The sequence below is a fragment of the Paenibacillus sp. OV219 genome (assembly GCF_900110075.1).
Taxonomy (GTDB): domain Bacteria; phylum Bacillota; class Bacilli; order Paenibacillales; family Paenibacillaceae; genus Paenibacillus_Z.
In genome coordinates, this window is record NZ_FOCJ01000009.1 from 230,687 (window position 1) to 273,762 (window position 43,076).

45 protein-coding genes (1 of these 45 cut by a window edge) are annotated in these 43,076 nt (G+C 51.6%); 34 read left to right on the forward strand and 11 right to left on the reverse strand.

Annotated elements, in window-relative coordinates; genetic code table 11:
• A protein-coding gene (locus BMY11_RS21745) for a helix-turn-helix domain-containing protein (protein ID WP_090581249.1) crosses the window boundary here: on the forward strand, positions 1–8 show its final stretch. 883 nt of this gene lie to the left of the window's left edge; the window shows 8 of its 891 coding nt (coding positions 884–891); its start codon lies off the left edge, out of view; it ends in the stop codon at positions 6–8.
• A 54-nt stretch (positions 9–62) separates the two neighbouring features.
• Here BMY11_RS21745 and BMY11_RS21750 read toward each other — a convergent pair whose 3' ends face one another.
• From BMY11_RS21750 to yicI, 5 genes are all read right to left on the reverse strand, one after another.
• The gene (locus tag BMY11_RS21750; protein ID WP_177182763.1) at positions 63–896 is read right to left on the reverse strand and encodes a phytanoyl-CoA dioxygenase family protein; all 834 of its coding nucleotides are present in this window, start codon (positions 894–896) and stop codon (positions 63–65) included.
• 61 nt (positions 897–957) lie between these two features.
• Entirely contained in the window at positions 958–1,788 is an 831-nt protein-coding gene (locus BMY11_RS21755) for a carbohydrate ABC transporter permease (protein WP_090581254.1), read from the reverse strand.
• A gap of 18 nt (positions 1,789–1,806) precedes the next feature.
• Entirely contained in the window at positions 1,807–2,706 is a 900-nt protein-coding gene (locus tag BMY11_RS21760; protein WP_090581257.1) for a carbohydrate ABC transporter permease, read from the reverse strand.
• A gap of 62 nt (positions 2,707–2,768) precedes the next feature.
• Positions 2,769–4,178 (reverse strand): ABC transporter substrate-binding protein, encoded by a 1,410-nt coding sequence (locus BMY11_RS21765; RefSeq protein ID WP_218150206.1) that lies wholly within the window; start codon positions 4,176–4,178, stop codon positions 2,769–2,771.
• A gap of 219 nt (positions 4,179–4,397) precedes the next feature.
• Positions 4,398–6,728, reverse strand: a complete 2,331-nt coding sequence (gene yicI, locus BMY11_RS21770; protein WP_090581260.1) for an alpha-xylosidase — start codon at positions 6,726–6,728, stop codon at positions 4,398–4,400.
• A 140-nt stretch (positions 6,729–6,868) separates the two neighbouring features.
• On the opposite strand from yicI, the gene BMY11_RS21775 reads away from it, so the two are divergent.
• From BMY11_RS21775 to BMY11_RS21810, 10 genes are all read left to right on the forward strand, one after another.
• Entirely contained in the window at positions 6,869–7,738 is an 870-nt protein-coding gene (locus BMY11_RS21775) for an AraC family transcriptional regulator (RefSeq protein WP_177182764.1), read from the forward strand.
• Positions 7,739–7,911: 173 nt separating this feature from the next.
• Positions 7,912–8,643: a CpaB family protein gene (locus BMY11_RS21780; RefSeq protein WP_090581267.1), complete on the forward strand. Its 732-nt coding sequence runs from the start codon at positions 7,912–7,914 to the stop codon at positions 8,641–8,643.
• Entirely contained in the window at positions 8,640–9,509 is an 870-nt protein-coding gene (locus BMY11_RS21785; RefSeq protein WP_256217690.1) for a CpaE/TadZ family protein, read from the forward strand. The genes BMY11_RS21780 and BMY11_RS21785 overlap by 4 nt, the downstream gene beginning before the upstream one ends.
• The gene (locus BMY11_RS21790) at positions 9,509–10,930 is read left to right on the forward strand and encodes an ATPase, T2SS/T4P/T4SS family (RefSeq protein ID WP_090581270.1); all 1,422 of its coding nucleotides are present in this window, start codon (positions 9,509–9,511) and stop codon (positions 10,928–10,930) included. Before BMY11_RS21785 ends, BMY11_RS21790 begins: the two co-directional genes overlap by 1 nt.
• The gene (locus tag BMY11_RS21795; RefSeq protein ID WP_090581273.1) at positions 10,924–11,859 is read left to right on the forward strand and encodes a type II secretion system F family protein; all 936 of its coding nucleotides are present in this window, start codon (positions 10,924–10,926) and stop codon (positions 11,857–11,859) included. Before BMY11_RS21790 ends, BMY11_RS21795 begins: the two co-directional genes overlap by 7 nt.
• A gap of 36 nt (positions 11,860–11,895) precedes the next feature.
• A complete protein-coding gene (locus BMY11_RS21800; RefSeq protein ID WP_090581276.1) occupies positions 11,896–12,786 on the forward strand; it encodes a hypothetical protein in 891 nt (296 codons plus the stop codon).
• A gap of 21 nt (positions 12,787–12,807) precedes the next feature.
• Entirely contained in the window at positions 12,808–12,960 is a 153-nt protein-coding gene (locus BMY11_RS28985; protein ID WP_177182765.1) for a hypothetical protein, read from the forward strand.
• Positions 12,961–12,978: 18 nt separating this feature from the next.
• Positions 12,979–13,125 carry a hypothetical protein gene (locus tag BMY11_RS28990; protein WP_177182766.1) on the forward strand — a complete coding sequence of 49 codons (147 nt, stop codon included), beginning with the start codon at positions 12,979–12,981 and terminating at the stop codon, positions 13,123–13,125.
• Positions 13,122–13,547 carry a hypothetical protein gene (locus BMY11_RS21805; protein WP_090581280.1) on the forward strand — a complete coding sequence of 142 codons (426 nt, stop codon included), beginning with the start codon at positions 13,122–13,124 and terminating at the stop codon, positions 13,545–13,547. Before BMY11_RS28990 ends, BMY11_RS21805 begins: the two co-directional genes overlap by 4 nt.
• A 21-nt stretch (positions 13,548–13,568) precedes the next feature.
• Complete coding sequence (locus BMY11_RS21810; RefSeq protein ID WP_090581283.1) at positions 13,569–14,051, forward strand: hypothetical protein; 483 nt, start codon at positions 13,569–13,571, stop codon at positions 14,049–14,051.
• Positions 14,052–14,168: 117 nt separating this feature from the next.
• On the opposite strand, the gene BMY11_RS21815 is transcribed toward BMY11_RS21810, so the two are convergent.
• From BMY11_RS21815 to BMY11_RS21825, 3 genes are all read right to left on the reverse strand, one after another.
• A complete protein-coding gene (locus BMY11_RS21815; RefSeq protein ID WP_090581285.1) occupies positions 14,169–15,485 on the reverse strand; it encodes an ABC transporter substrate-binding protein in 1,317 nt (438 codons plus the stop codon).
• A gap of 74 nt (positions 15,486–15,559) precedes the next feature.
• Positions 15,560–16,393 (reverse strand): carbohydrate ABC transporter permease, encoded by an 834-nt coding sequence (locus BMY11_RS21820; RefSeq protein ID WP_177182767.1) that lies wholly within the window; start codon positions 16,391–16,393, stop codon positions 15,560–15,562.
• Positions 16,390–17,286, reverse strand: a complete 897-nt coding sequence (locus BMY11_RS21825; RefSeq protein WP_090581291.1) for a carbohydrate ABC transporter permease — start codon at positions 17,284–17,286, stop codon at positions 16,390–16,392. Before BMY11_RS21825 ends, BMY11_RS21820 begins: the two co-directional genes overlap by 4 nt.
• 177 nt (positions 17,287–17,463) lie before the next feature.
• Between BMY11_RS21825 and BMY11_RS21830 the strand changes: the two genes are divergently transcribed.
• From BMY11_RS21830 to BMY11_RS21905, 16 genes are all read left to right on the forward strand, one after another.
• Positions 17,464–18,303: an AraC family transcriptional regulator gene (locus BMY11_RS21830; protein WP_177182768.1), complete on the forward strand. Its 840-nt coding sequence runs from the start codon at positions 17,464–17,466 to the stop codon at positions 18,301–18,303.
• Between the two features lie 165 nt (positions 18,304–18,468).
• On the forward strand, positions 18,469–19,698 hold the full coding sequence (locus tag BMY11_RS21835) for a M24 family metallopeptidase (RefSeq protein WP_256217691.1): 1,230 nt from the start codon (positions 18,469–18,471) through the stop codon (positions 19,696–19,698).
• Positions 19,699–20,326: 628 nt separating this feature from the next.
• Positions 20,327–21,379 carry a mannonate dehydratase gene (uxuA, locus tag BMY11_RS21840; protein ID WP_090581297.1) on the forward strand — a complete coding sequence of 351 codons (1,053 nt, stop codon included), beginning with the start codon at positions 20,327–20,329 and terminating at the stop codon, positions 21,377–21,379.
• Between the two features lie 11 nt (positions 21,380–21,390).
• Entirely contained in the window at positions 21,391–22,272 is an 882-nt protein-coding gene (locus BMY11_RS21845; protein ID WP_090581298.1) for a sugar phosphate isomerase/epimerase family protein, read from the forward strand.
• Positions 22,273–23,418, forward strand: coding sequence for a Gfo/Idh/MocA family protein (locus BMY11_RS21850; RefSeq protein ID WP_090581301.1), 1,146 nt, complete (start codon positions 22,273–22,275; stop codon positions 23,416–23,418).
• Between the two features lie 46 nt (positions 23,419–23,464).
• Positions 23,465–24,277 carry a sugar phosphate isomerase/epimerase family protein gene (locus tag BMY11_RS21855; protein WP_090581303.1) on the forward strand — a complete coding sequence of 271 codons (813 nt, stop codon included), beginning with the start codon at positions 23,465–23,467 and terminating at the stop codon, positions 24,275–24,277.
• The gene (locus BMY11_RS21860; RefSeq protein ID WP_090581306.1) at positions 24,264–25,349 is read left to right on the forward strand and encodes a Gfo/Idh/MocA family protein; all 1,086 of its coding nucleotides are present in this window, start codon (positions 24,264–24,266) and stop codon (positions 25,347–25,349) included. Before BMY11_RS21855 ends, BMY11_RS21860 begins: the two co-directional genes overlap by 14 nt.
• Before the next feature lie 28 nt (positions 25,350–25,377).
• Entirely contained in the window at positions 25,378–26,292 is a 915-nt protein-coding gene (locus tag BMY11_RS21865) for a helix-turn-helix transcriptional regulator (protein WP_256217692.1), read from the forward strand.
• A 135-nt stretch (positions 26,293–26,427) separates the two neighbouring features.
• Positions 26,428–27,129 (forward strand): SDR family oxidoreductase, encoded by a 702-nt coding sequence (locus BMY11_RS21870; protein WP_090581309.1) that lies wholly within the window; start codon positions 26,428–26,430, stop codon positions 27,127–27,129.
• Between the two features lie 159 nt (positions 27,130–27,288).
• Positions 27,289–27,831 (forward strand): RNA polymerase sigma factor SigY, encoded by a 543-nt coding sequence (gene sigY, locus BMY11_RS21875; RefSeq protein ID WP_090581311.1) that lies wholly within the window; start codon positions 27,289–27,291, stop codon positions 27,829–27,831.
• Positions 27,828–28,226 (forward strand): DUF5345 family protein, encoded by a 399-nt coding sequence (locus tag BMY11_RS21880; RefSeq protein ID WP_090581314.1) that lies wholly within the window; start codon positions 27,828–27,830, stop codon positions 28,224–28,226. Before sigY ends, BMY11_RS21880 begins: the two co-directional genes overlap by 4 nt.
• Positions 28,214–28,426, forward strand: a complete 213-nt coding sequence (locus BMY11_RS21885) for a hypothetical protein (RefSeq protein ID WP_090581317.1) — start codon at positions 28,214–28,216, stop codon at positions 28,424–28,426. The genes BMY11_RS21880 and BMY11_RS21885 overlap by 13 nt, the downstream gene beginning before the upstream one ends.
• A 3-nt stretch (positions 28,427–28,429) precedes the next feature.
• Positions 28,430–28,633 carry a PLD nuclease N-terminal domain-containing protein gene (locus BMY11_RS21890; RefSeq protein ID WP_090581320.1) on the forward strand — a complete coding sequence of 68 codons (204 nt, stop codon included), beginning with the start codon at positions 28,430–28,432 and terminating at the stop codon, positions 28,631–28,633.
• Between the two features lie 17 nt (positions 28,634–28,650).
• A complete protein-coding gene (locus BMY11_RS21895) occupies positions 28,651–29,616 on the forward strand; it encodes an ABC transporter ATP-binding protein (RefSeq protein WP_371262908.1) in 966 nt (321 codons plus the stop codon).
• Positions 29,613–30,410 carry an ABC transporter permease gene (locus tag BMY11_RS21900; RefSeq protein ID WP_090581323.1) on the forward strand — a complete coding sequence of 266 codons (798 nt, stop codon included), beginning with the start codon at positions 29,613–29,615 and terminating at the stop codon, positions 30,408–30,410. Before BMY11_RS21895 ends, BMY11_RS21900 begins: the two co-directional genes overlap by 4 nt.
• An 88-nt stretch (positions 30,411–30,498) precedes the next feature.
• Positions 30,499–30,879 carry an ATPase gene (locus BMY11_RS21905; RefSeq protein ID WP_090581326.1) on the forward strand — a complete coding sequence of 127 codons (381 nt, stop codon included), beginning with the start codon at positions 30,499–30,501 and terminating at the stop codon, positions 30,877–30,879.
• Between the two features lie 53 nt (positions 30,880–30,932).
• On the opposite strand, the gene BMY11_RS21910 is transcribed toward BMY11_RS21905, so the two are convergent.
• Both BMY11_RS21910 and BMY11_RS21915 read right to left on the reverse strand, forming a co-directional pair.
• A complete protein-coding gene (locus BMY11_RS21910) occupies positions 30,933–32,003 on the reverse strand; it encodes a fatty acid desaturase (protein WP_090581328.1) in 1,071 nt (356 codons plus the stop codon).
• Between the two features lie 189 nt (positions 32,004–32,192).
• Positions 32,193–33,344, reverse strand: a complete 1,152-nt coding sequence (locus tag BMY11_RS21915) for a hypothetical protein (protein ID WP_090581331.1) — start codon at positions 33,342–33,344, stop codon at positions 32,193–32,195.
• Between the two features lie 240 nt (positions 33,345–33,584).
• Here BMY11_RS21915 and gatC point away from each other — a divergent pair, with 240 nt between their 5' ends.
• The 6 genes from gatC to BMY11_RS21945 all read left to right on the forward strand — a co-directional run bounded on the left by gatC (position 33,585) and on the right by BMY11_RS21945 (position 41,202).
• A complete protein-coding gene (gene gatC, locus BMY11_RS21920; protein WP_090581334.1) occupies positions 33,585–33,872 on the forward strand; it encodes an Asp-tRNA(Asn)/Glu-tRNA(Gln) amidotransferase subunit GatC in 288 nt (95 codons plus the stop codon).
• 44 nt (positions 33,873–33,916) lie between these two features.
• Positions 33,917–35,374 (forward strand): Asp-tRNA(Asn)/Glu-tRNA(Gln) amidotransferase subunit GatA, encoded by a 1,458-nt coding sequence (gatA, locus tag BMY11_RS21925; RefSeq protein ID WP_090581337.1) that lies wholly within the window; start codon positions 33,917–33,919, stop codon positions 35,372–35,374.
• Positions 35,375–35,410: 36 nt separating this feature from the next.
• Positions 35,411–36,853, forward strand: coding sequence for an Asp-tRNA(Asn)/Glu-tRNA(Gln) amidotransferase subunit GatB (gatB, locus tag BMY11_RS21930; RefSeq protein WP_090581340.1), 1,443 nt, complete (start codon positions 35,411–35,413; stop codon positions 36,851–36,853).
• Between the two features lie 138 nt (positions 36,854–36,991).
• A complete protein-coding gene (locus BMY11_RS21935; protein ID WP_177182769.1) occupies positions 36,992–38,827 on the forward strand; it encodes a DUF4097 family beta strand repeat-containing protein in 1,836 nt (611 codons plus the stop codon).
• Positions 38,828–38,905: 78 nt separating this feature from the next.
• Positions 38,906–39,340: a Fur family transcriptional regulator gene (locus tag BMY11_RS21940; RefSeq protein WP_090581343.1), complete on the forward strand. Its 435-nt coding sequence runs from the start codon at positions 38,906–38,908 to the stop codon at positions 39,338–39,340.
• Positions 39,341–39,477: 137 nt separating this feature from the next.
• Positions 39,478–41,202, forward strand: coding sequence for a glycosyl hydrolase family 18 protein (locus BMY11_RS21945; protein WP_090581347.1), 1,725 nt, complete (start codon positions 39,478–39,480; stop codon positions 41,200–41,202).
• A gap of 79 nt (positions 41,203–41,281) precedes the next feature.
• Here the strand turns inward: BMY11_RS21945 and BMY11_RS21950 are convergent, their stop codons facing one another.
• Positions 41,282–41,656 (reverse strand): YgzB family protein, encoded by a 375-nt coding sequence (locus tag BMY11_RS21950; protein ID WP_090581418.1) that lies wholly within the window; start codon positions 41,654–41,656, stop codon positions 41,282–41,284.
• A gap of 142 nt (positions 41,657–41,798) precedes the next feature.
• On the opposite strand from BMY11_RS21950, the gene BMY11_RS21955 reads away from it, so the two are divergent.
• Positions 41,799–42,674 (forward strand): nucleotidyltransferase-like protein, encoded by an 876-nt coding sequence (locus tag BMY11_RS21955; protein ID WP_090581351.1) that lies wholly within the window; start codon positions 41,799–41,801, stop codon positions 42,672–42,674.
• Positions 42,675–43,076: the final 402 nt, after the last annotated feature.

Consider the following 43,076-nt stretch of genomic DNA (forward strand, 5'->3'; position numbering starts at 1 on the left):
ATAGGTAAAGGAGACGCAGCTTTCACTACGTCTCTTTTTTACATCGGCGAAGACCCAGCTGGTTACGGATAAAGGATCGGCCAAGAATCGCCTTCATATAAATCTCCTTCATTGCCATTCAGAATTTGTGCATTAAAATGACTGCTCTTTGGTGTGTGCCGATATCGCGTATCACCTGTCATTAGGTGAACCGCCATCGAACGCCGAGGCATATCGGTCACATTCGCGCCGCTGCCGTGGATGGTCAGCGAATGGTGGAAGCTAACTTGCCCCGCCCTCATAACGAGTGGAGCCGGCTTGAAAACTTCATTTTCAGGTAATTCTATCTCTGCTTGTTGCTTCTCGAGGTTTTGCTCGAAAAAGTTGTTAACGTTCACGAGTCCCCACTTGTGACTCCGAGGAACAGCCTGCATGCAGCCATTGGAAAGATCCACATCGGTGAAAGCAACCCAAGCCGTTACCAATGTTGGTTCCATACAGTTTTGCCAATAGACAAAGTCTTGGTGCCAGCCTACATTTGCCATTTCTTTGCCTGTCCCTCTGCCGGGCTTATAGAGCAGTTGGTCATGCCATAGCCGAATGATGTTTGCATTCATCAGCTTGGCGGCGATTGCGCCGATCGTCGGATCGGTCGCCACTGTACGGAGCGTCAAATCCGACCAATGTGAATTGTCCGTTTTTCGGAGCGCTCGGGGGTTGTCAATGCCTTCGAGCCAGTTGCAGACGGGAGTTCTTCCCGTCTCAAACACTCCTTGATATATGCGATCTTGATGTTCAATAATCTTCTCGAGCTGTGCATCAGAAAAAATCTTCGGAGACACCCAGAATCCGTTCTCCTCAAAGAATCGAATGTCTTTCTCTTCCGGTAAGCATTGTAATTGAAGTGATTGGTTCAAAGCTGAACACACCTTTCCCACAACCTTTTAAAATAATTATTATTATTTCTAAAGCTATTGATTACGCTTTGATGCCACTCAGAACAACGCCTTCGATGAACTTCTTCTGAGCGAGGAAAAAGAAGACGATGACCGGAATGACGGTTATCACTGTTGCCGCCATCATCATGCCTATTTCACCTTGCGATTGGGATGATTGCTGCTGAAATATCCGCAAACCGAGTGAAAGTGTAAATTTGGACTGGTCGTTCAAGTAAATGAGCGGGCCTATAAAATCGTTCCACGAACCCATGAATTGAAAGATGGCCACTGTTGTGAGCACCGGAGGAATTAAAGGCAGCATGATATGCGTATAAATCCTCACATATCCAGCTCCGTCGATAAACGCGCTTTCTTCCAAATCTCTTGGAATCGACATTAGAAATTGACGGATCAGAAAAATGAAAAATGCGCCTCCGCCGAACCAGGCGGGTACCCAAAGAGGCATAAAAGTATTGACCCAGCCCAACTTGCTGAAAAGCAAATATAAAGGAATCAAAGTGACTTGACTAGGGAGCATCATCGTTCCGAGGAGAACTAGGAAGAAGAAATCCCTTCCCGGCCAGCGCAGTCTGGCGAAGGCATATCCTACGAGAGGAGCGGTTAGCAGAACGCCGGATACACTGAGTACTACGACCAGCACCGTGTTTTTCAAAAACAAAAAATAAGGAAAGTAGATCCATAAATTAATATAATTTTTCCATAAAAATGGTTTCGGTATCAATTCTGGCGGTACAACGAATACTTGAAGATCAGTTTTCAGTGATGTTGACAATAGCCATAGAAGTGGAAATACAAAAAAAATGCTAATAACGATTAAGATAATATGCCTAGGAACACTCGACTGCAGCATACATCCTCCTCCTTTCCTCTAGATTTGGTCGTAATTCACCCATCGTTTCGATAGCTTGAGATTCAGCCAGGTAAGGAACATGATGATAAAAAATAGTACCCAAGCGAGCGCGGACGCATAGCCCATTTTCCAAAAACGGAATGCGTTATTATATAAATACAAAACATAGAACAGTGTTGAATCATTAGGCCCGCCGCCCGTAATAATGTACGATTGGGTAAAGACCTGAAAGCTCCCAATCATTCCTATAATCAGTTGGAAAAACAGGGTCGGCGTAATAAGAGGAAGCGTAACATGAAAGAATTTCTGTATCGTTCCTGCGCCATCAATATCGGCCGCTTCATAATACACTTTTGGGATATTTTTTAAGCCGGCAAGATAGATAATCATTCCGCTTCCTGCTCCCCATAGGGACATTAGGATCAGCGAATTTTTAGCCCAAGCAGGATCAGATAGCCAGCCAGGAGCAGATAGGCCGAATAGATGTACGAAATTCGTTAATATTCCGAAGTTTGGATCGAAAATCCATGCCCACAAAATGGAGGCTGCAACCATGGGTACGATCGAAGGAATATAATAGAGGGTTCGGTAAATTGCAATCCCCTTTATTTCTATATTGAGCAGAAGGGCGATGGCAAGACCAAGGATAATCGTCAACGGGACACTAAATACGACGTAATAAAGCGTATTGTAGAGGGATCTCCAGAATAGATTGTCGTGAAGCAATGCAGTATAGTTTGCGAAACCGACCCATTTGGGTGGTTGCAGTATGTCGTAGTCCATGAAGCTGTATCTGAGCGAAGCGAAAACCGGAAATAGGACGAACACGATTAGCCCGATAAACCACGGGGAGGCGAAGCAGTAGCCGATTATGGCTTCTCTTCGAGCCAGTCGGTACCTTTTTTGCGATTGAGCCATATTACGCTCCTTTTGGAATAGAGAATAGGATAATCGATGCTATCCTATTCTCTCGTACCGAATTATTTTGATAAGCTGGTGTTGTTAGCCCAGAACTTATCAAGCTCTACTTGCACTTTTTGAGTGGCTGCGTCCAAGATTTCTTTCGTATTCCCTTTATGATAAATCGCTTCATCGATCGCCCTTGCATGTTCCGACCATAGCAGTTGCCCGACAGGAGATACCGGAAGGCTGATCGATTTTTCCATCGCTTTAACAGTAAAATCGATCGCATTCTTGACGTTTTCGTTTTGCAGCGGATCAATATACGTTTTGTTCAAGTACTCGTTCAAGTCAATATTAGCTGTCCAATTCGGAATATAGGTCCTCTTCTGCGATGTGTTATATTTCGCTGCAGCTTCGGCCTGATATTTCGGACCTTCTGTTGTCAGCCATTTTACGACTTCAAAAGCTTCCTTCGGATTTTTTGCGCCTTTCGGTACTCCCCACGCCCAGCCACCACTCCATGTTTTGAAATCGCCCCCTGTTGGTGTAGGCGGCATTGCTACGCCAAAATTAAGATTAGGCGAGAAGCGCAGCAGATCGGATAAGACCCAGTTCCCGTTAACTACCATGGCCAGCTTCCCAGATAGGAATGGATCGTTCGCACCAGATTGGAATGAAGAGGAGTATGCGTTGGCCTTCTGCGCACCGCCAAGAAGATCGTAGCCTTTAACCATGAAATCGAGAGCTGCCACATTCTCAGGCGAGTTTAGAAGAACTTTTTTACCTTCATCATCAAGAAACTTCCCATTGTTCTGAATCGCATAAAGGTAGAACCAACTGTTACCGAAATTCGGGAGAAATCCGATCTGTTTAAATGAATCGCCGTTCATAATGGTGAGTTTTTTGGAATAGTCTAGAAGTTCATCCCACGTTGTAGGCGGCTTGTCGGGATCTAGTCCGGCTTGCTTGAACAGATCTTTGTTGTAGTATAGAACCCTGTCGTCCATTCCTGCAGGCAATCCCCATACTTGACCTTTGAACGACATTTCCTTGATCGTGTAATCATAGAACCTAGAAAGATCGAGGTTTGAAGATTCGATCAAGTCGTTCAAGGGCATAAGAATTCCCCGTGAAGCTACTTCCATAATGAATGGTCCGTTCAAGTTGACAACATCCGGCGGAGAGCCTGCAGCTATCGCAGCGGTCAGTTTGCTAAGGTCCTGGGTGTCGTAGCCGCTGGAGCCCGGCATAGCTTGGGTCACCAATTTAATACCAGGATGTTCTTTGTTAAATTGTTCGATCATTTCCTTGTTGCCGCTGCCGACGGACAAGGGGTCGAGACCCCACACAACGACTTCCACTTTCTCTCCTGTGTCTGTGGAACTTTCATTGTTGGATGTTGATTGATTCGAATTGCTGCAGCCGGCCAAATAGACCGCCAGCATTGCCGGAATTGCCACCCTGATAGCTAGTTTCATCTTCGACATACACAACCTCCTCTTTATCGAAAACGCTTTCATACGTTGAATTATATAAGAGGCCGCATAAAAAGTATTTTCTACATATGATCCTATATTTAAAGAATTTAATCATTTAGCTTGCTTGATAACCGGTTACAATTCAGAGCTGAAAATGGGTAAAAAGAAAAGCTGTCGAGATTCTCGACAGCTTGAGGATGCATGCAGATCCTATCATCTGCTATTTTTTTAAAGCTCGATAACCACTTGCGCTGCACCTGAAGCCGGGATGATCCGTACGCCTTCAGCGCCTATATCAGCCGCGCCGCCTTGAACGGATGCAACGCTGTTCACGCCGCGAAGGAGAACTTGCCAGCCTTCAGCTTGACCTTGCGTATCCACCGTAATCGTGGAGCCGCTGCGTGTCGCGCGAGCCGTAAACGCAGTTTCACCTGTAACAGTCGGTACAACCGCAGTTGCCTCAGCACCATCTTGAAGCGCGAAGAGCTGAAGCGTAACACCTACTGCATAATCGTAATCCGGACGGCTGTCTTCTGCGCCGACAGGAATGAGTGAATTTTCACGAACGAAGAGCGGCATGCTGAAATAGTCATACTTATCCAGGCGCCATACGCCGCCTTCTACTTGCTCGCCAGAGAGGTAGTGCGTCCACGTGCCCATCGGCAGGTAGTACGTCGATTCACCTTCCGCATTGAAGATCGGTGCGACAAGAATGGAATCGCCAAGCATGTATTGACGGTCGAGATAGTCGACAGTCGGATCGTCGCCGAATTCCAACACCATTGCGCGCATGACCGGCAGGCCGATTCGCACGGACTCTACGGATTGGCCGAATAAGTATGGCATGAGGCGCAGCTTCAGCTTCGTATAGTGGCGAAGCACGTCAACCGCTTCTTCGTCATACAGCCAAGGCACGCGGTACGAAGTGCTGCCATGCAGACGGCTGTGGCTTGAGAGCAAGCCGAATGCTACCCAGCGCTTGTACAGATCTGGCGGGGAGCTTTGCTCGAAGCCGCCGATGTCGTGGCTCCAGAAGCTGAAGCCGGACAAGCCTAGCGACAGGCCGCCGCGGAGGCTTTCTGCCATCGACTCGTATGTCGCTTCGCAGTCGCCGCCCCAGTGAACCGGGAATTGCTGACCGCCTGCTGTAGCGGAGCGGGCAAACAAAGCAGCTTCGCCTTTGCCACGTTTCTCTTCGAGCAATTCAAAGACGACTTTATTGTACAGCTGTGTGTAGTAATTGTGCATTTGCTTTGGATCGGAGCCGTCGAAGTACACAACATCCGTCGGGATACGCTCGCCGAAGTCGGTTTTGAAGCTGTCGACACCCATATCAATTAGCACTGCAAGCTTGGATTTGAACCAATCGCATGCCGCCGGGTTTGTGAAGTCAACCAGGCCCATACCGTACTGCCACAAGTCCCACTGCCATACGCTGCCGTCCGGACGTTTCACGAGATAGCCGAGCTCCATCGCTTCATCGAACAAGGGAGAGCGCTGCGCAATATAGCTGTTGATCCAGACGCAGATGTGAAGACCTTTTGCCTTGAGGCGCTCCAGCATCCCCTTCGGATCTGGGAATACACGCTCATCCCATTCGAAGTTGCACCACTCGTACTCTTTCATCCAGAAGCAGTCGAAGTGGAACACAGCAAGCGGAAGATCGCGCTCAGCCATACCGTCAACGAAGCTCGTTACTGTCGCTTCATCGTAGTTTGTTGTGAACGAAGTCGTCAGCCACAGGCCGAACGACCAAGCCGGAGGAAGTGCTGGCTTACCTGTTAGCGCTGTGTAGTTAGAAAGCACATCTTTTAGCGATTCGCCGCCAACGATGTAATATTCAAGCTGTTCGCCGGCTACGCTAAACTGCGCCTTGGACACTTTCTCTGACGCGATTTCGTAGGAAACGAGCTCAGGGTGATTCACGAATACACCGTAGCCACGGTTCGTTACATAGAAAGGTACGTTTTTGTACGCCTGCTCGGAAGCTGTTCCGCCATCCTGGTTCCAGATGTCAACGACTTGTCCATTTTTGACAAAAGGAGTGAACCGCTCGCCAAGCCCGTATACCGTCTCGCCAATGCCGATGTCCAGCTGCTCGCGGAATTGGTGGTTGCCGTCATTCGCTTTGATGTAGCCAGTGGAGCGGAAGCCGCTGCGAGTCAGCTTGCGACCTTTGTACGTGTAAGTAATTGTAAGCGGGTGCGCTTTTGTGATCGTAACCGCCGTTTCGCCGCTCTTTAGAGTAACAGCTTCTGCAGAATCTTGAATCTCTACAGCTGCATCGCCTTCAGTCATTAGTGGGAAAGAAGACGGGCCAAGGCGACGAGTTCCTTTATGGTGATAGAACTTTGCACGAATAATATCCTTCATCGGTGAAGAGAATTCCATCGTCATGAGCGGCTCGTTCAGTGTGTTAGCGCGGTTCTCCAAGTGCCGGTGTGTTGCATATACGGTAATGCGATTATTATTCGAATCGACTTTTACGTCATGGACTTCATAAGGTGTGAGTACTTGATACCCTTCGCGGGTCATCCAGTAACCGTCGCTGAATTTCATAAATCGGTTCATCCTCTCAAAATGGCTTTTCGCTGTATCTAATAACAGTATACTGATTGAAAAGTATTCATTCTTGTATTATTATGCTTAATATTAATACAATTATGATACTTGGAGATGGTATGGTGGATATCCATCATTTGCGCGAAAATCGCCGTCACGGCAGCACCGGTTTGCCTGTCGGCATTTACCTTATGGACCAAGCGGCAGGTGAGCCGATTCTAGATAATCATTGGCATGAGGAAGAGGAATTACTCGCTATTGTGAGCGGGGAAGCGGTGTTCCAGATCGGCTTGGCTACCTATACGGCAAAGGCGGGGGATGTGCTGTTTATCCCAGGCGGCGAGCTGCATGGCGGCTATTCACTGGATGGCGCTGCGTGCTCTTATGCGGCGCTCGTCTTTCATCTGGATTGGCTGATGAGCCAAGGGGACAGCGCAACGACGCAATACTTGGAGCCGATTCGGCGGGGGAGGCTTGTGCCTGAACCTCACGCGGATGCCGGGTCAAATGCGCTCGCTGAAAGCTTGTTCGATCCGTTAATGTCGCTCATTGCACTAGAGCATTCGGAGGATCCGGCGAAGCCAATGCGGCTGAAGGCAGGGTTGTACATGCTGCTTGCGGAATACGTGACGCGTGATGCGTTCGTACGTAGGGAGCCTCGGTCTTCACTTGATATGCATACACAGGAGCGGCTCAAAACAGTGCTGACCTACATTGATACTCATTATGCGAGAAAGCTTACCATCAAGGAGCTGGCGGCAGAGGCTGGCATGAGCGAGGGGCATTTCACTCGAGTGTTTAAGTCGTTTATGCGCAAGACGCCGATTGATTTTATTAATTCGCTTCGCATTCGAATTGCTGCTGCGCTCCTTGCAGATCGGCGGATCTCAATTGGCGAAGCGGCGCTGGAGTCCGGTTTTGACAACTTCAGTTATTTCTGCAAAATGTTCCGTTCTGTTTATCAGTGCACACCTTCGGAATATCGGGAGCGGGAGGAATTGGGATAATTATGTATTATTATGGTAGACAGCTCCATTGTTGTCTGCTATTATGAGGTCAATATAAATAAGCAGATGATTAGCGACCGCTATGCGAAGAACGCAAGCACGGGCACATGCCCGGCTTGCGTTCTTTTTTTTGTTCTCGCTGAGAAGCTGCGGAAAGGATGGGCTATGAACAGATGAACAGAAAGCGGAATTTGCTCGTCACGGTCACGGCTGCGCTGCTGTCAGCATTGCTCGTATACGGCGTTTATGTGCTGCAATTGCGGCAGGTACAGTTTCAAGAAACGGTAAACATCATCGTACCTCAGCGCTTTGTTGCTTCCGGTGAGCGGCTAAGTGCAGAGATGCTTGGGAATAAGCAGATTTCAAGAGCATCTTACGAGCCGGAGATGTCTACGGATGCCAAGGAACTGATCGGATCGGAGGCAATCGTGCCACTTGGCGCGAATGAGCCAGTGCTGACGTGGAAGGTAGGCAAGTTCCGACTGCAGCCCGGGCGCAATCAGTCAACCTTCCAAATTCCGAGAGATTATGTCTTGTCCGTATCAAGCGGTATCCGGGCAGGAGATAAGGTCATTGTATATGGCTCGGGGGCCGAGTCGGAGTCAGTGCGTTTGTTTGAAGACCCCATAACCGTCGCTTCTGTGAAGACATCAGGCAATTTGGAAATTGATGATATGAATGATTCGAATTTGAAGGCAATGGCTAGCAGTGATCAGGAAGGGATGTATGCAGCAAGGCGGGATGCCAATGGCGTCATAGATGCAATTAATTTGAATTTGACGGAGGCGCAGTGGCTGAAGCTCGATGCATTGTGTAAAAGTGGCGCAAGCAAAGTCGTCATTGCGTACTCTTCGGAATCGCTCGACATTGCAGCTTCTAAGATAGGTGAGGAGGCGGTGCGATGATTGGCGTTCAAAGCCAAAGGGGAATGGCGCACAGGGCTCCGCTCCTTACGTTCTTCGGCACGACACCGAATATCGGGACGACGGTGACGGCGTTCGCGACCGCTTGTCGGTTAGCGCAGTACAGCGGCTTGTCGGTCGGGTATTTGGAGTTGAACCTCAAGAGCGCTAAGCTCCATCGTTTCATTGGCATCGATCAGCCTGCTGCTACGCTTGATGCGCTGCGGCCTGAACTGCGCACGGGCACCCTTACGACGGACAAGCTGCTGCGCTCGATGCATGTAAGCAAGGCGGTGCCTGGTCTGCATATGCTGCTTGGCAATCTGATGCGTGATCAGGCGGAGTTCTACGCGATTGAAGAAATTGAGCATTTGCTGAGTGCGGCTGAAGCGGCTTTTGACGTTGTTGTCGCTGATGCCGGCGCTTATTGGGATAATGCAGCCATTCTTTGCGCGCTGCGCAGGGCGGATCGGCGGCTGATGACAACAACGAGCGCTTTATCCCATTTTCAAGAGGATGGCCAGCGCTGGGTGAAACAACTTTCAGAACTTTACGGCATTGGGATTCATGACTACGAAGCGGTTATTATACATCAGCCATGGGGTAAGGGAGGATTTCAAGTGAAGGACATTTGCAAAGAAATGGGTGTTTCGCTGCTCGGGGAGATGGCTCTGCCACAGCCGATGCTTACTCAGCTTGATCGGGGGACGCTAGACGAATGGATGATGCAGAATGAGCAGGGTAAAGAATCGATGAAGGAACCTGCAAAGCAGCTTATCGCGGCTTACGGGCTGAAGCGTCCAGCGAAGCTTGTCGTGCAGCCATGGTATAAGAAGCTGTTGACGCATCGCGGCGGGGTGAGCTCTTGATGCAGAAGGAGGAGAAGTTCTCGCCGTCTGCTTTCTCTGCGAAGCTCTGGGCGATGGAGTCGGGAGTGGCTGTGGTGGTGGAGGGCAGCACCAATGCAAGCGCGCAACGGGACTTTGGTAGGCTCGCCGATGATATTCGCTCCTACCTTGCGCTGCCCCGTGGTGATACGGAAGAAGAGAAGCGCGAGTATAACGAGAGCTTGAACCGAGCGGTGCTCGGCTACACAGATGACCGTGAGCACATATTGGCCGTTATTGCGGATCGGCTGCTGCGTCAGAGAATCCATGAGCTGCCAGGGTACAGCCATCTTTATGGCACGCTGGCAGAAGCATTGTTCGCCGAAGTTATCGGCATGAACGTGTTGGAGCTCATCCTGGCTGAACGCAGTGGACTTGAGGAGATTCAAGTTGTCGGCACTCGTATCTTCGAGGTGCGCGACGGCAATAGTTCGCCATCAGCGTATTCGTTCGAGTCGCTGAGAGAAGTAGGGCGTATTCAGCAGAACCTCGTGCTCTACAACAATGACCGGATTAATCCGCGCAAACGATGGGCTGAAGTGATGCTGCGCGACGGAACGCGCGTTACGATGACTGGATTCGGGTTCACAGCACTGCCGACATTGACGCTTAGATTCTATACGGTACGCAAATTTCAGCTGGCTCAGCTTAGTACGCCGGAGTATGGCACGATCAGCGAGCGGCTGCGTATGATGCTGCTTGCGGTGTTAGATGCACGATTCAATGTCGTCATTATCGGACCGACTAACTCAGGCAAGACGAATCTTATCAAAGCGCTAATCGGTGAACTGCCTGACGAGGAGCGGCTTGTCACGATTGAGAGCCGGCACGAGCTGATGCTTCAGCGAGATTTCCCGTCCAAGAATGTTATCGAGTACGAGGTGGACGAGGAGGATGCGCAGCACCGTTCGACCCAAGCGTTCAAGCTGGCACTGCGGCAGTCTCCACAGCGAATTATTCATGCGGAGATTCGGGATGATGATGCGAACATCTATGTCCGTGCCTGCACGCGCGGACATGCCGGATCGATGACGACGCTGCATGCGAATGCGCTTGAGGATGTATCGGAAGCGATTACGGATATGTGCATGCTTGATGGACGTGGCATGAGCCCGGAGCGGCTGGCGAAGCGAATCACAGAGTATGTCACCCAGATTGGCATTGAGATGCAGTTCTCGGCGGGGAAACGCAGACTTGTGAGACTTGCGGAGATTAGTTGGAAGGATGGCGGGCCAGCCGTTCGGGACTGGGCTGTGTTTAATGAGCAGTCACTGGAATGGAGCTATCCGGCGGCGCCATCCGAGCAGGCCTGGGCGAAGCTAGTCCTGGGTGGCAGGACTTGCGCAGGCTTCACTCTGCAGCGTGCGTGGCCGGAGGAAGGGGCTGATCGAACCGGATGCTGAGGTTTGGACTGATTGCTTTTACGATTGCGTTGTTTGGCTGCATGTACGTTGTGTTTCGCGGTTTGCTTGGTGTGTGGCTACATCATCAACAGGCTGCTGGTCGGTTGAATTACAAGCAGGATCAACGGCTGCAAGCTCGGATAGCCAGGTATTTGGAACAGTTTGAACGGCCGCACCGTCACTTGTCAGAGCTGCTTGAGTCGCTACATCTGGAATGGCGAATCAGTTCTGTTGCCGGACTGAGCTTGCTGCTGTTACTTGTCGGTGTTTCATTCGGAGCCTTATTCTTTCAAAGTCTCAAAGGCTCGTTGATGCTTGGAGGACTCCTCATATCGCTGCCGTATATGACGCTTCGCTCCATGCTCACTCGCCGTCAGATGAAGACACGAGTAGATTTCTTGCCGGCTGTTGAGCTGTTCTATCAATGCTGTCTCGTTAGTGGCGGCAGGCAGATTCGTGCTGCTCTGCAGCGAACTGTCGAAGAGAAGCGGTTGCTCGGACCGATGCAAGCCGTGTTTGAGCAGCTGTACCGCAATGTGTCCGTTCGTGGCGATCACGAAGCTAGCCTGCGCATTTTTGCAGCTTCACTCGGTCATGTGTGGGCGGATTATTTTGTCAATATCGTCCGGGCAGGGCTTGCTGAGGGGCATCCAATCGCTGCTAACTTGAAGGATCTGATCATCGATATGCGTAAAGCCCGCATTGCCAATCAGCAGGAGCGCAACAAGCTGCTCGAGATTCGAATAGCAAACTTCTCGCCTGTTTTCTTCCTCATCTTGTTTCTTGGAATCAACTTTCATTACAACGCGGGCAATGCGTACCAATACTATATCGCCGATCAGGGCGGTCGCAATATGCTGCTGAACGCAGCCGTCATGATATTCTGCTCCTTTGTGATGGGATTGTGGCTGTCTCGCAAGAAGATGTGAGTAAGGCGGAGCGGTAGGAGAGGAGACTTGAGGCTCATGAATATTTCCATCGGTGAAGCGGTTATGTGGGCGGCTCTTGCTGGTCAATACGTGCTTGGCTTCGTATTCGTGGCTTCGCTACTGAAGGTAATTACGGCGAGGCGACCACGGTTCGCGCATTTGGCATTCATGCAGTGGCGGACCAGAGCGGTGAGTGGCAAGTGGCTTGCCATCGCTAGAATTAACCGTGGAGAAGCTTCGTTCAAGGAGCGGGAGCGGCTGCTCGCGGGCTGCGGGTTCACCGGTGATGCAGCGCTGTACGTATTGGCACGCCGGTTGTTTTTTGCAGGGATACCGCTCTGGTGCATGCTTGCTTACGGGTTATCGCTAGTCGATATTGGAGGAATACCGCGAGCGGCCGCTCCGTTGCTGCTGTCTATCATTGTGCTGCTTCTGCTCTGGGATCAGCCTTGGCTGGATGCTATTCGAAGGACGCGCGCCGAACGTATGACCAAAGAAATCTATATTGTCAGCAACCAGCTGCTCTATCTAGCAGGCTCCTCGCTTCATATCCATACGAAGCTCATGCGTTGTCTACCTTATACCCGCACGATGCGCAGTGAAATGCAGATGCTGCTCGGCGAGTGGTATCACGATGCGGAAGGTTCGCTTCGCAGGCTAAAGCTGCGGCTCGGTACCGAGGAAGGATTAAGCTTCGTGGAGACGATTGACTCGCTTCGGCTCCATGAAAGCGAGCAATACTACGAGCTCCTGCGCGAGCGAATTCAAGATTATAAGGAGAAGCTTGAACTGGCGAAGAACAGTCGGAAAGAATCAACATCTTATCTTTTGTTCGTCCTGGCTGGCTTGCCGATTATGTATACGTTTCAGATTTTTATCTACCCATGGGTTAGAGAAGGTCAGAAGTTGTTTAGTACTTTAAATTAATACTTGGAGGCGTTTGGGAAGATGAGAAATATTTTGATTACCGTCATGATGCTTGTTGTCGTTGTATTGCTGTTCAATGCTGTAGTCGCCAAAGATTCGACTGGAACGAAGGATCAGATAGAAACGCAGGGCACGAATGCGAATACGAAGATCGGAACCATCGTGCTTCCGTAAGGAATAGGAGGGCTCGATATGCGTTCGTTATTGATGACCATGCTGCTTATTGTCGTCGTACTTATTATTTATTCGAATGTGACCGGCGGTGAGAAGGGTACTAAGAAACAGCTCGTGCAAGCGGGGACGCATATGCAGGACCGTATACGGAGTATGAGCCCATGAAGAGCTTGCTTGTGTTTATTTTGCTGGCTGCGATGATGTGCTGGTTTATGTTCTCTCCGATCTATAAGCATGTGTTGATCGTGAGACAGGCGGTACTGCAGCAGGAGGTGGACTATTTGCTGGAAGTTGGAGCGAATGGCGATCATGGCTATATCGACGCGCAGATGCTGCAGGAAGCAAAGGTTCGTTTAGCCGCTTTTGGACTTAATCCGGGATCTATTACGTTTGAAGTCAGCTCGGAGAGGGGCGAGAATGCTACGAATGCTGCTGCGCCGCTTCCGAGAGGGACTTCGCTATCGCTGAAAGCTAGCTATCCGATTGAAGGTTTATTCGCCATAGATCAGCTGATTGGAATTGCACCACCTCCCGCTGAGATGAAGCTAAGTGCATCGGGCATGAAGATGAGTGAATATGTCCCTTAGAGTGAGAAAGGGGCGCGAGCGATGTATAAACTTGTGTTTATGATGCTGATGATGGTCATTTGGATGCTGCTGCATGCTCTGCAAACGGATGAGGAGATGGCAATTAACGCTTTATTTCAAGGAAAGCATGCCGTCAATCGAGCTGCCCATGCAGCTGCGCAGCAGGTGGAGAGGACCGCGCTAGCGAATGGCCGCTTGCACATTGATGAAATTGCCGCGAGAGCGGAGGCGGAACTCTATTTGCAGCACAACTTGCAGCTGGATACGAATGGTGTGCCGTTGCCGGGCACTTTTCTGAAGGAGCGCGTTGAGATGGTTGTCTTCGAAGTGATTAATGACGATGAGGAGTTTCCATACACGTATCGTAATGACAGCTTCGATTACGAAGTTACACTGCTGAAGCCTGGTGTAGTCCTGATTGCCCGAATTGTGTATCCGCGTGTGTTCAATGTGATTGATCCGATCGAATGGACCATTAAAGGAACGGCAGAGCTGACGTCTTAGTTGACTCGGCCGCTTCGGTCTTGAATTCGAGAGAATAGGTTCGACTGCAACCTCTTCTAAACCGAGAAAAGGCACTCCCGTCATAGGAAGTGCCCTTCAGCAGATATAGGAGTGGAATTACTTCTTGCTCAATATCGCATCGATTTCTTCCGAGATCTTCTTGGCACCTTCTTCCGGCGTCACCTTCTTGTTCAAGATCTGATCGCCATACGTCGAATACACTTGATCCTCTTCCGGTTGCGTTTCCGTAAACTGATAGAGTTTTCCTTTTTGCAGCATTTGCGAAATGATCTTGGCGTTGGACGGCATACCTTCGGCGTTCAGAATTTCCTTCTTGTCGACGACGCTCGGTCTTGGCGGAATAATGCCGCGGCTCGCTGCATCATCCGCGTACGAATCCGGAGTCGTGAGCGCCTCGATGACGGCCCATGCCTCATCAGGATGCTTCGTATCCTTCGAGATCGAGAATCCCGAGTTATGAATGTACGTTGTCAGAGGATCGATATCTTTGCTAGCCACCGGCATAGGCGCTACATTCCATTTGAACGACAGCTCTTTGTAGCCGCCGATCGCCCATGAGAAGTTCTGCTCCATGGCGATTTTTCCTGTTGCGAACGTCATGCCTGTCACGTCCTGACCTCCGCCGGCAGGTGAAGGAGCGACGCCGTACTTGTTCGCTAGCTCGCTCGTAAACGTAAGCGCTCCGACAACCTTCGGATCCGTGAATATCGACTTCGAGTTGTCGTCATTCAAATACATGCCGCCGTTCGTGTATACCCACGCGCTGTACCACCAGCCGCCGATACCCGGATAGCTGGTTCCGAATTGCGTCACGCGGTCGCCGTCTTTAATGGTTAGTTTCTTAGCGTCATCCAAGTAAGTATCCCAAGTCCAGTTCCCTTCCTCGTACGATTCCCAAGGCGTCTTCAAGCCGGCTGCTTTGAACAAATCTTCGTTATAGAAGAAGAGTGCCGTATTCAAGTCCTGCGGGACCCCGTACTGCTTGCCGTTATATTGATAGAATTGCAGGGAAGCGGGGTAGAAATCGTCCTTCTTGAACGTAGAGCTGGAATCGATGTAAGAGGTCATATCGAGCAGCTTACCTTGGCTGGCGAACTTCTTAAGCGGCTCGCTCATGAACAGAACGTCCGGCTGCGTGCCGCCGGCAAACATTGTCGTAACTTTATCCCAATATTCGCCGCCTGGAATCGCGGTTACCTGTACGTCGATATTGAGCGATTTGTCCAAGTACTTGTCAATCCGTGCTTTCAGTACCTTCGTCGCGTTCTCGTCGCCGGTGTACGTCATCTTGATCGTCACTTTGTCTTTGGAATTACCTGAATTGCCGTTGGAACAGGCCGCTAAGAAGACGAGCAGACCAACTGTAACGAACAGCAGCAAACGGTTCCAATTTGATTTTGACGGCGTTCTCATTTTACACTGCCTCCCCTTGTTTTCTTATGCTTCGGTATACACGCGGTCCAATGCTTCGCGCATCCCCCCTCTCGTTACCCTTTGATTCCGGATACGACCACGCCTTGGATCATCTTGCGTTGGAATAGGAAGAAGATCGTGACCGTTGGAACAAGCGCGATAACGGAAGCTGCCATGAGCAGATGCCACTCCACCGTGTGCAGTCCTCTAAGCGCATTAATGCCTAACTGAATGGTGCGCAGCCTCTCGGAATTGATATAGATCAGGGGTCCGAGAAAATCGTTCCATACCCCATTGAAGGAGAAGATCGTCACGACGCCGATGACCGGAAGCGACATGGGAATGATGATGCGTAGGAAGGTGCTCCAGTAGCCGCAGCCGTCAATCTTCGCTGCATCGTTGTATTCTTTCGGGATATTCATGAAGAATTGCCGGTACAAGAAGATGTAGAATGGAGTGCCGAAGAACGCTGGCGCGATGAGCGGCAGATAGGTGTCGAGCCAACCCAATTCTTTGAAAATAATGAATTGAGGCACCAAGGTCGTATGATAGGGAATCATCATCGTGGAGAGCATGACGATGAACAAGGCGTTCCTGCCGGGAAATTTGAGGTTGCCGAAGCCATAGCCGATCATAGCGGACGAGAAGACGGTGCCGCTGACTACGAATGTCGCGATGAGTAGGGTGTTCAGAAAATATCGGCCGAAAGGCAGGATGCGGAATATATCCGTGTAGTTCTCGAAGCGGAACCGCGAAGGAATCACCTCTGGCGGGAAAATAAATACGTCCGCATATGGCTTGATCGAGGTCGTAATCATCCACCAAAGCGGAACGAGCAGGAAGAGTGCTCCGCATGCAATGATGAAATATACAATGGCCTTCTGCACCTTCTCGGAGGTTGACATCATCCCCGCTCCTCCTCTCCGGTCGCATAGTAGACCCATTTTCTCGAAGTCGCGAACAATAGCATCGTCACTAGCAGGATGATTAGGAACAGCACCCAGGCTAAGGCGGACGCGTAGCCCATCTTGAAGAACTTAAAGGCGTTCTGGTACAAGTACATCGCATAGAAGAGCGTCGCGTTGTCCGGGCCGCCGTTGGTAATGACGTAGGCTTCGGTGAACGTCTGGAATGCGCTGATCATACCGATGATGAGATTAAAGAAAATGACGGAGGTCATCATCGGAATCGTAATCTTCCACAGCTTCTTCCACTTGCTGCAGCCGTCGATTTCGGCCGCTTCATACAGCTCCGTGGGAATGCCTTGCAGACCTGCCAAATAAATAATCATGCCGCCGCCCGAGCCCCAGACGCTCATAATCACGAGGGAGGGGAGTGCCCATGTCGGACTGGCAATCCAGCCTGGACCATGGATGCCGACATACGAAAGAAGCAGGTTGATGACGCCGAAATCCGGATTCAGCACCCACATCCACATGAGCGACACGGCGACACCGGATAAGATGGCGGGAAAGTAGTAAATCGTGCGCCAGATCGACAACCCCTTGATTTTCTGATTGAGCAGCAGCGCGATGCTGAAGCCGAAAATGATGCCGAGCGGGACTGCGGTAACGACATAGATGACCGTAACTCGAAGCGAGATCCAAAACTTTTTGTCATGGAAGAGCGTTTCGTAATTGTCCGTGCCGATCCATTTGGATGGGGTCAGCAAATCCCAATCGGTCATGCTGACGTAGAAGGCGGTGACCAGCGCTCCCAGTACGAATACGACGAATCCGACGATCCACGGAGCAATGAACAAATAGCCTGCGATTGCTTCGCGTTTAGCCTCTTTTCCCAAAGCCTTTCACCTCCCGCCGGGTTGAATTCGTATTAGATTTGCGGCTGCAAGTTTGGAATGGAAAGCGCTTGCGACATCTGGTAACCCGAGTATATGATAATTTGTAAGCGCCTAGCAGATGGTATATTGGACGAAAAGATATGGGCTTTTGTTTTTTATAAACAGAGGGGGGATCTCATGTCTCAATCGCTATTTATCGAACCATTCCTGCCTTATGTGCATGCGGTGTTAGATTTTGATTTGGAACGAGGCGAAACATTCGCATTCCCGATGCATCACCATCCGGATCAAGCGCAATTACTGCTTATTCGCGAGGGAAGCGGCTCGTTCGAGATTGACGGTAAACTTTACCGGGTCGGTCCACGCTCGCTGCTGGTCTACGATACGGGAGTATGGCATGAGGAGTTTGCGGATCCTGCTTCGCCGTTCAAGGCCATTTCCTTGTCCTTCTCAGCTTTTCAGTTGACCGATCAACAGCCCGGCACTCTCATACAACACGGAGCTAGCCCTGTAATCGATCTTGGTGACCGCTACGATGAAGCGCTGGAGCTGTCGCGTATGCTTGTTCGGTTGGCAGAAGATCCTTACGTCCCCGCCGGTTTTAGCACTCGTTACTATATGGCGCTGTTATTAATCAAAATGGCCCAAATCAGCCATGGCGGTTTTGCAAAGGAAACGTCCACAAGCAGCGACCGGACCGTCGACGCCATCAAGCAATACATCCATAATCATTACATGGATGCCATAACCCTCGAGCAATTATCAAAGGCATCATTCTTCAGCCCTGGCTACACATGCCGCGTGTTCAGCCAATCGGAAGGGATCAGCCCGATTCAGTATTTAGTCAGTTACCGGATGGAGGTCGCGAAGCATTACTTGAGAACGGAGAACGAGCCTGTCTACCGCATCGCAGAGCTGGTAGGCTACCAGAGCGAGACGCACTTCAAGAATGTGTTCAAGAAGACGATAGGCATTCCGCCATATAAATATCGCAAGCTACACCGGTCAGAGGGGTAACGGTGGTGGGTAGCCGCTGAGAGAGCATAATACGACGCTGCGATGGGCATAGACCACATGGAATAGACCATTAAAGGAACAGCAGATCTGACGTCTTAGTTGACTCAGCCGCTGTTCTTTTGTTGTAATGGAGGAAAATACGGCTTTACGCAAGGAGCGAACGCGGTGCATAGCAATTTGGTGGCAACGATCGATAAGGATGAAGTACTGGCGCGAGTCGTCCGGCTGCAGCAGCTGATGACTGCTGAGCAGATGGATGCTTTCCTGGTGACGCAGCATGTCGATTTGTTCTATATAACGGGCTCCATGCAGGCTGGCTATGCATTTATTCCGGCGGTGGGAACACCAGTCTTCTATGTGAGGCGAAGCTTGGAACGGGCGCAGTTGGAGTCGGCAGTACGCGTCGAGGCAATGCCGTCATTGCGCGGATTTAAGCCGCAGCTGGAGAAGGATCATCCAACTGTGTTTGCTAGCGGCAGCAGTGAGGCGGTTGTGCGGATTGCAACGGAGATGGATGTGTTGCCGGCGGCTAGTTATGCGCGGTTAGTTGATGTGCTTGGCAGCGGCTGTACGCTTGTGGACGGATCATCGCTGATGAGGCAGGTGCGCATGGTGAAATCGCCATGGGAAGTAAGCCGAATTGAGGCGGCGGCGCAGGTCGTAGCTGAAGCGCTTGTTGAAGCGACTTCCATCATCCGGGAAGGCATTACAGAGCTTGAGCTCATGGCTCGTATTGAGTATGAAATTCGGATGCGTGGGCATATCGGATTGATGCGGACCCGCACGTTCAATATGGAGATTACGACAGGCATGGTTGGGGCGGGCGAGGCAGTAGCAATGCCGAGTGCCTTTGACGGACCCGCTGGTGGGCTTGGTCTAGGGCCATCCTTTCCTCAGAGCACGAGCCGGAAAGTGATTACGCGAGGCGAGCCGATTCTCATTGATATCGGCTGCTGCATTGATGGCTATGTGATTGATCAGACTCGCACGGCGGTTATCGGTGGATTGCCTGATGATTTGGCAGAAGCGTATGTGCAGGCAGAAGAGCTGATTCATGCTGCAGAAGCGGCGATGCGACCGGGTACGGCATGCGATAGCCTTTACGCGGATGCGCTCGCCGGAGCCGCTGCGGCCGGATTGACTGACCACTTCATGGGGTTCGGCGTTAACCAAGTGAAATTTCTCGGCCACGGCATCGGTCTCGAAGTCGACGAATGGCCGGTCCTCGCCAAAGGCTTCAGCACGCCGCTTGCGCCCGGCATGGTGCTCGCGGTCGAGCCGAAGTTCACGTTCCCCGGCCGCGGCGTCGTCGGCATCGAGAACAGCTATCTCATTACCGACACCGGTTGCCGTCAGCTGACCCGATCGCCGGAAGGGTTGATTGTGCTCCCTTAAGAGGCGGTTGGTTGATAAGGTTGCAGCGTCGAGAGTGTATTGTGGTTGGAGCAAGTATGTGCGTTTAGCGTTTCCAGCTTATTGCATGTCGCGGGTTACCTTGAGAGAGGATTTTGCCTCCCTCGGGTAGCGAAGCGACATGTTTGCGACGGTGAGAGAGGCTTTTCACTCTCTCATCGACTCGATTAGTTATATCGTCAGCCTCATTTATGTCCGAGAGAACATATACGTGCTCTCAGCGCCAAAAGTGCAGCGGAAATCCACTGAGAGAGCAAATATATGCTCTCAGCAACAATAATCTCCGTCTCACCACACTCTCCACTGTCCGCTCCGCCATACGCTCACTTCACCCACGAACCCACGAACCCACCTACACTCACCTCATCCACCGTCCGCCCCGCCATACGCTCACCTCCTCCCACCATCCCACCAACCACGCTCCACATCCACAAGCCCACCGCCCCCCCAACTTAACTCAAACGCTACTTTTCACCGCATCATTTAACTGTGGTTAAGCACATCCTCGAAGTTGGCTTTTATTTCTCTGCGCTATGCTACAATTAGCTTGGAATTCCATGTATATACAGCCAGATGGGCACTAACATTCCTAATCCAAGAGGTGTAGAGCATGATTATGTCATTTAGGTGGTTCGGCCAGGACGATCCGGTCACTTTGCAAAATATCCGCCAAATTCCTGGGGTTTCCGGTATCGTTACAGCGCTTTATGATGTGCCTGTTGGCGAAGCGTGGCCGATGGAGTCCATCCTCGCGCTGAAACAGACTGTCGAAGCCGCTGGCTTACAAATTTCAGTTATTGAAAGCGTTCCCGTACACGAGGACATCAAGCTCGGACGCCCGACTCGCGACCGTTACATTGAAAACTACAGTCAAACGATTCGCCGCCTAGGTGAGGCTGGCGTCCCGGTCATTTGCTACAATTTCATGCCCGTGTTCGATTGGACACGCTCCCAGCTGGCATTCCAGCTGGCAGACGGCTCGAACACGCTCACCTTCGAGGACGAGACGATCTCCCGCATGGACCCGGTCAATGGTGATCTCTCACTTCCGGGTTGGGACTCCAGCTATACGAAAGAAGAGATGGGGCAGCTCATCGACGCTTACGCCGATGTGACGGAGGACAAACTTTGGAGCAACCTTGCTTACTTCCTCGAGCGTGTCATTCCTGTCGCGGAGGAAGCGGGCGTCGTCATGTCGATCCATCCGGATGATCCGCCATGGCCGATCTTCGGCTTGCCGCGGATCGTCAGCAACTTCGATCAGCTGCGCCGCCTCACGGAGCATGTCGACAGCCCAGCGAACGGCATTACGTTCTGCTCAGGCTCGCTTGGTGCGAACGAGGATAACGACCTAATCGCGATTATTCATCACTTTGGTTCCCAAAATAAACTGCATTTTGCTCATACGCGCAACATCTTGCGTACAGGCCCGCGCTCGTTCCAAGAATCGGCGCATCTCTCCTCCACCGGCTCCATTGATATGGTTCGCGTACTGGAAGCGCTCCACGACACCGGCTTCACCGGCCCGCTCAGACCGGACCACGGCCGGATGATTTGGGGCGAGCAAGGCCGCCCAGGCTACGGACTCTACGACCGAGCGCTAGGCGCGACATACTTGAACGGCATCTGGGAAGCGTTATCGAAGACGAAGACGAGGAGCTGACCAGCGTCCCTATGGCACTTAAACTATCCGTATTCACCGTTGCTGCGCCGGACATGACGCCGGAGCAGCTGTGCGAAGCCGCCGCCGCTTCCGGCATCGACGGCATCGAGTGGCGCTGCAAAGAGACCGCGCCGCATCTGCGAAGCGAGCCGCCATCCTTCTGGGGCAACAACCATTGCACCCTCTCGCCAAGTGCTGACGAGACCGAGATCAATCGCTTCGCACAAGCGGCCGCCAAGTACAACAGACAAGCCATTTCCGTCACGCCATATCTCACCTGCGGCGACATCGAAGGCACCGAACAAATCATGCGACTGGCTAGCAAGCTCGGCGCAACGATGATCCGTGCCGGCGTCCCTGGCTATGACCGCAGCCGCAATTACAACGAGCTTTTCAACATAACAACATCCTACTTACATGAAGTCGAACAACTTGCTCGCACTTATAACATCAAAGCAATCATCGAAACGCATCATCTGACCATCGCGCCGAGCGCCTCGCTTGCGCACCGGCTTGTCTCATCATTCAATCCCGACCATATCGGGGTGCTGTACGATCCCGGCAACATGGTTTACGAAGGCTACGAGAACTACCGGATGGGGCTAGAGCTGCTCGGCCCTTACCTTGCGCACGTTCATGTGAAGAACGCAGGTTGGCAGCCACCAGCACATCCAGCGCAACTAACTGGTGATCCGCTTCAATCCATCGAATGGAGCGCAGGCTGGCGGCCGATCGCGAACGGTCAAGTGCCGTGGAAGCAGGTGCTGCGCGACCTGAAGGCAGTCGGCTATGACGGCTGGCTCGGCCTCGAAGATTTCAGCCAAACCTTTGATACACCAACCATGCTTCAAACCTATGTGAATCAAATTCAAACTTGGATGGAGGAGATTTAAGTGAAACAGCTTCGTTTTGGCATTATCGGTATTGGAAATATGGGTTCAGGTCACGCGTCGATTCTGACATCGGGTTCGATCAAAGGTGCTATCCTCACCGCAGTATGCGACGGTTTCGAAAGCAAGCGCGCTTGGGCGAGAGAAACATACGGTGATAAAATCACCGTATTCGAGAACTCCGCAGCGATGATCGATTCCGGTTTGGTAGATGCCGTTGTTGTAGCAACGCCGCACTATGACCATCCTTCCGAGGCGATCCATGCATTCAGTAAAGGGATGCACGTCCTCATCGAGAAGCCGGCTGGCGTTTACGCCAAGCAGGTAAGACAGATGAACGAAGCGGCGGCAGCCAGCGGCAAGACCTTCGGTATCGTCTACAACCAGCGGATGAATCCGCTCTACCAGAAGCTGCGCGAAATGATTCAATCCGGCGAAATCGGCGAAGTCCGCCGCATCAACTGGATAATCACCAACTGGTACCGTACGCAAGCCTACTATGATTCAGGCACTTGGCGCGCAACTTGGGGCGGCGAAGGCGGAGGCGTGCTCATTAACCAATGCCCGCATAACCTCGATTTGTGGCAGTGGACGACCGGCATGATGCCGACTCGCATGCGTGCGTTCTGTCAATTTGGCAAAAATCGTGACATCGAGGTAGAGAACGAAGTGACCGCATATGCGGAATACGAGAACGGTGCGACAGCGGTGTTCATTACATCGACATCCGAGGCGCCAGGCACGAACAGACTCGAAGTTGCAGGAAGCCGCGGCAAAATCGTCATCGAAGACGACAAAATGACGTTTTACCGTATCCGTGAGGAAGAAGCCGCGTTCAACGCGCGCAACAAAGAGCCATTCGCTTCACCGGAATGCTGGAAAATCGACATTCCAAGCGGTGGACCTAGCCCTGAACATGCGGGTATTCTCCAGAACTTCACCGACGCAGTGCTGAATGGAACGCCGCTTGTTGCACCAGGTGAAGAGGGCATCTTCGGCCTCACGCTCTCGAACGCGATGCACCTCTCGACATGGATTGACGGCTGGGTCGACCTGCCGCTCGACGAAGCGCTGCATGAGTCAGAGCTGAACAAGCGAATCGCCAGCTCCAAATTCCAGAGACAAGCAGCACCTGCTGCGACCAAATAGTCCGCCTCTCGACCTTCACCATCATCCCATTAAGGAGTGATCCACCTTGTTCAAGAAGCAAATCGCCGCGCAGCTCTATACGCTCCGCGACTATGTGAGAACAGCCGAAGAGCTCGACGAAACGTTAGGTAAAGTAAAAGCGATCGGCTATGACGCCGTGCAATTATCTGGTATTGGCCCGATTTCGCCGGATGAAGTAGCCAGCATTTGCGACCGCCATGGTCTGACAATTTGCGCAACACATGTGCCGTACGAGCGGCTGCTGAATGATCTGGATGCGCTCATTGCCGAGCACCAAGCATGGAATTGCAAGTACATCGGCTTAGGTGGGCTGCCTGAGCAGTATCGCACTAGCCGCGAAGGCTATGAGGAGATGGCAGCAATCCTCTGCGATATCGGAACGAAGCTCGCAGCAGCGGGACTGGAACTCGTTTATCACAACCATAAGTTTGAGTTCGAGAAGTTCGGAGGCAACGGCAAGGCAGGCATGGATATACTCCTTGAAGGATCAACCCCGCAAGGGCAGTCCGCCGCTTATAGCCTGGAGCTGGATACGTACTGGGTGCAGGCGGGAGGCGCCGATCCGGTCGCATGGATTCGCAAGTCCGAGCGGATGAAGGTCATCCATCTCAAGGACATGGCGATCTTGAAGGATCAGCAAGTGTTCGCAGAGATTGGCGAAGGCAATCTGAACTGGCCGGCTATCATCGAAGCATGCCGTGAAATCGGCGTCGAATGGTACGTCGTGGAGCAGGATACATGCCAGCGTGACCCGTTCGAAAGCTTGGCGATCAGCTTTAAGGCGTTGCAGCAATGGGTGTATCAAGAGGAGGAGCTGAAAGGCGATGTCACTGTTTAATCGAAATGACGGCATGAATTACGCGCCGGTATCCATCGTGAAGCCGTCGCCGGTGTGCGGCCCGGGCGAGTTTGTGTTCGCGGCAATGGCGCTTGATCACGGCCACATCTATGGCATGACGAACGGTCTGCTAGAAGCAGGCGGTACGATCAAGTGGGTGTACGACGCGGATCCCGCGAAAGTCGAAGCATTCCGCAAATCCTTTCCACAAGCGCAAGTCGCCCAGTCGCCAGAAGTTATTCTGGAAGATTCGGAGGTACGTCTCGTTGCAGCCGCAGCAGTTCCTTCCGAGCGTGGAGCGTTAGGTGTGAAGGTGATGAACCACGGCAAGGATTATTTTGTGGACAAAACGCCATTTACCTCGCTCGATCAGCTTGAAGCGGCGAAAGCGGCGGCAGCGTCCACTGGACGTAAATATATGGTCTACTATAGCGAACGGCTGCATGTGGAGAGCGCGATCTACGCAGGCAAGCTCATACAAGATGGCGCCATCGGACGCGTCCTGCAAGTGCTCGGCACAGGTCCGCACCGGCTGAATAAAGCGTCGCGCCCTGACTGGTTCTTCCGTAAAGAGCAGTACGGAGGCATTCTCTGCGATATCGGCAGCCATCAGATCGAGCAGTTCCTGTCCTTTGCAGGCTGCAAGGACGCGACGGTTGCCCACAGCAAGGTTGCCAATTACAGCAACCCGGATTACCCGGAGCTGGAGGATTTTGGCGATGCGACGCTTGTTGGGGATAACGGAGCGACGAATTATTTTCGCGTGGACTGGTTCACTCCGAACGGTCTCGGCACATGGGGTGATGGCAGAACGACGATTCTCGGCACGGACGGCTACATTGAGCTGCGCAAGTATATCGATGTCGGACGCGAGAAGAGCGGCGATCACGTCTATCTCGTCAACCATGAAGGCGAGCACCATCTTTCCGTTGGCGGGCAGATCGGGTTTCCTTTCTTCGGCGAGCTAATCTTGGATTGCTTGAACCGCACAGAGAACGCGATGACGCAGGCGCATGCTTTCAAAGCGGCTGAACTTTGCCTGCTTGCTCAAAATAAAGCGATTCGCATCTAGCAAAACATGTACTGAAAATGGGAGCGGCATGATAAAATCAGTTCATATGTACTTCAATATGGAGGGGAACTGTGTGCCGCTCACGATGCAATGGCAGCAGCCGATCGAGCTCATATACCGGAATGATCATCCGATGCCTGGTGCTCAATTTCATTCGCATGCCTTCTATGAGCTGTATTATTTTCAAGAGGGCGAATGCAAATATTTGATCGGCGACAAGCTGATAACGTTACAGCCTGGCGATTTGATTCTCATGCATGGCATGACGCTTCATTGTCCCAACCCGTCTCCGCATAAGCCTTACATTCGCACGATCATTCATATGGATCCGGCCTACATACATAAAGTGCTTCAAGCGGATACCGCTGCGATGCTGCTTAGACCCTTCGAGGAGCTGCGCAATATTCGCATTTCGCTCAGCACGGAAGACCAAGCAGAGCTCGAGGGCTTGCTTGAAGAGATGAACCAGCTCTATAAGCGTAAAAGCGAGACAGGTGTGCGAACCGCCTATGACCGCTTCGTGCTGCGAGTCGTCGAGCTGCTGCATCTCGTTCGCGATTGGTGCAGCGAGCCGGCTTACGAGCGCGAGCATCGCTCTTTGAAGGAGCAGCATGTACAGAGTGTCATCTCGTACTTGGAAGATCATTACCTGGAGGAGATCACGCTTGATCATATCGCAAGCGCGCTTCACCTCACCAAGCCGTACTTGTCCAATCTGTTCAAGGATGTGACGGGTACGACCGTATTCAAATACTTATACAACCGGCGAATCAATCAGGCCAAAATGTTGTTTCGGCTCGAGCCCCGCCAGTCCGTATCGGAAGTGTGCCGCGCAGTCGGCTTTCACCATCTGGCTCATTTTAGCAGGTTGTTTAAGACGACGGTGGGTGCAAGTCCCGAGACGTACCGGAAGCGGATGCTCCTGCACGTGACAGAGCATTAGCTTAAGCACGGAGGCCTGTCTGCCCGCCGCCGGTTCCCATCGGAGGCGGTTATCATCGCACAAGCAAGTTCATTATTTGATCTAACCGGCCGCACTGCGGTCATTATTGGAGCTGCGAGTACACTCGGATGCGTCATGGCGCAGGCGCTCATCGATCACGGCGCGCACGCGGCGCTTGTCGTGCGTGATCCCGAGAAGTCGGAGCCGAAGCTGCGGGAGCTCCTGGCAACGGGCCGCGCCACGCTGTTCCAGGCAGACGCCGCTGTGAAGGCGGATCTCGAGCGTGTCCTCGGCGAGATCATCAAATGGTCGCCATCGGGGCAGGCGAATATTCTGCTACATACGGCAGGCACGAACAGCGCGACCCCATTCTTCGAGATTACCGAAGAGGAATGGGACCGCATTATGGACGTCAACGCGAAGAGCGTCATGCTCGCCTGCCAAGTGTTCGGCAGGTCGATGATTGACGCCGGCGCAGGCGGCAGCATTATTACGATCAGCTCGGTCTCGTCAGGACCGCCGCTGTCGCGTGTCTTCACTTATTCGGCGTCGAAGCATGCCGTGAACAGCATGACGCAGTTTCTGGCGTGCGAGTTCGCGCCACACGGGATCCGCGTCAACGCCATCGTGCCGGGGTTCTTCCCGGCGGAGCAGAATCGCGCGATTCTGTCCGAGGAGCGGGTAAACAGCATTATGGGACATATGCCGATGAAGCGCTTCGGCGATCCGAAGGAGCTGCAAGGCGCGGCCGTCTGGCTTGCTTCCGATGCGGCGTCCAGCTACGTAACCGGCTCGCTCATTCGAGTGGATGGCGGCTACGGCGCAATGACCATATAAGCTGAGCGTTCGGCTCGTTTCTGCTGCAAAGCAGAAGCGGGCCGGTTTTTTTTGTAGGGGCAGTGAACAATTCGGCATACCTGTACGTCATATTGGGGACAACGAAGTTAATGAGCTTGAGACGATAGAACAAGTAAGGGAAAGAGAAGGAGCTGGGGCATGAACACAGTACAGCCGCCAGTCGAAGACGAGCAGCTGATTAGGCGCGCGGTTCGCGGCGACGAGCATGCGCTAGCTAGTCTACTGCACAGCCACTATCCGATGCTGTACCGATACATGCTGAAGGTAACGATGAACAAGGCGCTAACGGAAGATTTGGTGCAGGATACGATGCTGAGGGCGATTGAGCGCATTCGCAGCTTTCAGAGCAGAAGCAAGTTTTCGACATGGCTCATTTCGATAGCAACAAGGCGGTACTTGGATGAGATGCGCAAGCAGCATCGGGAGAAGAAATGGCAGACCGAGGAGCAGGCGCTGCATGCGATTCGGTTCGATGCGGCGATGCAGCAGCACGATTGGCCGGATGCCCTAGATGCGCTCGGCGCGCTGTCTTATGAAATCCGGGTGCCGATTCTGCTGAAATATTATTACGGCTACGCCTACGAGGAGATAGCCGCATGGCTCGAAATTCCGGTCGGGACCGTGAAGTCCAGACTGCATAACGGATTGAAGCAATTGAGGAAGGAGCTGGGCGACGAATGAGATATCCCGAAGATTTGAATCGTTCGAAGCGAATACAGGCGCAGGAGCAAGAACAAGAGCAAGAACAAGCGCTCGAAAAAGATTACCGCGAGCTGCTTGACCCTCACATCGAGCAGTGGGATCAGTCCATCACACCGCCGAACCCGCCTTCGCTTGCCACGCTAACTGCGCTTGCCCGCGAGCATAATAAGGCGTTGCGGCAGCGATACTGGAAGGAACTGGCGCTGCTCTGGCTTATCGGCGCGCTGGTGCTGAGCGGGCTGCTGCTGCTCTGGCAGAGCAGCATTATCCTATTCGCAATCGTGCAAGGAACAGCTTTAGTGGCGGCAATCGCCTTCTTGGCCGTGAGCGGCATAAATCGCAGAGAGAGGCGGCGACGCCAATGGCAGGAATGAAGCTCGTCCTTCTTATCGCTGGAGCCGCGATTGTTCTGATCGCCCAGTCCTCCTGGCTGTTCACGGATGCGCGGAAGCATAGCAGATATCCATGGTTCTGGGGGATATGGGGACTCATCCAGTGTCCGATGCCGCTGCTGTTCTATCTGTTAATCGTTCGGGTAGATTGGAGCCAATATCGCAAGAGAAAGGGGAGCTAGAAGATGGATCAACTTACAACAAATCAGCTGCTGTCGATTATTTTGCCGTTTGCAATCGTCCAGCTTGTTCTTATGATCACAGCAATCGTCGTATGTGCTCGAGCTGAACAAACTAGAGGGTCCAAATGGATGTGGATTCTGATCATCGTGCTGTTCAATATTGTCGGATCTATCTTGTTCTTCCTCATTGGAAGAAAGCAAACGTAGGGAAGGGTGCGACAGCGATGGAGATGGAGAAGCTTCTCGAGGTTCATAACCTCAGCAAACAGTTCGGCAATAGCTCTACTAAAGCTCTGCAGGACGTATCCTTCTCGCTAGGCGAAGGGCGCTGCACAGCTCTGCTTGGACCGAACGGCGCTGGCAAAACAACGACGATTCGTATGCTGACCGGACTGCTCATGCCTACGTCCGGAACGATCCGCATCCAGGGCGTACAGCCGGGAGCGGATCATCGCGGGCTGATCGGATACTTGCCGCAGACGCCTGCTTTTCACGGTTGGATGAGCGGCTTGGAATTTGTCCAATATGCGGCTGAGCTGTGCGGCATGGGAAGAAGGGATGCGGTGCAGCGAAGTGCCGAGCTGCTCGAGCGAGTCGGCATTGGGGCAGCCGGTAAACGGCGTATTGCCGGCTACTCCGGCGGCATGAAGCAGCGTCTCTGCCTTGCGCAGGCACTCATCCACAGACCGAAGCTGCTTATTCTGGACGAGCCTGTGTCCGCGTTGGACCCGATCGGACGGCGCGATGTAATGGAACTGCTCGGCGAGTTGAAGCAGGAGACGACGATTCTATTCTCTACGCATGTGCTGCATGATGCGGAGGAGCTGTGCGATGATGTGCTCATTATGGAAAGTGGTCGTATCGCGCTTCAAGGACAGCTGAGTGAGATCCGCGCGGCGAATCGTGACCCGGTTCTGCTGCTCGAAATTGAGAACGAGGCAGGCTCAGATGCTCGCGAGGCATTGGCGAAATGGCTGCAGGCACTAGCAAAGCAAGCAGATTCATGCATAATTCGTTTCGAGATAGATCCGCTTAACAGCTGTGCAGCTAAGCTGATCGTTCATGACAGGAGTGAAGCGAGACGCATCGTGCTAGAGCAGCTGTTAGAGCTGAACCTCCCGGTCACGAAGCTGGAAATCGGCTATTCAACATTGGAGGATCTCTTCATGAAGGTGGTGAACCGAGGATGAAGAAAGGGTTAAGGCAGTGGTTTGTTCTATACCGCAAAGAACAGCTGGAACTGTTCCGCAGCTATAAGCTGCTCTGGGTGCCGCTAGTGTTTATTCTGTATGGCGCGATGCAGCCGGTGATGTCTTATTTTCTGCCTGACATACTTGCTCATGCCGGGAACTTGCCTCCTGGGGCGGTCATTTCCATTCCGAAGCCATCGGCTTCCGAAGTGATGGCCCAGACACTGGGGCAGTTTAATACGATCGGCGTCCTTATTCTGTCGCTCTCGGTCATGGGCATCATCTCTGCCGAGCGAACAAGCGGACTTACAAGCATGATTCTCGTCAAGCCAGTCTCTTATTTCTCTTTCGTTACGGCCAAATGGGCAGCAATGACGCTGCTCGTCATCACCGCCTTTGCGGGAGGCTTTGGCGCTGCGCTGTACTATACGACGGTATTATTCCATTCCGTCGATTGGCAGTACAGCCTGTACGCCTACCTCCTGTTCAGCCTCTGGCTCTGCCTCGCTGGATCGCTGACGTTATTCTTCAGCTCATGGCTGCGAAGCGGAGCGGCTGCAGCGGGTTGCGCACTTGGCGTGGCGGCAATGCTCGCGCTAACGGCTTCTGCATTTCCTCATGAACTCGCTTTTAGCCCAGGAATGCTGCCGCATTTAGCGTATTCGCAATATGACCCTGCAGCAAGTGAGGAGCCTCTCGCGGCAAGCGTCGTAACTACGCTTGTACTCATCCTCGCGCTGCTTACCGCTGCATCCGCGCTGCTTCGCAAACGGCCTTCCCTTGATGCCCTCTAGTAAACTCTCTCTATTGGACTTCAACCCTATTTTTTAGTAGGATAGAAGGAGATAGAGTTTCGGCAAAAGGTGACGGGAGTGGTTGTACATGTTTAAGCTAGGCCAGCGTGTTGTAATTATGTCGGACCTTTTTGAACAAGGGCTTCCGGTAGGGGAATATGGCTATATCATCGCGTATGACCGTAATGCGGACAACGTGTTCGACTATGTAATTCGGGTTCCGAAAGCGAACCGTAATTTTTACGTGCCTACTGCGGATGTGGAGCTTGAGGAAGTGCTGGTGCGGCTTGAGGTGGATCGTTTGGAGCGGGAAGCGCTTATCGACTTTGCACTGGCTACGCATAATGAGGAGCTGTTTAAGCGCATTATGAACGGTGACCTCGAGGATGCCGAAGAGGAAGACGCGGAAGGCGAGCCTCAGACACGGGAAGAGTTTATTCGCCAAGTGCATTTGAAGGCTTGGATTTAACAGACTAATGAAAAGGCTGATGCTGGGATTAACCAGTGTCAGCCTTTTTTACGCTATGCGCCTTTCGCATCCCGTTCAATACGATCAGCAAAATCTCGATACTTCGTCACCACATGTGTCGGTTCCTTACGGATTCGCCATAACGCGGAGACCGCCTCGCGAACAGCTGCTGAGAAGCTAGGGGCTGCGGCAGGACAATCCTGCTTAATCTCTTCATGAAGCTTCGGCAAATTGTAATAGGGAACCATCGGGAACATATGGTGCTCCATATGGTAGTTCATGTTCGTGTACAGAAACCGGAGAATCGGATTCGTATAGAAGGTTCGGCAGCAGAGCCGGTGATCTAGTTTGTCTTCGTACAGTCCCATATGCTGCGTTACATTCAACACAGTCATGAGGAAGGACCCGTAGTAAGCTGGTAATCCGATGAACATTAGCGGCAGAATGCTGTGTAGATAGAAACAAAGCCCGATCATGACTACAAACACACCGATGAATATACGTGCTTCCCAGCGGAGCTTACCGTACTGGCTTTCCGGTATGAGTTCTTTCTCATCCTTGTTCAGATGGCCGATGGCGTGCAGGAACAATGTTTTCGGCGTATTCCCCTTCACATCTTCAATCCGAAAAGCTGACCGGATCAGTTGGCTAAACTTCGGTGGGCGAGGGGCCATAATTTCCGGATCGCTGCCGACGATGTACGTGTCCGTATGATGCCGCACATGACTCCACCGGAAGTTCGTCGCTTGCACGAGGATGAGGAACGAAGTGAACTGATAGACCACTTCATTGGGCCAGCCGGTTTTGAATGGTGTTCCGTGACTGTATTCATGCCATTTGGATACCGAACCAACGAAGTAAACCGTGCCGTATAAGGCAAAAGCGGGGATGGCCCACCATGTGCCCCATGATAGATACGCGAGATAACCAGTCCCTACAATAGCGGCAAGATAGAGCAAAATATCTCGCAGTGCAGGACCGTTTCGTCTGACCATGAGCTCCTTCAACCGTTTCCTCGGAATTGCACATTTGTACCAATCGGCAGACACAAGCCCTTTCTCCATGGCATGGAACCGCTCGGGACCTGTAATACTATAATCTCGTTTTGCAGCAGCATCACTCATCGGATTGCTCCGCTCCTTATCAGCTATAATGGTATCGCTTACTTCATAGTGTAAGGGAATAGGTATGCGTACGGCTTTCCGGAAATTATGAGAGAGGATTTGACACATAAATCGTCTACTCGAAAATAAAAAAACCGCCCTCCTGCCATAAAGACAGGGGAACGGTCGTTTCTTAAGTATGGTCCTTGATTACGCGTTCGTCGTTGAAGCCGAAGTCGAGGTTGCAGCGCTAGTGTCGCCTGCCTTCACATGCTTCTCCATGATATGAAATTTACGTTGCAATTTGCCGTTCACCACATTCGTTGCAAGCTCATCTGCTTTCGCAATTTGTTTATCCGCTTGGTCTTGCGTCAATTTGCCTGCTGTCACTGCTGCATTCAGGCCGTCAACGATCGTTTGTTTCACCGCATCGATCACCTTCTGTACATCCACGCCTTTATCCTTCGCCACATCTGCCAACGTTTTGCCGGAAGCGAGCGCAGTCTTCAAGTCATCAGCCGTAAGGCCGAGCGCCGTTGCAGCGCCGGACAGATCCGTGTTTCCAAAGCCGAATTGACCGCTCATCTTCACGCGAGAGCCTTTACCGTTCACCGTGTTCTCCGCGATCTTAGCAGCGTCAGCAATCGCTTTGTCTGCTTGCTCTTGCGTGAGGTCGCCTGCTTTCACAGATGCGTTCAAGTCGTTAATGATCGCTTGCTTCACAGCGTCAATAACCTTCTGAACGTCAACGCCTCTGTCGGTTGCAAGATCAGCCAACGACTTGTTGTTGCCTTCTTGAAGCACTGTGTTTAATTCGACGTCGCTCATTCCGAGTACTGGCGCCGCAGCTGCATTAATGTCCGTTTTGTTCTCGAAGTGGAAGCCTTCTTTACCCTGGAATTCCATACCGAAGCCGCCGCCTTTGCCTCTGCCGCCCCGTCCGTCCGTCATTGAGCCAGGATCGCTATCGACAAGCTTATCGAGGTTGTCCGAGAATGCTTGCTTCTCAGCCGCTTGCTGCTTCTCGAAGGCCGTAGTCAACGCCTGCTTCAATGCGTCGCGTGATACGCCTTGCTCTTCAGCAACCTGAGCGAGCGTCTTGCCGGCAGCAAGCTTCTCTTTAAGCGCTGCTGCATCTAGTTTGAGTAGATCAAGCACCTCTTGGCTCACTGCGCCGCCGAAACCGACCTTTTGCTCAAAATGAACGTTGAACTTGCCGCTTTCCTTGCCCTGTTGCTGCGTAGCCGTCGTATTCGTCGTATTTGTCGTTGTCGAAGTTGAGTTTGTCGCTGCGTACGCGCTCAGCGGTATCATCACCGCAATGGCTGCTGTTAGGCCGATAGCCTTCATCGTTTTGTTCATTATTATTTCCTCCTGTTTTTTGGTAGTGGAGTTGGTTACAAGACCCAGTATGTGTGGCAAACCTTAAATCAAGCTGAAATAAATGTAAAAGAACCCTTAGCTCTAGATGAACTTTCTCTTCATATTCGAGATCATTCCGCCACTACCGCTCATGCGCTTTATCATTGAGTTTGAACGGCCGCTTACGTTATAATAGGTAGAATATGTGCAAAATGGTTAGAAAGGACGGGACATAATACGATGAGCATTACGATAAAAGATGTTGAGCATGTGGCCAATTTGGCCCGGCTGGAGCTTTCCGAACAGGAGAAAGAGCAGTTTAACGGTCAGCTGAATGCGATTCTGAAATACGCAGAGAAGCTGAACGAGCTAAATACAGATGACGTAGAACCGACCAGCCATGTGCTGCCGGTATATAATGTGATGCGCGACGATGTCATTAAGCCTTCGGTTTCCAATGAAACAGCGCTGCGCAATGCACCAGACGAGGATGACGGCCAGTTTAAAGTGCCGGCTGTATTGGAATAAGACACTTACGAGATACGCTTACATAGCGAAAGGAGGAAAGGCTGTTGGCACTCTTTGATTTACGCCTTCAAGACGTACATAGCAAGTTAAGAACGAAAGAGCTGTCGGCTCTTGACCTCGTAGAGGCTTCCTACGCGCAAATTGCGAAGACGGATGAATCCATTAAAGCCTTTTTGACATTGAACGAAGAAGGTGCGCGCCAAGCTGCGGCTGAACTGGACAGCGCACTGCAAGCCGGCGGGGAGCAAGGTCTGTTGTTCGGCCTTCCTGCAGGTATTAAAGACAACATTGTAACAGAAGGAATCACGACGACCTGCGCGAGCCAATTCCTGCGCAATTATGATCCGATCTATGATGCTTCTGTAGTGAAGAAGCTGAAGGCAGCGCAGTCGATTACGATCGGCAAGCTGAACATGGACGAGTTCGCAATGGGTGGTTCGAACGAGAACTCGAGCTTCTTCCCGACTCGCAACCCGTGGAACACGGATTTCGTGCCGGGCGGCTCAAGCGGCGGCTCCGCAGCATCTGTTGCTGCTGGACAAGTTTACTTCGCGCTTGGCTCCGACACGGGCGGTTCGATCCGTCAGCCTGCGGCCTATTGCGGTATTGTTGGCCTCAAGCCAACTTACGGCCTTGTGTCGCGCTTTGGCCTCGTTGCATTCGCTTCGTCCCTTGACCAGATCGGTCCGCTGACGAAGAACGTTGAAGATTCCGCTTATGTGCTGCAAGCCATTGCTGGCTATGATCCGGGCGATTCGACTTCGGCGAATGTGGACATTCCCGATTATGTCAGCGCGCTCTCAGGCGATGTGAAAGGGCTACGCATTGGCGTACCGAAGGAATATATGGGCCAAGGCATTGATCCAGCTGTGAAAGAAGCTGTACTTGCGGCGTTGAAACAGTTCGAGAGCCTAGGCGCAACATGGGAAGAAGTGTCAATGCCGCATACCGAATATGCGGTCGCAACATACTACTTGCTCGCTTCTTCCGAAGCATCGTCCAACCTGGCCCGTTTCGATGGCGTCCGCTACGGCGTTCGCGCAGAGAACCCAGACAACCTGATCGATCTGTACCGCAAATCCCGCAGTCAAGGCTTCGGCTCTGAAGTGAAGCGCCGGATTATGCTTGGTACGTACGCGCTCAGCTCCGGTTATTATGATGCTTATTATCTGAAAGCACAGAAGGTCCGCACGCTAATCAAGCAGGACTTTGATAATGTGTTCAAAGACTTTGACCTCATTATCGGGCCTACTGCGCCGACAACGGCATTCCGCATCGGTGAGCAAGTGGGCGATCCGCTCACGATGTATTTGAACGATATTTGTACGATTCCGGTCAGCCTTGCTGGCGTTCCGGCAATCAGCGTGCCATGTGGCTTCGCAGAAGGCTTGCCAATCGGCCTGCAAATTATCGGCAAAGCGTTCGACGAGCGCACGGTGCTTCGCGCCGCGCATGCGTATGAACAGCACACTGAGCATCACAAACAGCGTCCGCAGCTATAATACACGCGGATGCCAATGAAGCAGGAGGGCTACGAGATGTTTGAACAGAACCAATACGAAACGGTCGTCGGGCTGGAAGTGCACGTCGAGCTACACACGAAGAGCAAAATCTTCTGCGGCTGCTCCACATCCTTCGGCGCACCGCCGAATACACATACATGTCCGATCTGTCTCGGGCACCCTGGCGTGCTGCCGGTGCTGAACCGCCAGGCGCTTGAATATGCGATGAAGGCTGCAATGGCGCTCAACTGCCAGATCGCCGACAACAGCAAGTTCGACCGCAAGAACTATTTCTACCCAGATTCACCCAAAGCGTACCAAATTTCCCAATTCGACAAGCCGGTCGGCGAACATGGCTGGATCGACATCGAAGTGGACGGGAAGACGAAGCGCATCGGCATTACTCGCCTTCACCTTGAAGAAGATGCCGGTAAGCTGACGCATATCGAAGGCGGCTTTGGCTCCCTTGTGGACTTCAACCGTGTCGGTACGCCGCTTGTTGAGATCGTATCCGAGCCAGACATCCGCACGCCTGAAGAAGCGAAGGCGTACCTCGAGAAGCTGAAAGCGATCATGCTCTATTGCGAAGTGTCCGACGTTAAGATGGAGGAAGGCTCGCTTCGCTGCGACGCCAACATCAGTATCCGTCCTTACGACCAAGAGCAGCTCGGCACTCGCGCCGAGCTGAAGAACATGAACTCGTTCCGCGGCGTACAGCGCGGTCTCGAGTACGAGCAGATGCGCCAAGCAGACATTCTCGATAGCGGTGGCAAAGTTGTTCAAGAAACACGTCGCTGGGATGAGACGCAAGGGAAGACGTTCTCCATGCGTTCCAAGGAAGAAGCGCATGACTATCGTTACTTCCCAGACCCGGATCTTGTGCAGATTCACATCGATGACGAGTGGAAAGCACGCGTGCAAGCGTCGATTCCGGAGCTGCCGGATGCGCGCCAAGCTCGTTATTCCGCAGAGTTCGGTCTCCCTTCGTACGACGCAGGCGTTATCACGTCCTCGAAGAAACTAGCAGATTTCTTCGAAGAATCGCTGCAATATACGAAGGATGCCAAAGCAGTGTCCAACTGGATTATGGGTGACCTGCTCGGCTACTTGAATGCTGGCGGTCTCGAGCTAGATGATATCAAGCTGACAGGCCAAGGGCTCGGCGAGATGATCGGTCTTATGGAGAAAGGGACGATCAGCAGCAAGATCGCGAAGACGGTATTTAAGGAAATGCTTGAAACCGGCAAGCGTCCGCAGCAAATCGTCGAAGAGCAAGGACTTGTTCAGATCAGCGACGAAGGCGCAATCGCAGAAGTGGTTGACCGCATCGTAAGCGGCAATCCACAGTCGGTGGAAGATTTCAAAGCCGGCAAAGAGAAGGCAATCGGCTTCCTCGTTGGTCAAGTGATGAAGGAAACGAAGGGCAAAGCGAATCCAGCGCTTGTTAACAAGCTGCTGCTAGAGCGCTTGAATCAATAGGCTTTACCGTTAATTGAGAGAGAGGCATGTCCGCCGAGCGTGGACATGCCTCTTTTGCATGGCAATAAATGTGATACAATATGTACTACATAATAATGACACGTTAATTACTTGGAGTACGGGAAGGAGGCCATGCCAATGCGTGAGCGCTCGTGGAGTGCATTCTTTGCGCCGTTGCTTGCATTTATCGTCCCAGGCGGCGGGCATTTGGCGCTTGGCAAACCCTTGACAGGGCTGCTCTTGCTTCTCGGCACCTTGACGGATATCGCAGCGATGATTCGGTTCGCCGATGAAGGTGGCGGCAAATACGCGCTGCTTATCATTTTTCTTGGTCTCGCGCTACCGTTCTTCTGGTTCTACAGCGTCTTCGATACGCTGCAGCTGAAGGCCAAACTGCGCGCCTTAGAAGCTTCAACTATCGTAGCTGCTGCAGAACAGCTGCGAACAAGCGGATTCATCACTGCGCTGCAAGGGATAAGCGTCATCGGCTTGGCGCTCATTCTGCTCTGGCTCGTGCAAGCCCCGGAAGCGCTGCTTGCGGCTCTAGATGATCTCGGCTCATACACCCCAGGAGCGGGCTTAATTATTATTGCGCTCATCGCGGCTTCCAGGAGGAAGAATGCGATGTTCAAGTTAGGGCGCTTTACTGCATCGGCCATAATGATCACGATAGGTGCATTCCTGCTCTGGGATCAATTCCGCGGCCGCAACGATATCGAGCTGCTGGGTAAGTGGTGGCCGGCTGCTTTTGTCATGCTTGGCATAGAGGTGGTTATCCTTAGCATCGTGTACCGTACAGCTTCGAGGAAGTCGTCCTTTGATATCGGCGGCGCTGTGCTCGCGACGGTAATTGCAGTTATCGCTTTCGGCGTAACGCAATATGCATCCATGCCGTTTCGCTGGTTAGACGAATTCAAGGTGAATTTGACGGGTACGAGCGGATATAGCGAAGAGAAGGGCTTTCAGTATAACAAGGGGCTAATGAGTGAAGTGCTGCAGCCGGACACGACAAGCATCGCTATCAATAATCCGAATGGTAAAGTGACCGTAAGGCGCGGAGATGTTCATGCAGTCACCGTGGAGACGGTTATGTGGGTCGATTCAACCGATAAAGAAGAAGCTGACGAAGTTGCTGAGAAGTCGATCGTCACTATGAACGGCGGTAAGAAAGTAGAAATTGAGGCAAAAGGCCATCCTTACGGTGCTAATGGCAACCGTGTTCCGCGTATGAATATGTTAGTGACGATACCAGCGCAGTCGGCATTTGGAAGTCCGCAAGCAACATTAACGCCGCCGGAAGCGTATACGAATAATAATGCGACAGCTAGCACGAACACAGCGACTGAACAGATGGCTGAACTTGATCCGGAGCTAAGCATCGACGTTATGAATGGCCCTGTTGATATTTCTGGGCTCAATATAGCTGGAGGCCTTCGTATCAGAGCAACTTATGGAGAGCTTACGCTTCGCAGTTTGACAGGTCCAGTTGACGCCGAGACGAAGAACGGAGGCATTGTCGTCTCTGATTTGGAAGGGGACGCCGTGCTCAGTGCTTTTAACGGGAACATTAAATTGGCGCACGCTGCCGGTTCAGTACAGGCTTCCACGCAAAGCGGCGACATCGAGCTGTTGCAAATTACAGGCGATATCGAGTCGGATACGAAGAATGGCCAGATTACGATTAGGGAAGCCTCAGGCGCAATCAAGGCAGATACGCTTAATGGTGATATTGGTGTGGCTAGTGCTGCCGTTGGCGGCGATTGGGACATTGACAGCTCCATCGGCGAGATCCATTTGCAGCTTCCTGTGCAGGGCAACTATTCGGTTAACGGCTCTGTTACATTTGGTGATGTTTCGAGTGATTTACCGCTTACGATTAGCAAGAAAACAATCCGTGGAAATATCGGCGCAGGCACGTTTCGGATCAATATAAATGCGAACAGCAGCATACTGGTAAATCGTTACAAACTTTAAAATGATTTTCCACTTCATTGACAAAATGAAAAGCATCCACGTAAAATGGTTCTAACAAAGCGGAAAGGACGTGCCAATATGGGTGCAACCGTTGAACAAGCACTAGAACAATTGAAAAGCACCGGCGTTCGTATGACCCCGCAGCGTTATGCTATCTTAAGCTATCTCATGCATGCCATGACTCATCCCACTGCAGATGAAATTTATAAGTCGCTTTCGCCTTCATTCCCTAGTATGAGCGTAGCGACCATTTATAATAATCTCCGTCTGTTTGTTGAAGCAGGTCTTATTAGGGAACTGACTTACGGTGATGATTCTAGCCGATTCGATGCTGATTTATCTGAGCATTATCATGCGATTTGCCGTACCTGCGGCACCATTGTGGATTTCGACTACCCACCGTTGACTGAAGTGGAAGCAGCTGCCTCCAGAGAAACTGGATTTAAGGTAGAAGGTCATCGCATGGAGATCTACGGCATTTGCCCAGATTGTACAACGCGGCACAATCATTAATCATTTATTTTGTTTGATTTGAACATTTGAATTGGACGCGCGCCTGAGGAGTGGAAGCACACCTTCATGCGCGTTTTTTATGCCCATAATATTCAGGGCGCAACCTATCGTTTACCATCAGGGAGGAGTGTTACTACGTGGAACCCGTTCGTTTCCGGGCTAGACGAAAGAGTGGCGGCTATTTGAAATGGATTGTCGTGCTGAGCGGATTGCTCGCTATGCTAAGTGTGATCTGGGTAGGCTGGGAACGGCTGTCCCCTAACAATAGAGAAGTAAAGCCTGATTATGGTACAGCGCATCCAATTATTTATCATGGTGAGGCTGCAAAAGTCGGAGCTTCAGTCGAAGGTAACAACATCAGGCTGCCTTTATCATTTATCCATGATCAACTAGGGCTGGAGCAAGAGGTGTACTTCGAGGACAAGACTGGCACGATCGTTATGACGAATGCGAACAAGGTCCTTCGCTTCAAGACGAATGCACTTACGGCGACGATGAACAAGGCGGCATATCCGCTTCGCATTGCTGCGGAAGTGAAGGATGACGAGGTCTACTTGCCTACAACACCGCTTGAAGAGCTTTATGGCTTACACATTGAATATAATAAGAACACTGATATTGTTACCGTCATGCGTGCCGGAGATGCGGTGCAGCGCGGCATCTCGCCTGAGGAAGGCGTTATTCGTACAAGCCCTTCTAATCATGCAACGATCGTCAAACGCCTGGCTCAGAAGGAAGAATTGCGTATTTGGGGCGAGAAGGACGGCTGGTACATCGTTCAAAGCATCGATGGTGTTGCTGGATATGCTTCGAAGAAGGGGATTACGCTAACGGATCTCGAGCAAGTGAAGGTGCAGCAGGAACCGGTTCCTTATAATGCGTGGAAGGTCATCGGCAGCAAAATCAATCTGACCTGGGAGGCCGTCTACCAGCAGACGCCGGATACGAGCAAGATCGGTGAACTGACAGGGGTTAATGTTGTTTCGCCAACCTGGTTTGAACTGCTAGATGACGAAGGCAATATCAAGAGCAAAGCGGACAAGCAATATGTTCAATGGGCGCATAAGAAGGGCATGCAGGTGTGGGCGGTGTTCAGCAACAGTTTTGAGCCGGACCGTACCACGGCAGCGCTCGGAAGTGCAAATACGAGGTTGCAGATGATTCGCCAGTTGTCTGCTTTTGCAGAGTTGTATCAGCTTCAGGGAATTAACTTGGATTTTGAAAATGTGAATACCTCGGACAAGGCAAATCTTGTTCAGTTCGTACGTGAGCTAACTCCGCTTATGCATGAGCAGGGTGTCGTAGTATCTATCGACGTGTCGCCGAAGTCGAACAGCGAGATGTGGTCCTTGTTCTTGGATCGCGCCGCGCTTGGTAAGACAGTCGATTATATGATGATTATGGCCTACGATGAGCATTGGGCTTCCAGTCCTGTCTCCGGTTCCGTAGCGTCTCTGCCATGGACGGAGCAATCGGTTAAGACCATTATTGAAGAGGATGGCGTTCCGGCTAACAAGCTCGTGCTGGGTATGCCTCTATATGCAAGGCTTTGGACCGAGAAGAAGGACGATAGCGGTAAGACAAAAGTGACGTCGAAGGCACTCGGCATGGATACGGTTAATGGAATCATAGCAGAGCGTAAGCTGAAGCTCACCTTTGACGCAGATTCCGGTCAACACTACGTGGAGTATAAAGAAGATGGCGCACTTCAGCGCATCTGGCTCGAAGACGGGCTATCAATGAAGTCACGCACAGCACTAGCGAAGAAATACGGACTTGCTGGCGTTGCCACATGGCAAAGACAGTTTTCATCCGACGATATTTGGGGCATCATTAATCAATCATTAAAACAGCTGCCATAATGTTAATCTATAACAAGAACGCCCTTCATGCGGTCCAGTGGACTACGTGAAGGGCGTTTCGTTTGTTTTTGACGAGGAGTTAGACTTGCGGCTGAGTACTCTCTTCAATTTCCTCAGTCTCGTCTAGATCCGTCGCATGCTTCGGATCAAGAGTCATTTTCGTTTTACAGTACATACAGCGGTCGGTTTTGCCTAACATCTTTGTTTGACGGTCGCATTCCGGACAAGTGATGATGCGTGCGCTTGTCGAGAGCATACCTGCCCAGAAGTAGACGCCTACGCTAGCCAACATCGCAATCATCCCGATGACCATGAAGATGGCCGCGAATACTTTACCTGCTTGTCCCCAGAATACAATCCCGGCTGTACCCAGTATCATTAGGCCCATACCGAATAGCGTAAACATTAGGCCCCAGAGCCGAAATTCATTAATTTTGCTTGATTTTCCGAACATCATTCCAACCCCTTCTGACAAATACCAGCGCTTTTCTATATAAGCTAGGCAGGAAAATGCGCAGACATTGTCGAACAACATATAAACAACTGCGAAATCATTATAGCTTAAACAAAAGCATGAAGCTATATGGGGGTAAGACGTGGAGCATATAAAAGCGCATTTTAAACAAAGTTTTGAACATAGTGAGAACGTCATTAGCTTAGCTGCAATTGAGAATCCTTTTCCTTATAATCCGTTAATCGACGGTCTGGATCTTCTGCTGCTGGTTGTATCTTCAATAGATGATCCAGAGCGAGGCATCGAGCATGTCAGCTACGGCGGCGAACGGATTCAAATTCGAACCGTAAGTCCTGCTGTGCTTGAGCACTGGACATCAGGAGTGGAGAACCGCAGCATTATACAATGGCTCGCACAGGGGGAGATCCTATTGGATCGAGACAATTACTTGACGGATTTACGTGACAGCCTGTTGTCCTTCCCATCTTCTGTTCGCGGACAGAAGGAGCTTGCCGAGTTCTCAAACTTTATTCGCACTTATCTGCAAGCGAAGCAGGATCTGCAAGACAAGAATTTGCTCGATGCATATACGCATATTCTTGCGGCGCTTCATCATTGGGCGCACATCGCTCTAATAGAAGAAGGCGCTCATCCCGAGCTGACCGTATGGCGGCAGATGCGCAGGTTCCATCCAGGCATCTATAAGCTGTATGAGGAGCTGACGACATCGCCTGAATCGCTGGAGAAGCGGGTACAGCTTGTCATGCTTGCTTGTGAGTTTTCTGTGATGAGCAAAATGAAATCCTCCTGTGAGCTGCTCTTTACGATTCTGTGCAGCCGAGAGGAGCCGTGGAGCGTAATGGAGCTTCAGCTTCATCCACTGCTTATGGATTTGCATATCGATTTGTCGCTCCTATTGCAAAAGCTGGTTAAACGCGGATACATTCGTGAGGTCGCATTTATGCCATTAGCCGCTGATACGGAGGCACTTGAGCTGCGTTATCACTGCGTTTCATAAAGGGCGAATCGCAGGCTGTAATGGTCTGCGATTTTTTTGTCGAAAGATGCTTGACGCTGTGTAGGGAGATATGATAAATTCTTTATTACCGCCTCCGGGAAACGGACAAACAGCTGAAAGGCTGGCAAGCAAGTGAGAAAAAAGATTTGAAAAAAAGCTTGCAATTGAATGTTCGGATGTGATATATTAATCAAGTCGCCGCTGAGACATGGGCGAATAAATGAAACAAATTTGTTCCTTGAAAACTGAACAATGAGCGACCTGTCACAAGGTCTAAAATACGTCGGAACGACGATCGCCATCTGGCGAAAGTGTTTCTGACGAGCTAGTTTTTTGAATGAGCTAACAAGCAAATTCATTTGGCGCAAATGGCTTCGCCATTTCGCCTATTATGGAGAGTTT

Coding starts and splice junctions, on each gene's coding strand:
- BMY11_RS21895 (WP_371262908.1), top strand. CDS start 28,651: ATGGAGATGGAGAAGCTTCTCGAGGTTCATAACCTCAGCAAACAGTTC.
- gatB (WP_090581340.1), top strand. CDS start 35,411: ATGTTTGAACAGAACCAATACGAAACGGTCGTCGGGCTGGAAGTGCAC.
- BMY11_RS21865 (WP_256217692.1), top strand. CDS start 25,378: ATGATAAAATCAGTTCATATGTACTTCAATATGGAGGGGAACTGTGTG.
- BMY11_RS21800 (WP_090581276.1), top strand. CDS start 11,896: ATGAATATTTCCATCGGTGAAGCGGTTATGTGGGCGGCTCTTGCTGGT.
- BMY11_RS21845 (WP_090581298.1), top strand. CDS start 21,391: ATGGCACTTAAACTATCCGTATTCACCGTTGCTGCGCCGGACATGACG.
- BMY11_RS21860 (WP_090581306.1), top strand. CDS start 24,264: ATGTCACTGTTTAATCGAAATGACGGCATGAATTACGCGCCGGTATCC.
- uxuA (WP_090581297.1), top strand. CDS start 20,327: ATGATTATGTCATTTAGGTGGTTCGGCCAGGACGATCCGGTCACTTTG.
- BMY11_RS21790 (WP_090581270.1), top strand. CDS start 9,509: ATGCAGAAGGAGGAGAAGTTCTCGCCGTCTGCTTTCTCTGCGAAGCTC.
- BMY11_RS21765 (WP_218150206.1), bottom strand. CDS start 4,178: ATGTCGAAGATGAAACTAGCTATCAGGGTGGCAATTCCGGCAATGCTG.
- BMY11_RS21890 (WP_090581320.1), top strand. CDS start 28,430: ATGGATCAACTTACAACAAATCAGCTGCTGTCGATTATTTTGCCGTTT.
- BMY11_RS21880 (WP_090581314.1), top strand. CDS start 27,828: ATGAGATATCCCGAAGATTTGAATCGTTCGAAGCGAATACAGGCGCAG.
- BMY11_RS21910 (WP_090581328.1), bottom strand. CDS start 32,003: ATGAGTGATGCTGCTGCAAAACGAGATTATAGTATTACAGGTCCCGAG.
- BMY11_RS28990 (WP_177182766.1), top strand. CDS start 12,979: ATGCGTTCGTTATTGATGACCATGCTGCTTATTGTCGTCGTACTTATT.
- BMY11_RS28985 (WP_177182765.1), top strand. CDS start 12,808: ATGAGAAATATTTTGATTACCGTCATGATGCTTGTTGTCGTTGTATTG.
- BMY11_RS21820 (WP_177182767.1), bottom strand. CDS start 16,393: ATGATGTCAACCTCCGAGAAGGTGCAGAAGGCCATTGTATATTTCATC.
- BMY11_RS21935 (WP_177182769.1), top strand. CDS start 36,992: ATGCGTGAGCGCTCGTGGAGTGCATTCTTTGCGCCGTTGCTTGCATTT.
- BMY11_RS21870 (WP_090581309.1), top strand. CDS start 26,428: ATGGCGCAGGCGCTCATCGATCACGGCGCGCACGCGGCGCTTGTCGTG.
- BMY11_RS21900 (WP_090581323.1), top strand. CDS start 29,613: ATGAAGAAAGGGTTAAGGCAGTGGTTTGTTCTATACCGCAAAGAACAG.
- BMY11_RS21905 (WP_090581326.1), top strand. CDS start 30,499: ATGTTTAAGCTAGGCCAGCGTGTTGTAATTATGTCGGACCTTTTTGAA.
- BMY11_RS21810 (WP_090581283.1), top strand. CDS start 13,569: ATGTATAAACTTGTGTTTATGATGCTGATGATGGTCATTTGGATGCTG.
- sigY (WP_090581311.1), top strand. CDS start 27,289: ATGAACACAGTACAGCCGCCAGTCGAAGACGAGCAGCTGATTAGGCGC.
- BMY11_RS21785 (WP_256217690.1), top strand. CDS start 8,640: ATGATTGGCGTTCAAAGCCAAAGGGGAATGGCGCACAGGGCTCCGCTC.
- BMY11_RS21940 (WP_090581343.1), top strand. CDS start 38,906: ATGGGTGCAACCGTTGAACAAGCACTAGAACAATTGAAAAGCACCGGC.
- BMY11_RS21815 (WP_090581285.1), bottom strand. CDS start 15,485: ATGAGAACGCCGTCAAAATCAAATTGGAACCGTTTGCTGCTGTTCGTT.
- BMY11_RS21755 (WP_090581254.1), bottom strand. CDS start 1,788: ATGCTGCAGTCGAGTGTTCCTAGGCATATTATCTTAATCGTTATTAGC.
- BMY11_RS21805 (WP_090581280.1), top strand. CDS start 13,122: ATGAAGAGCTTGCTTGTGTTTATTTTGCTGGCTGCGATGATGTGCTGG.
- BMY11_RS21830 (WP_177182768.1), top strand. CDS start 17,464: ATGTCTCAATCGCTATTTATCGAACCATTCCTGCCTTATGTGCATGCG.
- BMY11_RS21795 (WP_090581273.1), top strand. CDS start 10,924: ATGCTGAGGTTTGGACTGATTGCTTTTACGATTGCGTTGTTTGGCTGC.
- BMY11_RS21885 (WP_090581317.1), top strand. CDS start 28,214: ATGGCAGGAATGAAGCTCGTCCTTCTTATCGCTGGAGCCGCGATTGTT.
- BMY11_RS21915 (WP_090581331.1), bottom strand. CDS start 33,344: ATGAACAAAACGATGAAGGCTATCGGCCTAACAGCAGCCATTGCGGTG.
- BMY11_RS21780 (WP_090581267.1), top strand. CDS start 7,912: ATGAACAGAAAGCGGAATTTGCTCGTCACGGTCACGGCTGCGCTGCTG.
- BMY11_RS21950 (WP_090581418.1), bottom strand. CDS start 41,656: ATGTTCGGAAAATCAAGCAAAATTAATGAATTTCGGCTCTGGGGCCTA.
- yicI (WP_090581260.1), bottom strand. CDS start 6,728: ATGAAATTCAGCGACGGTTACTGGATGACCCGCGAAGGGTATCAAGTA.
- BMY11_RS21760 (WP_090581257.1), bottom strand. CDS start 2,706: ATGGCTCAATCGCAAAAAAGGTACCGACTGGCTCGAAGAGAAGCCATA.
- gatC (WP_090581334.1), top strand. CDS start 33,585: ATGAGCATTACGATAAAAGATGTTGAGCATGTGGCCAATTTGGCCCGG.